The sequence below is a fragment of the Inquilinus limosus genome, assembly GCF_051487185.1.
Taxonomy (GTDB): domain Bacteria; phylum Pseudomonadota; class Alphaproteobacteria; order DSM-16000; family Inquilinaceae; genus Inquilinus; species Inquilinus limosus_F.
In genome coordinates this window covers 114563-169263 of record NZ_JAHVDK010000002.1, presented here as the reverse complement: position 1 = coordinate 169263, position 54701 = coordinate 114563, and the positions used below count along the sequence as shown (strand labels likewise).

Sequence of the window (54701 nt, the reverse complement as noted above, 5' to 3'; positions counted from 1 at the left end):
CACAGGCGCTGCAGCCGCAGCCGGTTGGCCAGCGAGCCGGCATAGTGACCGAGATGCAGCGGCCCGGTCGGCCGGTCGCCGGTCAGCACCACGTCGGTTTCGGTGATCTCCGGCGCAGGCACCGGATGCACCAGGGCGGTATCGGGCATGGGACGAGTCCTTTCGAGCAGAGGTGAAGGGCCGCTCGGATGGATCGCCGTCTCTCGGACATGAAAAAGGCCGTCTCCATCGGAGCGGCCGGGGGTGCAGGACGAAGCACGCGCAGCCGCCGTCAGGCGCTGCGCCACCAGGTCGGGAACTGGATCGCGGGCTTCATCATGCCTGCAAGATAGTGCGGCTTGGCCGCGATGGGAAGCGGCCGGGGTGGACGCGGCCCCTGCCCTCCGCTATCGACGGGACATGAGCGCCGTGCCGTCCCATATCCTTGGGACCACAAACCGGTCCCGGCCATGACTCGCGTCACGCCCCAGCTGCTGCTGCGCGCCTATGCCGCCGGGCTGTTCCCGATGGCGGAATCGGCGGACAGCCAGGAGCTGCACTGGTTCGACCCGCCGCGCCGCGGCGTGCTGCCGCTCGATGGCCTGCATGTGCCGCGCCGCCTGGCCCGCACGGTCAAGGCCGGCCGCTTCCGCGTCACCGCCGACCAGGCCTTCGCTGCGGTGATCGCCGGCTGCGCCGCGTCGACGCCCGACCGGCCGAACACCTGGATCAACGACGAGATCGTCGGCCTCTACACCACGCTGCACCGGGCCGGCTTCGCCCACAGCATCGAATGCTGGGACGGCGATACGCTGGCCGGCGGGCTCTACGGCGTGGCGCTGGGCGGCGCCTTCTTCGGCGAGAGCATGTTCAGCCGCGCCACCGACGCCAGCAAGGTGGCGCTGGTCCATCTCGTCGCCCGGCTGCGCGCCGCCGGCTTCATCCTGCTCGACACCCAGTTCGTCACCGACCACCTGGCCCGCTTCGGCACGGTCGAGATCGAGCGCGCCGAGTATCGCCGCCGTCTCGAGGCGGCGCTGGCACTGCGGCCGGACTGGGCCGGCACCGATCCGGCGACCGAGCTGGACCGGCTGCTGCACCAGCGGCGGGGAGAGCCATGACCGCCCTGCCCCTGCGCCGGCGGCCGGTTCCGGAGGGCGCGGTCGACGACGCACTGATCGGCTTCATCGAGGCGCACCCGGTGCCCTCGCCGCCCTTCGAGCCGCGCTGGGGCCTGGACCGCCTGGTCCTCGGGCCCGGCAGCATCATCGACGCGGTCGACGGCGAGGGCCGCCGGATCGCCATCGCCGCCGTGGTCGACGCCTGCAGCAATGCCAGCAACTCGGCCACGCTGGTGCTGCTGTGCTTCCATCCGCAAAGCGACCGCGACGCCCTCGCCGGCTTCCTGCTGGCCGAGGCCGAGGCGATCACCGCCGCCGGCCCCCGCGACCGGCTGGAGGTCGAGGCGGAGGACCTGTTCCTCGGCCGCGGCCCCGAGCTGGAGGCGCGCGGCTATCGCGAGGCCTATCGCATGCATCTGATGCGCCGCCCCCTGGACACGGCCCCGCCGCCGGTGGCGCCGCTGCCCGAGGGCTTGCGCTGGGCGCCGCCGACCGAGGCGACCATGCGCAGCCAGCACGATGCCGTCTGCCGCGCCATGGCGGCCGTTCCCGGCGCCAGCATCCCGGATTTCGAGAGCTTCGCCGCCCGCGCCCGGGCGATGCCCGACCAGCATGGGCTGATCCTGCGCGGCGATGACGTCGCCGGCTTCCTGCGCGTGCATCCGCCCAAGGCCGCCGGCGGCGAGGGCGACGTCGCCCTGATCGGTCGGCATCCGGACCATCGCGGCGGCGGGCTGGGCGACATCCTGGTGGCCGAGAGCCTGCGCCGGCTGCACGCGGCCGGGGCCGGCAGCGCGGCGCTGACGGTGGCGGCGGCGAACGACGCGGCCCTGGCGCTATACCGGCGCCACGGCTTCGCCGTCGCCGAGACCGTTCCGGTCTATGCCAAGGATTGCCCGGCCGCCGGATAGGGCTTTTCCGGCCGGCGGGCGGTGGAGACAATGCGGCACACTCTGCCGGAGTCGCCGCGATGACCTTCGCCCTCTGGATGGTCCTGGCCGCCATCCTGCTGCCCTACCTGACCGTCATGCCGGCGAAGGTGACGTCCCGGATCGACAATCGCGCCCCGCGCCGGGACATGGAGCGGATGACCGGCTGGCAGCAGCGGATGGATTGGGCGCACCGTAACCATTTCGAGACGTTCCCGGCCTTCGCCGCGGCGGTGATCATCGCCCAGATGGCGGGCGCACCGCAGGGCTGGGTCGACCTTCTGGCCGGGCTGTTCGTGCTGTTCCGCGTTGCCTACACCGCCTGCTACGCCGCCGACCTGCCAAGCCTGCGCTCCAGCATCTGGTCGCTCGGCTTCCTCTGCGTCCTCGGCCTGTTCGCGCTGGCGGCTACTGCCGGCCCGGCGGCAGCGCCGGCGGGATGATCTTCATCTCCGGCAGCGGCAACGGCGAGGCCTCCGGCACGTTCTCGTCCACCTCCTGCTGAGCCGCGGCGACGGCCGGCGAGGTGTCGGTGCAGCTCACCACCCAGACGTCGTAGACGGGATGGTCGAGCGCCGAGACGCCGGGTGAGGAGGCGAACATCCAGCCGGTGAAGACCGTGGCGGCCGGCTTGCCCGGCGGCGTGTCGGTGATCTCGAGGAAGGCCGCGCTTTCCGGCGGGTCCTCCGGCGGCGCCTTGCGGCAGGCGCGCACGGTGATGCCGAGCGTGCCGAACTGCACCGTCTCGCCGACCTTGGCCTCGAGCGGCTGGGTGCGCGCCGTGATCTTGTCGAGGCCACGCAGCTCGGCGATCGGCTGATCGATGGTGGCCGCTGCCTGCGCGGCGGTCGGAAGCGCCACGGCGGCGAGCGCCGCAAGGGCGGGAAGCACGAGAAGGCTGCGCATGATCCGGCTCAATTCCCCATCATGCCGCCAGGCTTGCCCTGCGGCGCCTGGTCCGGCGCCCCGCCGGCCCCGCTGCCACTGGCGCGGTCGCCGAGCTGGCCGATGCTGAAGATCACCTGGCCCAGCAGCTGCTCCAGGCTGGGATTCGACTGGGTGTGGTCGATGGTGTCGCCGTCCTTCAGCCAGCCATTGGGATCGTCCGGCCGGGCACCGGGGCTGAGGGTCAGGCTGCGGCCGCCGAGCAGCCCGTCGCTGCTGATCGCCGCCGCCGTGTCCTGCGACAGCCTGATCGAGGGATCGATCGAGAGCTCGACATCCGCGAGATAGGTCTCGGGATTCAGGGTCACATCGGTGACGGTGCCGACCTTGACGCCGCCGATCCGCACATCGGTGCCGGGGGCGATGCCGTCGGCCTGATCGAACTGAGCTTTGAGGCGATAGCCCGGGACGGTGCGGAGATTGGCGCTGGTATAGGCGAATCCCAGGAAGACCAGGGCGACGGCCAGCACGACCGCGCCCATGACCGTCTCGATGACGTTCCTGTGCATCACTGCTCCTCAGACCGGTCCGGGCCGAGTTTCAGGCCAAACTCTCACGCCGGCGTCCAGGGCTCGTAGTCGCCGGTCGCCTTGGCGCGGTGGCTACCGCGCAGCGGATGGCCGGGCGGCAGATAGGCGTGGCCGGTCCCGGTCGGGTTGGTCTCGGGCGGCTGCTGCCAGGGCCGGCGGAATGGGCTGGCATCGCCCGGCGGCTCCTTGAAGGTGTGGTGCAGCCAGCCATGCCATTCCGGCGGCACCCGGGTCGCCTCGGACTCGCCGCCGTTGAACACCACCCAGCGCTTCTCGCGCCCGCCCAGGGCGACCTTGCGGCTGCGGTAGTAGCGGTTGCCGAAGGCATCCTTGCCGACAAGCTCGCCGCGCCGCCAGGTGACGAAGCGGAGATAGGTGCGAAGCCCGAATTCGGTCAGATCGAAGGCCATGGATCCCAAGGACATGCCGAGTGACGGCCCCCGGCCGCCGAACGGCGCGGACTATGGCACCGCCGGCCGCGCCCGTCCAGTGCGCGTGCGGCCGCGCCGCAGGGCAATTTCAAGGCAGGCCGGCGGACCCCGGCGAAGCGGTGGCGGAAGCCGGTTCCGTCGGGGCCCTATGCCGTCCGTCCGTGGCCGCCAGGCCGATGCCGGCGGCCACCGCGGCCAGCCCCGCCAGCAGCGGCCCGCCGAGCGGCTCGCCCAGCGCCAACGTGCCGAACAGCGCCGCCACGACCGGGTTGACGGCGACCGAGACCGACACCCGGGTCGGCGTGGTGCGGCCGAGGGCGAAGGCCCAGAGAAAGAAGGTGACGGCGCCGCCGACCACGCCGAGGTAGAGCACGGCAGCCCAGCCCACCGGATCCAGCACCGGCAGCACGGCCGGTCGGGACCACAGCGCCAGCGCCGCCAAGGCCAGGCTGCCCGCGGCCATGCCGAGCGCGCTGAAGGACAGGGCCGAGGAGCGCCGGATGAAGGGCCGCGACCAGATGTTATAGAGAGCGCCGCAGCCCGCTGCCCCGACCATCAGCAGGTCGCCCAGCCAGGCCCGCGGCGGCGCCTCCGCCAGACCGGTGCCGAGCGCCAGCGCCACCCCGGCCATGGCCAGCAGCACGCCGGCCGCCTTGCGCAGGGTCAGCCGCTCGATCCCAAGCGCCGCGCCGGCGGCCAAGGTGAGCAGCGGCTGGGTCGACAGCGCCAGCGCCCCGCGCGCGGCCGTCGTGTGGGCCAGCGCCGCGTTGAACAGGAACGGAAAGGCGGCGAAGAACAGCAGGCCCAGCAGCACCACCCCCGGCAGGTCCCGCCGCGACGGCCATGGCGACCGCAGCGCCAGCACCACCGGCACGAGCAGCACGCAGCCGATGCCGAAACGGAACACACCCAGCGTCGCCGGATCCAGGACGCCCATCAGGAAGCGCGTCGCCACCACGGAGGTACCGCCGAGCGTGCTCGACGCCAGCGCCGCCGCCACACCGAGTCCCTCTCGCACCATTCCTGCCTCCTCCGTCCTGCGAAGGCAGGATAGGAACGGCCGCCGGCTTCACGGAAACGCATAACTATGATCCGCTGCATCATGAACCGTGATGGAGAGGCGGATGCTCGACCCGGACCTGCTGCGCGCCTTCGTCGCCGTCGCCGATCACGGCTCCTTCACCCGCGGCGCGGCGGCGCTGAACCGGACGCAGTCGGCGGTCAGCATGCAGATCCGGCGGCTGGAGGACGCCATCGGCGCCCCGGTGCTGGACCGCAGCCGCCGCGGCCTGCGCCTGACCCCGGCCGGCGAGGTGCTGCTGGGCTATGCCCGCCGGATCCTGGCGGTCTCGGCCGAGGCGATGGGCCGGCTGCGCGACCTGCGGGTCGAGGGCACGGTGCGGCTGGGCGTGATGGAGGATTACGGCACCCGGCTGGTGCCGCCGCTGCTGGCCGGCTTCGCTGCCGCCCACCCTCGCATCCAAATCGAGATGGTGACCGGGTTGACCGGACCGATGCTGCCGCGGCTGGGCGAGCGCTTCGACCTGGTGGTGGCGATGCATCCGGCAGGCGACGGCGGCGGCACCTTCCTGCGGCGGGAGCAGGCGGTCTGGGCCGCCGGTCGCGACGCCGACCCCCTTGGGGCCGCCGCGGACCGCTCGCCGCTGCCCCTCGCCCTCTATCCGCAGGGCTGCCTGTTCCGCGCCTGGGCGATGGCGGCGCTCGACGCCGCCAGCCGGCCATGGCGCCTCGCCTTCGTCAGCCACAGCTTGGCGGCGGTCACCGCGATCGCAGCGCAGGGCCTCGCCGTCACCGTGGTCAAGGCCGGGCTGCTGCCGCCGGAGCTGCGCCCCCTGGGCGAGCGCGACGGCCTGCCGCCGCTGCCGCAGGCGGATATCCGGCTGCATCGCGCGCCCGGCCTGCCGCCGGCCGGCGAGCTGCTGGCCCGGCATCTCGCCGACGGCCTGGCCCTGCCGGACCATGCCGCTCGGGTGTGATGGTAATCACACTTATCATGCGTCGCCGCTCACACGCCGCGCAGCACCCGCCCAATCGGTTTGCACTGCAACGGGGAGCATTGTGGCGGAATTGCGACGAATCCCGGTCTTCGAGGTAGAAGCTGGGCAGAGGCGGCGCCTAAATGTCAGGCAATGCAGGCGCTGCATTGCTGCGGTGCGATAAGAGGGGTACATGCGTGACGAAGGTAAGCGCATATATCGGGCCGTGCGATGCAACGCACACCGCGCCGCGAACCCCTCGCTGGACGCGGCACGTGAAGAAGGAAATGCTGAAGTGAACCTGATCAACAAGCTTGTCGCCGCCTGGGAACGTCGTCGTGCCTATGCTGCCCTGATGCAGCTCGACGACCGCCTGCTGGCCGATATCGGCATGAACCGCGGCACCATCATGGAGCGCCTGGCCCGCGCCTCGCGCGACACCCGCACCGCCCCGGCCAATGTCGCCGTGCTGCGCCCGGCCGCCGTGGCCGCTGCCGCGAACGAAGATTCGGTCATCCGTCGCGCCGCGTGATCGGCCCGACCGGAGGCACCCGGTCCGCTTCCTCCCCCGGACCAGGGTCACGAAAACCCCGCCGAGCGTAAGCCGGCGGGGTTTTCTTTTGCCCGCCCTCCGGGCAGCTTCTCCTGTTTCGCCCTCCGGGCTCAGCGGCCGTTCCGCCCGTCCGCGGCGATGTCGGGCCAGGGCGCCCGCCGGGGCCGCACCAGGGCAGGAACCTTCCGCGGCGGATGCGGCACCTCGGCGCCGGGCTTCTCAGCATCGAACACCTGCCGCGCGGCCTCGATCGTCGGATGGTGCGTGGTCGCCCAGGCGAACAGGGCCTTCAGCGGCTCGATCAGGGTGCGGCCGAGTTCGGTCAGCTCGTAGTCGACCCGCGGCGGGATCGTCGGGAACACGGTGCGGGTCACCAGCCCGTCCCGTTCCAGCCCCCGCAGGGTCAGGGTCAGCATCCGCTGCGAGATGCCGCCGATGGTCCGGCGGATCTCGTTGAAGCGCATCGGCCCGTCCGATAACAGGGCGACCACCATCACTGTCCATTTGTCGCCGACCCGGGCCAGCACGTCGCTGACCGCCCGGCAGTGGTCGTGCGTCTCGTCACGCACATCGGTGTTGCTCGGTTCCAAAAATGTGCCTCCTTGCGCGGCGTCCGGGTAGTCATCAGTTTAGCCCCAGTCACTAAATGTGACTACCCCAGGTCCGATCAACCCGGGGTTCCATCCGCCGGCCGGCCCATCCCCTGCCCCCTCGACCATGAGGATCCGTTCCCGATGAGCCGAATCCTGTTCGTCACCTCCAGCCCGCGCGGCGCCGCCTCGCTGTCGACCAAGGTCGCCACCGCCCTGGTCGACCGGCTGCAGGCGCAGTCCCCGGACGCCGTGGTCGTCCGCCGCGATCTGGCGGCGCAGCCGCTGCCGCATATCGGCGAGGACTTCCTGGCCGCCCAGGCGCTGCCCATCGAGGCCCGCAGCCCAGCGCAGCAGGCGGCGCTGGCCCTGTCCGATGCGCTGGTGCAGGAGCTGTTCGCCGCCGACACCATCGTCATCGCCTCGGCGATGATCAATTTCGGCCTCGCCTCGACGCTGAAGAGCTGGTTCGACTATCTGCTGCGCGCCGGCGTCACCTTCCGCTACGGCGAGACCGGCGCCGAGGGCCTCGTCACCGGCAAGAAGGTGTATCTGGTCGAGGCCCGCGGCGGCGTCTATTCCGATGGCCCGTACAAGCCCTTCGACTTCCAGGAGCCCTATCTGCGGCACCTGCTCGGCTTCATCGGCCTGACCGATGTCGAGGCGATCGCGGTCGAAGGCGTCTCCTTCGGCCCCGAGATGGCGGAGAAGGCCGTGGCCGGGGCGCTCGACAGGGTCTCGACGATCACGGCGCAGGCGGCGTGATGCCGGCCCCGGGACCGATCGGAAGCGGCCGGTCCCGGGCTGTCGGTGCCGGTTTCCGCCGCTTCGGCCGAGGCGGCGAGGCCACGCCGGCCAGCCGCCACACCAGGGCGCTGACGCCGCGTCTCTCAACCCAGAGGCCCGGTTCGGGCCGCGGCGCCTCCGCGGCCCGCACCACCTCCAGTTCGAAGGCGGCCGGGCCGGGCATGCCGAGGTCGGTCCAGCGCCGATAGGCGGCATCGAGCCGCCGCGCGGCCGCGGCGGAGCCGTAGCCGAGCAGCATCCCGGGCCGGCAGATCGCAACCGACTTCGCCGCCTCGTCGACCAGGCCGAAGTGCGAGACTGACAGCTCCTCGGTCTCCGCCGCCCCGTCGTCGAACACCGCGAAGCCAGGCTCGGTCTGGCCGAGGAACAGGCGGAAGGCATAGGCCGCGCCACCGAAACGGGCTGGATCACGGATACCGAGCGAGAGCGGCCAGTGCAGCGCCGGCTTCGAATTGATCTCTGGCCAGAACGGCAATGCACCGAGCCGCCGGCGCTCCGATCCCCGCTCCTGCCCCGGGCCGGTGAACCGGACGAAGCGGCCGGGGACCGCCTCCAGCGCCCGAAACCGGTTGCCCTCCCGCCGCAGAACCGCGACATGGCAGTCGCGGCCAGCGCCGCCCGCCAGCGCGATCGGCAGCAACAGACGGCCGCCCTCGGCGACCTGGTCGAACAGGGCCGCCGGCAGGTCCCAGACCGCGGCGGTGATCATGGCCCGGTCGTAGGGCGCCCCTGCGGCGTGGCCGGCGGCGCCGTCGCCTTCGACGATCTCGACATTGGCGATGCCCAGCGCCGTGAGATCATCCCGGCTGCGCCGCACAAGATCGCTCAGGATCTCGACTCCAACGACGCGGCCGTCGCCGCCGACCAGCCGGCCCATCACCGCGGCGAGCCAGCCCGAGCCGGAGCCGATCTCGATCACCTTGTGCCCCGGCTGCAACCCCAGACGATGCAGCAGCCACAGCACGTAGCTGGGCTGGGAGTTGGTCGAGTCGAGCGCGGCGTCGTCCGGCCCGAGATGGGCCAGCACCCGGTCGCTGTAGACGGCGGCGAGGTGGCGCTGCGGCTCGGCGTCGAAATCCTCGACCGGTCTGTCCCGATCGATCTGGAACCGATGCACGAAGCGATGGCGCGGCGCCTCCCGCACCGCCTGCCGGAGCCGCTCCGGCAGGCCTTCCGCGCCGCTGCGGCGGAAGGCCGTGTCCAGCATGCCCAGGAAGCGGGTGATGTGCTCTTCGATCTCCGGCTCCATGATCCCTCCGGCAGGAATGTCTGCCGGGGAATGCGCAGGACCCGCCCGCCCGCGGACCAGGAATATTTTTCATGGCCCCTGTCCGCACCCGGCCGCGGCGTGCGCATAGTGCTGCGGATGCAGGACACCTCGCCCCTCAAGCCGCGGATCGCGCTCCAGGCCCTCGGCCGGACCGAGCAGGACATCCGGCGCGCCCTCGCGGCGCTGTCCGAGCCGGACCTGCTGCGGTTGGAGGCAATCGCAAAGCTGCGCTGCCGCGGCCTGCCGGGGCTGGACTGGCGGGAACTGCTGCACGAGGCCGTCCTGCGCGCCCTCGACGGATCGCGGCCCTGGCCGCGCGGCGTGCCGCTGATCGCCTTCCTCGCCGGCGTCATGCGCAGCCTGTGCAGCGGTCACTGGCGCCAGCAGCGGGCCGGGGCGCTGCTACTGGCGGAAGTGGCGGAGCTGGCCGATCTCCCCTCGGAGTCGGCCGACCCCGAGCGCATCGTCGCCGCCACCCAGGCCCTGGCCGCGATCGACCGGCTGTTCGCCGACGACCCGGCGGCGCTTGCCGTGATCCTGGGCCTGAGCCAGGGGCTGTCGGCCGAGGAGATCCGGCGACGCACCGGCCTGTCCGCGACCGAATACGACTCCACGCGCAAGAGGATGAGGCGGGCGCTGCTGCGCCATGGCCTCACATGGTCGCCATGACACATCGATCCGACCGCGCGCTCGACCGCCTGCTGGAGGCGCTGGAGGCCGAGCTCGTCGCCGCCCCAGAGGACGAGATCCGGCAGGCCGCCGCCGAGGCCGGGCGCGGCGCCGCCGTCGCCGCAGGCGTGGTGCGCGACGTGATCCGGCGCGCCGGGGTCGAGGCAGCGTCCTCGGCCGCCTCGGTCGCCCCGGCCCCGCCGCCCTGGCTGCCGCCGCCGCGCTGGCATTGACGGGTTCAACCCCCGCCCGGTTGCGAAGACCGCAGGCCTGACCCGCGGCGACAGGCGGTCTGGTCGGCCCGGCACAAGCTGCTAGCCTGCGGCCGCAAACCGTCAAACCGTCACCAACGGAGAGATGCATGGAACACCGTCTGCTCGGCGGGTCCGGCCTCAAGGTCCCCGTGCTCAGCTTCGGCACCGCCACCTTCGGCGGCACCAACGAGTTCTTCCAGCGCTGGGGCAGCACCGATGTCGCCCAGGCCAGCCGCATGGTCGATCTGTGCCTGGAGGCCGGCGTCAACTTCTTCGACACCGCCGACGTCTACAGCCAGGGCGCGTCGGAGGAGATCCTGGGCCAGGCGCTGAAGGGCCGCCGCGACCAGGTGCTGATCTCGACCAAGGCCACCTTCGGGATGGGGTCGGGGCCGAACGACAAGGGGTCGTCGCGCTACCACCTGATCCGGGCCTGCGAGGCCAGCCTGAAGCGGCTCGGCACCGACCACATCGACCTCTATTTCATGCACGGCTTCGACGCGCTGACGCCGGTCGAGGAAACGCTGCGCGCGCTCGACGACCTGATCCGCAGCGGCAAGATCGGCTATATCGGCGCCTCCAACTTCTCGGGCTGGCAGCTGATGAAGGCGCTGGCGACCTCCGAGAAATACGGGCTAGCCCGTTATGTCGCCTATCAGGGCTACTATTCGCTGGTCGGCCGCGACTACGAGTGGGAGCTGATGCCGCTCGGCCTCGACCAGAAGGTCGGGCTGATGGTGTGGAGCCCGCTCGGCTGGGGCCGCCTGACCGGCAAGATCCGGCGCGGCCAGCCGGCCGGCCAGGGCCGCATCGCCGCCGGCGGCGCCGAAGGCGGGCCGGTGGTCGATGACGAGTATCTCTACGATGTCGTCGACGCGCTCGACCGGGTGGCGCAGGAGACCGGCAGGACCATCCCGCAGGTGGCGCTGAACTGGCTGCTGCAGCGGCCGACCGTCGCCAACATCGTGATCGGCGCCCGCAACGAGGAGCAGCTGAAGCAGAATCTCGGCGCCGTCGGCTGGAATCTCACGCCGGAGCAGGTGGCGCTCCTGGACGAGGCCAGCCACCGCATGCCGACCTATCCCTATTGGCACCAGACCGGCTTCGACGAGCGCAACCCGAAGCCGACCGCCTGGGTCAAGCGGGAGGCGTAAGGCCCCTCCCCGTCATTGCGAGGAGGCGAAGCCGACGAAGCAATCCATGGAGCCGCGCGAGCTGCCCCATTGATTGTTTCGCTGCGCTCGCCATGACGAGGTGGGGCATGGTCAAGCGGCCTCCGGCCTCGCCTCGGCGCAGCTCTCGGCCAGCTGCTCCGCCACCAGCCGGACGGCCGGGGCGGCGCCGGGCTGCAGCATGACGGCGAGCTCGCTGGGCGGGACCGGCGGGAAGCCCTCCTCCGGCCGCAGGATGCGCAGGTCGTCGCGCACCGAGCGCTCGACCAGGATGCCGATGCCGAAGCCGCAGGCGATCGCGGCCTGCACCGCCGACAGGTTCGAGCCGGTGAAGGCGATGCGCCAGCGCCGCCCGGCGCTTTCCAGCGCATGGATCGCCCGGGCCCGGTAGATGCAGCCCTGGGCATAGGCCACGAGCGGCACCGGATCGCCGTCGGGGACGCCGTGACGGCGGCTCGCCACCCAAACCAGCCGCTCGGGCCAGGCGGCGAAAGCGAGGCCGATTCCGGCGTCGCGCTTGATCACGGCGATGTCCAGCTCGCCCTGGGCGAAGGCGCGGCGCAGCTCCGGCCCCGCATCGCAGCGGACGTCGAGCCGCAGGGCCGGGCGCAGCCGGGCCAGACCGGACAGCGCTTCGGTCAGCCGCTCGGCGGCGAAATCCTCGCCCAAGCCCACCCGCACCACGGTCATCCCGTCCGGCCGGCGCAGCGCGTCCTCGGCCTCCTCGCTCAGCGCCAGCAGGCGGCGGGCATAGCCGAGCAGCCGCTCGCCCTCCTCCGTCGGCGCCACGCCACGCCCCTGCCGGTGCAGCAGCGGACAGCCGACCGCCTCCTCCAGCTTGCGGATCTGTTGGCTGACTGTGGACTGGGTGCGGTGCACCCGCTGGCCGGCGCGGGTGAAACCGCCGGCATCGACCACGGAGACGAAACTGCGCAGCAGGTCGAGGTCGAGCATGGGACCTCCCATCGGCTTTTCCACTGAACCGCATTTAACCATTGAATTTCCCAATGGTCACGCCGGCGTCTATGGTGCGGCCGATCCGAAGGAGACCGATCATGGACGCCGCCTCGATTCCGGCTTCCGACCGCAGCGCGCTGGTGCGCTGGGGCTTCCCCGCCCTGTTCGTGGTGCTGTGGGCCTCGGCCTTCACCGCCGGCAAGGTGGCGGTGACCTACGCCCCGCCCTTCCTGCTGCTGTCGACGCGCTTCCTGCTGGCCGGTGTGGTGCTGGCGGCGCTCGCTCGGCTGTCGGGCCGCAGATGGAGCTTCGGCCGCGGGGAGGTGCTGCGCTTCGCCCTGCTCGGCATCGTCACCATGGCGGTCTATCTGGCCCTGTCCTATTTCGGGATGCAGAGCGTCACCTCCGGCTTCGCCGCGCTGATCATCAGCATGAATCCGGTGCTGACCGCGGTGCTGGCCGCGCCGCTGCTGCGCGAGCGGCTGACGGGGGCGAAGCTGGCCGGGCTCGCGCTCGGCGTCGCGGGCGTCGCCGTGGTGCTGCAGAGCCGGCTCGGCGGCGGCATCGAGGGTCCAGTCGGCATTGCCTTCACCTTCGGCGCACTGATCGCGCTGTCCGCCAGCACCATCCTGTACAAACGGATCGCGCCGTCGGGCGACCTCTGGTACGGCACCGCGATCCAGACCCTGGCCGCCGGCGTCGCGCTGCTGCCGCTGGGCCTGGCGCTGGAGCCGGTCTCGGCGATCCGCTGGACGCCGGAGCTGCTGGCCGGCTTCCTCTGGCTCGCCCTCGCCGTCTCGCTGTGCAGCTATCTGCTGTGGTTCGACATGCTCGACCGGCTCGGCGCCTCGGCCGCCAGCGCGCTGCACTTCCTGGTGCCGCCGATCGGCCTGCTGCTCGGCTGGGCGGTGCTGGGCGAGCATGTGCCGCCGCTCGACCTGCTCGGCGTGGTGCCGATCGCGCTCGGCATCCGGCTGGTCACACGCCCCGCCGGCCGCTAGCCGCCGCCGGAGGCCATGACCCGCGCGATCGCCGCATCCAGCAGCTCGACGCCCAGATCGATCTCGGCGTCGCTCACCGTCAGCGGCGGGGCGATGCGCATGGTGCCGCCGGAGGAGCCGGCGCGGACGATGTTGGCGGACAGGCCGAGCTCCAGCGCCGTGTCGGTCACGGCGTCGGAAATCCAGGCCGCATCGCGGCCGACGGCGTCCGCGAATTCCAGCCCCAGCAGCAGTCCGCGGCCGCGGACGTCGCCGATGCAGGGATGACGCCGCTGCAGCCCGCGCAGCCCCTCCATCAGCCGCGCTCCGCTCGCGGCGGCCCTCGCCGCCAGCCGGTCGCGGACCACGATCTCCAGCACCTTGAGCCCGACCGCGGCGGGCAGCGGGTCGTTGACATGGGTGGTGTAGAACAGGAAGTCGCGCGCCTCGGCCTCGGCGGTGATCGCCTCGGTGGTCATCACCGCAGCCAGCGGCAGCCCGGCCCCGAGCGTCTTCGACAGGGTCAGGATGTCCGGCACCACGCCGTCGCGCTCGAAGGCGAACATCAGGCCGGTGCGGCCGATCCCGGTCTGCGCTTCGTCCAGGATCAGCAGCATCCCGCGCATCCGGCAATGCGCCTGCAGCGCCGCCAGATAGCCCGGCGGCAGGTCCAGCACGCCGCCGCTGCTGAGGATCGGCTCGGCGATGAAGGCGGCCAGGTTGCCCGTGCACTGCCGGTCCAGCAGGGCGAAGGAATCGTCCAGCTCCTGCCGCCAGTCCACGCCGGCGAAGCGCGGGCGATAGGCGTTCGGCGCCGGGATGCCGAACTGCCCGGGCATCAGCGGGCCGATGCCGCGCCGCCCCGCCTTGTAGGTGGCCGCCGCGGCGGCGCCGGTCATGCCGTGCCAGGACTGGGTGAAGCCGACGATCTCCCATTTGCTGGTGACCAGCTTGGCCAGCCGGATCGCCGCCTCGTTCGACTCGCCGCCGGTCGACAGCAGCATCACCTTGGGCAGGCCGGGCACCAGCCCGGCCAGGGCCTCGGCCAGATCGACCACGGGCGCCGACAACATCGACGAGAACAGGTGGTCGAGCCGCCCGACCGCGTCGCGCACTGTGGCCACGACCTCGGGGTGGGAATGGCCGAGGATGGCGCTCATCTGGCCGGAGGTGAAGTCCAGCACCCGGCGGCCGGCCGCGTCATAGAGGAAGGCGCCCTCGGCCCGCACCGGGATAAAGGGAACGAAGTCGCCGCCGTAGCGCAGCAGGTGCCGCCGGGCACGGGTCCAGAAGGCGGCGTCGAGTTCGGCCGGGATGGCATCCATGGCAGGCTTCCCTCCAGGAGAGGCGTGGGCGGGCGTGGCGCCCATCCCGGGTATCCTCCGCCTCACCCGCCCCGGCCGCAAACGCAGAGAATTCGCTGGACTCATGAGAGGAATTCACCATTCATCGGGCGATGAAGCGGTCGAACCTGCCCCTGCGCGCGCTCGCGGCTTTCGAGGCCGCCGCTCGCCTGGAGAGCTTCCGGGCGGCGGCGGAGGAGCTGGCGCTGACCCCGTCGGCGGTGAGCCATCAGGTCCGGAGCCTGGAGGCGCGGCTCGGCCTGCGGCTGTTCAATCGGGTCGGTCGTGGCGTCGTGCTGTCGTCCGACGGCGCCGAGCTGTTCGGCCGGATCCGCGACAGCTTCGATGCCCTGGCCGAGGCGGTCGAGACCGCTGCGCGGCGCGGCCGCCGCGCCCGCCGGGCGGAGGTGGTGCTGCTGCGCACCCCGCCGTCGCTGGCCGGCCGCTGGCTGCTGCCCCGCCTGCCCGCCTTTCTGGCCGAGCACCCGGAGATCGACATCCGGATCCATGCCGACCTTCGGCTCGCGACCGAGAGCGGCAGCCGCTCGGAAGCCGACGGCGTGGATCTGGTGATCGGGTACGGCGATCACGCTCCAGCGACGGCCATATCGCTGCTGGCCGAGACGGTCCAGCCGCTCTGCGCCCCGGCTCTGGCCGCCCATGGTGATCTGCACTCGCCGCGCGACCTGCTGGCCCGGCCGCTCATCGTCACCCGAGACAATCACCTGTCCTGGGAGGGCTGGTTCCGGCGCCAGGGCATCGCGCTCGACGACGGCTTCGCCCGGGTCCAGCTCGACCCGTCGCATGTCGCGATCGAGGCGGCGGTGAAGGGCCTCGGCGTGGTGCTGGAGAGTGACGTGCTGGCCGAGGACGAGTTGCGCAGCGGCCGGCTGGTCGCCCCATTCCCCGGGCTGGGGGTGTCGTGGAACGCCTATTGGCTGACCGTCGCCCGCGGCACCGCCGGCCGGGAGAGCGTGGAGACGGTGCGCGCTTGGCTGATGGAGAGCGCGGCGCACACGGCGGGGGGTTAGAGGAGGCGTCAGCTACTCGCGTAACCTCTCCCGCCTGGCGGGAGCGGTCGGGCGTTCGCAGGACGACCGGTGAGGGCTGGTCCCGGCCTCGACACACTCCCCTCACCCGGAGCCGCTTCGCGTCTCCGACCTCTCCCGCAAGCGGGAGAGGCAACACATTGGCACTAGCGGTACGATCTGCCCTACGCCACCCGCGGCAGCGGCTGCGGCTTGGCGGGCGGCCGCAGCGCCTGCGGGATCCAGTCGCCATGGGTGGCCAGCAGGTCGTCGACCAGCTTCCAGATCTGGTCGAGGTCCAGCTCCGCCGCCGTGTGCGGGTCCAGCATGGCGGCGTGGTAGATATGGTCGCGGTTGCCGGTCAGCAGCGCCTCGACCGTCAGCGACTGGACGTTGATGTTGGTCTGCATCAGCGCCGCGAGATGCGGCGGCAGCCGGCCGATGCCGATCGGCTGCACCCCGTTGCGGTCGACCAGGCACGGCACCTCGACCGTGCAGTCGGCCGGCAGGTTGTCGATCAGCCCGCGGTTCTGGACGTTGCCATAGATCACCGCCGGCGTGCCGGTCTCCTTCGCGTGGATGATGGTCGAGCCGTATTCGACGCTGCGCTTGATCTCCAGCGGCACGGTCGGGTCCTGCAGCTGGGCTCGCAGGGCGTCCCAGCGGCTGATCTGGTTCTCGCAGCGGGTGATGTATTCGTCGAGCGGGATGTTGAAACGGTCGACGATCTCCTCCCGCCCGCGCTTGATGTACCAGGGCACGTATTCGCTGAAATGCTCGCTGGATTCGGTGACGAAGTAGCCGAGCCGCAGGAACATGTCATAGCGGACGCGGTTCCACTCCGGCACCCGCCCCTCCTCCACCACCTTGCGGATCAGGGGCGTCAGGTCCTGCCCGTCGCGCTCGAACTTCAGGTAGAAGGCCATATGGTTGATGCCGCCGCAGAGATAGCTGATCTCCTCGACCGGCACGCCAATGTCCTCGGCGATCTCGGCCGCGGTGCCCTGCACGCTGTGGCACAGGCCGACGGTCTTGATCCGGGTCGCCCGGTTCAGCGCCCAGCAGTTCATCGCCATCGGGTTGGCGTATTGCAGATGGGTCACGTCCGGGCACAGCCGTTCCATGTCGCGGGCATAGTCGAGCAGCACCGGCACGGTGCGCAGCGCCCGCATGATGCCGCCGATGCCGAGCGTGTCGGCGATGGTCTGGCGCAGCCCGTAGGTCTTCGGCACCTCGAAATCGGTCACGGTGCAGGGCTTGTAGCCGCCGACCTGGATCATGGTGATGGCATAGTCGGCCCCGTCCAGCGCCCGGCTGCGGTCCAGCGTCGCCTCGATCGTGGCCGGCGCCTTCAGCGTCTCGGCGATGCGCCGGGCCACGATCTCGGAGGTCGAAAGCCGTTCCGGGTCGATGTCGAACAGGGTGATGCGGGCATCCGCCAGCTCCGGATAGGACAGGATGTCGCCGATCAGGTTCTTGGCGAAGACCGTGCTGCCGGCGCCGATGAAGGTGATCTTGGGAGAGCTCATGGTCGGGTTCCGGTTGGCGGATGGTTGAAGAGGCGCGCTATTCGAACAGCGCGTTGACCTGGTCGTTCGCTTCCTTCAGCAGCGGCGCGACCGGCACGTCCTCGAGGAAGATCCGGTCGAAGGCTACGTTCATGGTCGACACGACCTGCGGCGAATAATCGGTGATCGGGTAGAGGAAGGTCTGGTCCGGCGTCGCCTCGCTAGTGAAGGCGGTGACGTCCTGGCCGCGGGCGGCGAAGGCGTCCTGCGCCATCTTCGCCGCCTCCGGGATCGCCGGGAACACGACGCCGGCCTTGCCGATGATGCCCTGGCACTCCATCGATCCCAGGAACTTGACCCATTCCCAGGCTTCGTCCGGATGCTGAGTGCCGGTCCAGATCGAATCCCCCAGGCCGTTGAACATGCTCTTGCGGCCCTGCGGCCCCTTCGGCAACGACACGAAGCCATAGGGGAAGGACACGTTCTGGGCGTACCAGGTCGCGTTCCACGAGCCGTCGGGGACGATCGCGCCCTTGCGGGCGCCGAGCAGCGCGGTGCCGCCGAGGCCGCCGACATCCTTCTGCGGCAGGGCGTAGCCCTTCTTCAGCCACAGGTCGCGCAGCCAGGTCAGGGTCTCGGCCAGGATCGGATCGTCGTAATAATATTTGGTGCTCCAGGGCCCGTCGGTGAACTTGAAGCCGGCGGAGACGGCCAGCCAGCTCCACTGCGTCTGGCCATAGGCGTCGGGCCCGATCTTGGGGGCGATCAGCCCGTACTGCACCACGCGCTTCGGGTCGAAGCCGGGCTCGTCGCCGCGCTTGCCGTTGGCGTCAAGCGACAGCCGGGCCAGGATCTTCTCGAAGGTGCCGCCGTCCTTCGGGTTCCAGGTGGCGTTTCGCAGTTCCTCGACCGTCACCCCGGCCTTGTCCAGCATCTCCTTGTTGTAGACCAGGGCCACCGTGTCCCAATCCTTGGGCATGCCGTAGAGCTTGCCCTCCCGGGTCCAGAGGTCGACCAGCCCGGGGCTGTAGATGCCGGTGTCGACCTTGTCGCGCTGGACCAGCGGCGTCAGGTCCATGATCTGCTCGTTGGCGACGAATTCGGGGTAGGAGCGCAGATGGTCGGCGAAGACGTCCGGCGCTTCGCCCGAAACGAAGCCGGTCGACAGCGTGGTCCAGTACTCGGTCCAGGCGTATTGCGTCACCTTGACGGTGATGTCGGGATGCTTGGCGTGGAAGGCGTCGGCGCATTGCTGATAGTGCGGCGCCTGCAGCGCGTCCCACAGCCAGTAGTTCAGCTGAGTCTCGGCCCGGGCGGCGCCGGTTGCGGCCAAGGCCGCTATGGAGAGCAACAGGGTCCTCGACAGGCTCACGCGCATCTCAAGCCTCCTCCGATCTCGTTGTTGATGCCGCGGGTCATTTCAGCCCGCTGAACTGCAGGGATTCGACGACGCGCCGGCCGAACAGCACCAGGAGCACGACCACCGGCACGATCGACAGCACGGTGGCGGCCGTCAGCCCGGTCCAGTCCGGATTGCCGCTCTGCTGCTGCGACTTGAAGGCGGACAGCGCCACTGAGATGACCCGGACCTCGGCATCGCGCCCGACCAGGAACGGCCAGAAGAAATCGTTCCAGGCGTTGATCGACAAGAGGATCGCCAGCGTGGCGATGGCGCTGCGGTGCACCGGCAGCACCACGCTCCAGAAGGTCCGGAACGGCGTGGCGCCGTCGATCCGCGCCGCCTCCTCCAGCTCGCGCGGGGTCGACAGGAAGAACTGGCGCAGGAAGAACACGGCGAAGGGCGACATCAGCAGGGTCGGCGCCACCATGCCCTGGAAGGTGTTCAGCCAGCCCAGCTCCCGGATCAGCACGAAGTTCGGGATGAACAGCACGATCGCCGGGATCATGGTGGCGGCGATGAACAGGTAGAAGATCACCGACGACCCGACGAAGCGGATGCGGGCAAAGGCGTAGGCGGCCAGCGCCGAGAAGAAGATCTGCCCGCCCACCGTCAACAGCGTGAAGATCAGGCTGTTGCGCAACGCCAGCGCGAAGTTGATCGGCGTCGACGGGGTCGCCGGATTGATCGGCGCCAGCCCCAGCACGCGGCGGAAATTGTCGAGGGTGACGTCCGTCGGCACCAGCAGCGTCGCCTGGTCGAACAGGGTCGCGCTCGGCACCAGCGCCGTCTTCAGCGTGATCCAGAGCGGGAACAGCGAGCAGACGATGAAGGCGGCCAGCACCGCCCAGGCGACCATGCGGCCGAAGGACAGACGCCGGGCGGAGGGCAGCGGCAGGGCGAAGGTCGCGGTCATGGCGGCGCCCTTCTTCACTCGAGATCCGAGCTGCCGGCGCGCAGCGCCCGCATCTGCAGGATGGTGACCAGGATCAGAACCGCGAACAGCGCCACCGACATCGCCGAGGCGTAGCCCATCTTCGAGAAGCGGAAGGCGCTTTCGTAGACGTACCAGATGATCGCGCTGGTGGAGTTCGCCGGCCCGCCCTGGGTGGTGACGGCGATAGTGTCGAACACCTGGAACGACCCGATCACGCTGGTCACCAGCACGAAGACCAGGACCGGGCGCAGCAGCGGCAGGGTGATGCGGCGGAACACCGTCCACTCCCCCGCCCCCTCTAGCCGCGCCGCCTCGTACAGCGGCCGCGGGATCGCCTGCAGCCCGGCGTAGAACAGCAGCGCCGTCAGGCCGACATGGCGCCAGATGTTGATCCCCGCGATCGACATGATCGCGAGATCCGGCGCCGCCAGGAAGGACTGGCGCGGCACCCCGATCAGCCCGAGGAAGGCGTTGGTCATGCCCAGCAGCGGGTCCAGCAGCCACAGCCAGATCAGCGCGGCGATGACATTGGACAGGAGATAGGGCGCGATCACCGCCGCCCGCACCGCCACCGACCGGCTGAGCCGGTCCATCAGCACGGCGAGGCCGAGGCCCAGCACGGTCTGCAGCGGGATATTGTAGAGGACATAGGCGATGGTGATGCGCACCGACTGCCAGAAGCGCGGATCCTCGGCCAGCCGGACATAGTTGTCGAAGCCGACGAATTTCGGCGCCCGCATCAGGTTCCAGTCGGTCAGGCTGATCTCGACCGCCCGCAGCGTCGGGTAGAGATAGAAGATGCCGAAGCCGATCAGCGCCGGCAGGATGAACAGCCAGCCGGTGACGTTGCGCTGCAGCGCCGCCCGCAGCTTCGGGCGGGACCGCAGCCAGCCGGCGGCGGCCGGCCTGCTCCATTCCGCTGCCACCATCCTCGACACTCCTCCCCGGATCGGACCCTGGCGGCTATGACCGCCGGTTCTCTGTCGACGAATGACACGTGTCACTATCGTTACTAACACGTGTTAGCTATAGTCAAACGGGATCGGACCGGCTTGTCAAGCACCGACCGGCATGGCACAGGGAACAAGGCGCTTCCGATGGCCGGACGCCTGGGAAGCGGATGAAATGGAACGACGCAAGATCACCAGCCACGATGTCGCCCGCCGGGCCGGAGTGTCGCGCGCCACCGTGTCGATGGTGCTGAACCGGTCGGAGGCGGTGGCGATCAGCGCCGAGACCCGGCAGCGCGTGCTGGAGGCGGCGGCGGCACTGGGCTACCGGCCGAATTCGGCGGCGCGCATGCTGGTGCGCGGCGACACCGAGACCATCGGCCTGGTGGTCACCGACCCGCAGGTGCTGACCGTCGACGGCTTCGTGCCGCAGTTGCTCTACGGCATCAGCCAGACCACGAGCGAGAGCGGCTACCGCATCCTGCTGGAGGGGGTGGAGCCCGGCGCCGGCCCGCACGCCTATGCCGAGCTGGTGGAGGGCCGCCGGATCGACGGGCTGATCGTGCTGAACCCGCCGACCGAGGCGCCGCAGATCCACGCGCTGATCGACCAGGGCTTCCCGCTGGTGCTGCTGGGCTCGGTCCGCCACCCGCGGGAGCATGCGGTCAATTTCTCCACCCGCCGCGCCATCCGCCGCGCGGTCGACCATCTGGTCGGGCTCGGCCACCGGACCATCGCCCATATCGGCTTTTCGCCGCCGGGCTTCGTCGCCACCGACGCGCGGCTGAACGCCTATCGCGAATCCCTGCGCGCCCACGGCATCGAGCCGGACGACCGGCTGGTCGCCTATGGCGCCTTCAGCGCCGAGAGCGGCCACCGGGCGATGCGCGAGCTGCTGGACCGCGGCGGCGCGCGGCCGACCGCCCTCCTCGCCGGCAACGACACGATCGCGCTGGGCGCCATGGCGGCATTGGCCGATGCCGGGCTGTCGGTGCCGGACGACATCGCCGTGGTCGGCTTCGACGACCTGCCCTTCGCCGCCCAGCTGCGCCCGGCCCTGACCACGGTGCGCAACCCGGGCGTCGAACAGGGCCGCCAGGCGGCGCAGTTGCTGATCCGCCTCTTGAAGGGCGAGACGGTGGAGCAGCGCCGCATCGCGCTGCCGACCGAACTGGTGGTCCGCGACTCCTGCGGCGCCCGGCGCACGGTCAGAGGATGAAGTCCTCTGCCGTCAGCGCCGTCAGATCCAGGACCTTGACCCCGAGATCGGGGACGCGGTCGCCGTCGGCATCGGCCGAGACCAGCAGGTCGGACCCCTGCACCTCATAGCGTAGCTCCCCGGCCGCGCCGCTGAAGGCTGCGGTGCCGGTAAAGGTGAAGGCCTGGTTGCCTGCCGTCGTGAGATCGGCGTCGATGCGCGAGACATCGATCGTATCGTCGGTGCTGAAGTCGAGGATAGTGTCCTCCTGGCCCGGCAGGCTCTCGACCAGCCGGTCGATCCGGAGGATGTCGGCGCCCCTGTCGCTCTGCAGGCCGTCGGCGCCGCGTCCGCCGACCAGGATGTCGTCGCCCCAGCCGCCTTCCAGGTGATCCGTGCCGCCGCGGCCGGAGAGGAGATCGTCGCCGAGGAAGCCGCGAAAGGCATTTCCCCGGTCGGATCCGACCAGGATGTCGTGTTCCCCGGTGCCGTCGACCCAATCGAAATTGAGCAGTGACAGCTCGTGAAACACGCCCGGCTCGCCGTCGCGCCCGATCAGCGCCGTTCCATTCCCGAGATGCACGAAAGCACCACGGCCGTGAACCCAGAATGAATCCCGACCAGCGCCACCATCCAGGACGATGGCGTCGCCGATTTCGGCGGTATCGTTCAAGAAGACGATGTCGTTGCCGGCACCTCCATAGAATTGCGTGTCCTCGATCGGCGAGTCTTCGTACCAGCTTAGATAGTCCACCCCAGATCCGCCGTAGACGGTGTCTCCTCCGTCGCGGAGCGAGATGCTGCAGCGCCCGGTGTGCCCGGGGTCCACCTCGATCAGATCCGATCCCGTCAGAGCATAGACGGAATCGAAATCGTCATTGGCCGGTACGATGATGTGATCATCGCCGACGGTTCCTTGGTAGTTGGCCATGTCGCACCTCCAGGAATAAAGAGATCGGCCGGACGCGCCGGCGGCTGTGGCCGATCAGAGGATGAAGTCCGCCGCCGTCAGCTCCGTCAGGTCCCGGACCTTGACGGCGAGGTCGGCGACGAGGTCGCCGTCGGCATCCGCTGAGACCAGGAGATCTGCGCCCACGGCCTCATAGCGCAGCTCGCCGGCCGCACCGCTGAAGCCTGTCGTCCCGATGAAGGTGAAGGCCTGGTTGCCCGCCGTCGTCAGATCGGCGTCGATGCGCGACAGGTCCATCGTGTCGCGGAAGGTGAAATCGAGGATGGTGTCTTCCTGCCCCGGCTGGCTCTCGACCAGCCGGTCGATCCGGATGATGTCGGCGCCCTCGTTGCTTTCGAGGCCGTCGGCGCCGCGGCCGCCGACGAGGATGTCGTCGCCAGAGCCGCCTTCCAGTCGGTCCGTACCGCCACGGCCCGAGAGAAGATCGTCCCCCGAGCTTCCCAGAAAGAAGTTCCCGCCATCGGTCCCGACGAAAATATCGTGCCCAAGGCTGCCGATGACGTCTTCGAAATTGAGTATCGGCATTTGATAAAATACGACCGGCTCGTCTTTGGGACCGAGAAGTGCGGTTCCGTTCTCAAGATGGACGAAGGCGCCTCGGCCGTCGGCATCGAACTTGTCCTTGCCTTCGCCGCCGTCCAGGAAGTTGCCCTCGCCTATTCCCGGCCCGGAGCCTGCAAAGAAGGCCCGATCGTCGCCGGCCCCTCCATGGAACTCCACGTTTTCTATCAACGAGTCATCCATCACCATCATGGATACCAGATCCGCGCCGGCCCCACCGTGGATCGTGTCTCCTCCATCATTGAGGTCAATGTTGACGTGCCCAGTATTCCCGCCGTCCACCTCGATCACATCCGACCCGGTGTAGGCGTAGACATAATTCCAATAATCATTGGCGGGCACGACGAGATGATCATCGCCATCGGTTCCATAGATCTCGAGAGAATCCCAACCGCCAGCGGCAAATTCTTGGATTCCTGTCATCTCATTCCTCCACGAATGGTGCCTGATGTGATCGTCGACGAGATCAGAGGATGAAGTCGTCCTCCACCAGCCCTTCCAGGCCCGGCAGCTTGACGGCGAAGTCGGCCACCTGGTCGCCATCGGCATCCGCCGACAGCAGGAGATCATTCCCCACGACCTCGTATCGCAGCTCGCCGGCCGTGCCGCTGAAGGCGGCGGTGCCGAGGAAGACGAAGGCCTGATTGCCCGCCGTCGTCAGATCGGCGTCGATGCACGACAGGTCGATCGTGTCGCGGATGCTGAATTCGACGACACGATGATGTGATCGTCGCCCGGAGTTCCATAGAACCGTGCCATTGCCGCCCCCAGTCATGAAGAATGGGACGGCAATATCTCACAGAGTGTCGGCACGGTCATTTCTTCGATTTTAAGGAACTTATGGAGAAATATTTGCCAATCAAGATAATACGATTGCCGAACCGTATAAGGGAGGGCGACGAGCCGTCGGCCCGCCGCCCTTCGCTTTACTCCGCCGGGGCGGGGGCCGCGGCCTCCTCCGGGGCCGGCAGCGGCTCGCCGGCCAGGGCGGCCTTGAGCCGGGTCTCGTCGAGCGCGCCTTCCCAGCGGGCGACGACGACGGCGGCGACGGCGTTGCCGATGAAGTTGGTCAGCGCCCGACATTCCGACATGAAGCGGTCGATGCCGAGGATCAGCGCCATGCCGGCGACCGGCACCGTCGGCACCACCGACAGCGTCGCCGCGAGCGTGATGAAGCCCGATCCGGTGACGCCGGCCGCGCCCTTGGAGCTGAGCATCGCCACCAGCAGCAGCAGGATCTCGTCGCCAAGCGACAGATGCGTGTCCGTCGCCTGGGCGATGAACAGCGCCGCCATGGTCATGTAGATGTTGGTGCCGTCGAGGTTAAAGGAGTAGCCGGTCGGGATCACCAGGCCGACCACGGGCTTGGCGCAGCCCGCCCGCTCCATCTTCTCCATCACCGCCGGCAGCGCTGCCTCGGAGGAGCTGGTGCCGAGCACCAGCAGCAGTTCGGCCTTGATGTAGCGGATCAGGGCCAGGATCGAGAAGCCGTTGTACCGGGCGACGGCGCCGAGCACGACCAGCACGAAGACCAGCGCGGTGACATAGAAGGTGCCGACCAGGAAGGCCAGGTTGGCGATCGAGCCGATGCCGAACTTGCCGATGGTGAAGGCCATGGCGCCGAAGGCGCCGATCGGCGCCACCTTCATCAGGATGGCGACGACCTTGAACACCGCGCCGGAGATCGACTTCAGCATGTTCAGCACCGGCGCGCCCTTCTCGCCGGTCATGGCGAGGCCGACGCCGAACAGCACCGAGACGAACAGCACCTGCAGGATGTCGCCGCCGGTGAAGGGGCTGAGCATCGTGGTCGGGATGATGTTGGTCAGGAATCCGACGATCGACTGTTCGTGCGCCTGGGTCGCGTATTTCTCCACCGCCTTGGCATCGAGCGTCGCCGGGTCGATGTGCAGGCCGGCGCCCGGCTGCACCAGGTTGGCGATCACCAGGCCGACCACCAGCGCCAGGGTGGAGAAGACCAGGAAGTAGATCATCGCCTTGGCGCCGACCCGCCCGACCTTCTCCAGGTCGTGCATGCCGGCGATGCCGGTGACCACGGTCAGGAAGATCACCGGCGCGATGATCATCTTCACCAGCTTGATGAAGCCGTCACCGAGCGGCTTCAGCGATGCGCCGAGGTCCGGGTAGAAATGGCCGAGCAGGACGCCGATCGCGACGGCGATCAGCACCTGGACGTAGAGATGGCGGTAGAAGGGGATGGGACGCGGGGCGGCGTCGGCAGTGGCCATGGCACACACTCCTCGGGGCGCGGACCGCGATGACCGCGGCGACGCCGGCATGGGGTTTCCTGCCGCCCCGGGGATGCCCCTTCTTGCGGACGGCGCCGAGAACGGTGCAATCGCCATGCCAGCCGGTGTGCCTATGAAGGGCTTCCGCTATGTCATTGATCGGAAACGGCCGTTTCCCGCCGGCCCATAGTCAGCCGGACGCCGCCCGGGCGGAATTCCGCACACCCGCCGGCTGAGGTGTGCGGAGATCCGCACAGCCCCGCCCTAATCCGGCTTGTCCAGCGAGGTCACATAGGCGGCGACATCAGCGATATCCTGGTCGGAAAGGGCCTTAACCGACACCGCCATCATGGCCGCATAGGTGCCCTGTCGCCTGCCATCGCGATAGGCCTTCAGCGCGTTGATCAGATACGCCTGGTTCTGGCCGCCGATCTTCGGGTACTGCGGCATCGTGGTGGCGCGGCCGTCGCCGCCGTGGCACGAGGCGCAGGCGGTGTAGATCTGCTGCCCCTTGGCAATGTCCTGCGCCGGAGCGGTCGCTGCGGCGGACAGCATCACGAGACCGGCGATCCAGGCTGGCTTCATCTTTTCTATCCTTGTGCTTTCGGAGATCACGCGGCCTCGACGACCGCCATCATGCCCTGATCGGCATGTTCGACGATGTGGCAGTGGAACAAGGATCGGCCACGGAACCGGTCGAAGCGGATGCCGATGTCGAGCGCGTCGCCGGGACGGAGATTGTGCGTATCGAGCCGTGCGCGTCGTGCGACCGGCGCGCCGTTCAGCGCCAGCGCCTCGAACCGCCAGGTGTGGAGATGGACCGGATGATCCATCAGGTCGACATTGCGGAGCGTCCAGATCTCCGACGATCCCGCCGCAACCGGTAAGTCCACCCGGCCGCCGTCATAGAGCCGGCCGCAGATGGTCAGGAGAGCGATCGGGATCTCGCGCCGCCGCGCCACGGCCGCTGGATCGAAACGAGGCCAGTCGGCTAGGCGCGACGGCAGGTCGGGCACGGCTGTATCGGTGGTTTCGGGCCGGATACGGATCAGCGGAGTCTCGGCGGTGTGGACGCTGCCCATGCGGTCATAGGGCCGGACCAGCAGATCAAAGCCGGGCCGGCCGGCCACCGGGATCATCACCTCCGCACGGGCGCCGGGCGGCAGAAAGATCTCCGGGACCGCTTCCGGCGCGGCCAGCAGCGCCCCGTCCTGCGCCACCAGGAACATCGGCCCGGCGTCGGACGGCGCCAGGCGCCAGTACCGGGCGTTGGCGGCGGCGACCAGCCGCAGCCGCACCCAGGCGCGGCGCGCGGTGATCCGCGGCCGCTCTACGCCATTGACCAGCAGCCGCGTGCCTTCGTGCCCGACCGCCCAGTCGTTCAAACGCGGCCAGCGGACCTGGCCGTCCACGATGGCCATGTCGTGCAGGACCAGGATGCGGTCGTCCGCCGGCGGCAGCCCATCCGGCTCAGCCCGTTCCACCAGGATCGGCCCGATGAGGCCGCGCATCTGGGCGAAGGCGCTGAGGCCGACCCGCCCATGCAGATGCGGGTGATACCAGTGCAGCCCGGCATTGCCCGGCAGGACGTCGAACTCGTAGCGGAAGCGCTCGCCCTGCGGCACCACGATCCACGGATTGTCGCCGGAGCCTCCCGGTTCGACCGAGAGGCCGTGATAGTGGAGATTGGTGGCCATCCCGGTGCGGTTCTCGAAGATCAGCTGCAGCCGCTCGCCCTCGCGCAGGCGTAGCAGCGGGCCGGGGTATCGGCCGGCATAGCCGAGCAGATTGCCCGCCAGAGGACTCGCGATCGGCGCCGCCATCAGATGCGCCCGCGCCAGCCCCGGCTCGCTGCGGTCGACCGGCAGCTCCGGCAGGACCGGCAACTCCGGACCCTCGTCGCCCAGGGCGAAGCCCCCAAGCGCGCCGCCAAGCCCGATCGCCCCGACACCGATGCCGGCGGCCATCAAGCCGCGGCGTGTCAGTTGCAGCGTCACGTCAGTAGTTCCGGAACGGCTTCAGGGCGAGCCGGGTGCCGTCGTCCAGCTGGCCGCGTTCGACGAGCATGGCGATGATCTTCTGGCGCTCGACGACGGGGTTGATCCTGGCGCGCCGCAACCGGTCCACCTCCTCCGCCGTGTAAGGCTGGAAGTCGGCAGGCAGTTCCGTGGGGCTGAAGGTGCGCAGCATCCAGTTCATCAGCGCGGCGATGCGGGCGCTGTCGAGCTGCGATTGGGCCACGTTCGGCACTTCGACCAGATAGGCCCGTCCCTCCGGAATGCGGGCGAAGTAGCCAACCCGGCCGGCCAGCGCCGGGATCTCGTCGACCGAGACCCCGCCCGGACCGTGGCAACCCTGGCAGTTGTTGGCGAAATCCTGGGCTGGCCCGAGGATGCGGGCAAGGCGCAGCGGACTGTCGCGAAGCTGGACGTCCGGCACCGTGCGCGCCGCCCCCACATCCAGCGTGATCGGCGGCGGTTCGCCGGCCAGGGTGGCAGCCGCCAGGCAGACGCCCAGCAGACTTGCGCTGACGGACAGGGGTCCGCTCTGCATCGCCTATTCGGCGAGCCCAACCAGCACGGCGCTGGAGCAGTGATAGACCATGCTCGTGGCACCGAAGCACCAGATGATGTCGTTGTTCACCTGCGGGCGGTAGGTCGGAAAATCGCCTTCCTGCCCCAGGCAAGGGCAGCGGGCGCAGGAATCCTGGCCGCAGCAATCCTGATAGGCGATCAGGTAAGTCTTGCCGTCGGCCGGGTTGATGCAGCTGCCGACCCACGAGGTCGGCGACGGCGCGGTTCCCGGCGGGCAGGTGGAGGGCGAACCGCCGCAGCAGGAGCAGAGATAGCCGTCGCTGGCGCAGTAGCGCCAGTAGTTGCAGGCCGTCGGGTCATCCGTCTGCGCCGTCCGGGCGAAGCGCGAGGCCAAGGTCGCTCCGTCCGGCGCGGCCTGCGCCTTGCGGCTGACCGGCAGGATCGGCACCGCCCCGGCGCCGACCAGGAGCGCGCCGATGCCGGCCAGTGTGCTGCGCCGCGACAGGCGCTGGGCGGCCCGGCGCGACAGCCGCTCGAAGCCGCCGTCCAGGATGTCGAACACGCGTCGCATCTGATCCTCCCTCAATGCCGGGTGTCTTTGTCACCCGCGGCGGCCTCGCCGACATAGCCGCGGGCCTTGAGATAGGCCTGGATCGAGCCGTAGCCCGACTCCTTGGCGATCACGAGGCTCTCAAGATGCTCCCGGCTGTTCACCAGCCCCTTGGCCCGGATCACCCCTTCCTCGTCGATCAGCACCGCGTAGGGCAGCTTGCCCACGCGGAAGGCCATGCCGAGTTGGGGCGAGTTCACATAGGGCACATGCTCAATGCCGTGCTCCGCCCGCATCCGCGCCTGGTCGGCGGGGTCGCCGTCGCCCACCAGCAGGACGTCGAGCCGTTCGCTGCCGACGAAGGACCGGGCGATCGGCAGCAGCTTCTTGCAGACCGGGCAGCTCGGCGAGACGAAGAAGATCAGGCGCATCCGGCCAGTGGCGCTGGGGCCGCCGATCCGCGCCTCCTGGCCGGCGAACGTGGTTACCCGCAGGTCCGGCGCCATCTCGCCGACCTCGGGGCCCCGGTCGTTGACCATGGCCCCCATCGGCGCGATCCGCTCGTGCAGGATGCCGATCTGCCGTGCCAGTGCCAGCAGCATCACGGCCAGCACGACGACCACGACGGCGAGGAGGACGACGGCCCAGGTAAGAGCGGTGGTGTCCATGGCGTGATCCCCTTCCCCTTATGCCCGCCGCAGCGAGGCGCGGTAATTGTCCTCGTAGCGCGGCGGCGGCGCCTTCGTGACCAGGCCGACCGCGAGCGAGAGGATGAAGAGAGCGGCGGCGCCGAGCGCGGCCAGCATCAAGTCGCCTGTGCCGAGCGCCCGGCCGGTGGCCGGTATCAGGCAGGGCAGCGACGCCGTCATCAGCACGAGATTGCGCAGCACGATCCACCAGGAGATCGGCTGGCGCAGAGTGTCGCTGAAGCAGCCGCAATCGATCGCGGTCCGGCCGCGCCGGACATTGACCGCCACGGCGGCCGCGAAGGCGGCGAGCATCAGCAAGGCAGCCATCGCTGCTTCCGCGCGGGTCGCCGGCACCAGCACGGCGACGGTGAGTGCTGCCTCGACCACCGGCAGGGCATAGGCGACCGGCCTGGCCAGGCGGTGCGGCAGGATCTGGTAGTTTTGGACAACCCCCTCGAAGGTCTCGAGGTGGCGGAGCTTCGAGGCCGCCGCGGCGCCGAATACGAGCGCCAGAAGCAGGGCGGAGGTGAGCTGCAGCAACGGGTCGATCATGGTCGGCCTCCAGCGCCGGCTCGCCGTCAGTATTCGCCGTCGACGTAGATGACCTGCGGCGAGAAGCCGAGCTTCTCCTGCTTCGCGACCTCGCGCCCCTGGGCGTCATAAGTAATGACGTCCGTCGTCTCCGCGACCGTGAAGATCAGCGGATCGCTTTCCTGCGACACGGCGACGGAGATCGTCTTCTCGGCCAGCTTGATCCGGCTCTCGACCTTTCTGCCGGCCACATCGACCACCCAGAGCTCGGTCGCCGCGTCCTTGTGGGTCCATTCCGGGCCCTGGTGCATCAGGACGTAGAGCCGTCCGGTGGCTTGGTTGAAGCTCGCCAGCTGCCACCCGCCCGGGCGCCACTCCTCCCTCCTCGCGGCGTCGTCGAGCAGCGACCAGGAGGGTTCCGGCCTCGCCACGCTTCCCGACAGGTCGACCGGATAGACAGTGCCGCCGTAGGACACGAAATAGACCTTGCGGTTCCGGCGATCGATGCCGGCATGCTCGAACACCGGATCCTTCTCGGCATCGAACATGGGCGCCTGCGTCCGTTCGGCCGTGCTGGTGATCGTGTCGCCCTCGACCTTGAAGGTGACGGTCTGCAGCGTGCCGTCCGAGCACACATTGGTGAAACGGTCCGGGGCCGAGGCGAAGATCAGGCCGCAGCCAGGGATCTGGATCTCGCCCTTGTAGGCCTTGGCCTTGAGGTCGACGACGCTGACCGTGGTCGCCGGGGCGAGATTGAAGGATAGGCCGTATCCGCCGTCCGGGGTGACATCGTAGTTCTGCTTCTTGGTGACCACGAGGAAGCGGCCCTTGGGCAGCTCGACCTCGCTCTTGATCTCCAGCGTCGCGGCGTCGCGCGTGGTCAGGTAGTCATGGCGGGCGCCGCGCGTGTGCTTCTCCCAGAAGCTGTCGAGCGAATAGACCTCCGACTTGTCCGGTGAGAAGCCCATATTGGGCCAGTAGCCCATGTTGAACATGCCCTCGATCTTCCCGCTGGCGCCGTCGAGGATCCAGACCTTGGCAGCTTCCGCGGCAGGAAAGGCCGTGTCCACCACCCAGATGCGCCGGGGGTTGGCCTTCAGCGTCGCGACGCCGCGCGCCTCGGTGACCGGAACGGCGCCCGGCAGCTGCTGCTGATCCTGCGCCAGGGCCGGCTGCATCAGGAACGGGATGGCGCAGAGGACTGCGATGCGCTTGACCATGGCATACCTCCCTTCGGCGGGCGCCCCGATCTTGTTGTTCGCGGCGCGCCGTCCGGGCCTCGGTGCGTCTTGCCGCCCGGCGCGTTCCGCCGGGCGGTGCTTCAGCGATAGCGGCCCTGGCGTTGCAGGACCTCGACCTTGTAGCCGTCCGGGTCGGTGATGAAGAAGAACCGCGCCAGCGGCTTGCCGTCGTGCTGCATCTCGCGGATCGGGTTCGGCGCCAGGCCGGCCTCGGTCACCCGGCGGTGCTCGGCATCGAGATCATCGACCACGACCGCGAGATGGCCGTAACCGTCGCCGAGCGCGTAAGGCTCGGTGCGGCCGTGATTGACCGTCAGCTCGATCTCGAAATCGGCTTCGGCATTGCGCAGGTAGATCAGCGTGAAGCCGTCGAAGACGAAGCGGTCGGCGACATCGAGGCCGAAGGCGTCCCGATAGAAGGCGACCGAACGGGCCTCGTCGAGGACGCGGACCATCATGTGGATGGCTTTCGCCATGGGTCTCCCCTGGGAACCGGCCGGCGGCCCGATGGCCACCGTTCCGGTCACTGTAGCGGGCCGAGGCCCGGCCGGGGTGTTAGCGGCATACTACAAGGGAGATTTTTTGCGCTCAGCCGATGGCGACGCGGGGGTGATCGAATTCCGTGCCGGCGCGCGGCCGCGCCCTCGGCTCGGACTGCGCCGCGATCGCCTCTCGTCCCTCGCTCATATAGGTCAGGCAGGCGCATCGCAGCAGCGAGGCGAAGTTCGGCACCTCGCCGCGGAACTCCAGCACCTCGTCGTGCAGCATGGTCAGGAGCTTCGGCAGGCTGGTGCCCTGCAGCTCCGCGATCTCCTCGAGGATGCGCCAGAACGCGGCCTCGAGGCGGATCGAGGTCGCCTGGCCGCCCAGTCGGACGGAGCGGGTCTGGAAGGCGTAGGTCTCGGGGGGCTGGCAGGCGAAGATACGGCACATGGCGGCGGCTCCTCTGTTCCCGGGGAAGCAAACGATCGCGGCGCCGGCCTGTCAACCTGACGCAGCCATCCCGGTCCCGGGATGCTAGACTCGCCGGCATGACCGCCCTCGACCGCCCTGTGACCGCCGCCACCCCGGCCCGGCCCGCCGTGCCGAGCCGGCGCAGCTGGGTGGTGTTCGCGGCGATCGGCATCGTGCTGTTCGCCGGCGTCGTCTGGCTGGCCGGGCCGGTCGGGCGCGACCGGGCTCTGGGCGAGATCGCACGCTCGGCCGAGGCGGCGCTGGGCCTGCATGTCGCCATGCTGCGCAGCGAGCTGGAGAAGCAGCGCTCCCTGCCCTTCGTGCTGGCCCAGGATCCGGATGTCCGCGCCGCCCTGGTCGCCGCCAACGACCGGGAGCGGCTGGACGGGATCAACGCCAAGTTCGAGGCGCTGAGCCGCGGCACGCGGGCGGCGGTGATCTATCTGCTCGACCGCAGCGGCACGGCGATCGCCGCCAGCAACTGGCGCGAGCCGACCAGCTTCGTCGGCCAGCACTACGCCTTCCGCGCCTATTACCAGCGGGCGGTCGAGGCCGGATCCGCCGAGTTCTTCGCCATGGGCACGATGAGCCGGCAGCCGGGCGCCTATCTGTCGCGCCGGATCGACGGGCCGAATGGCCTCTTGGGCGTGATCGTGGTCAAGGTCGAGTTCGACGAGCTGGAGCAGGCCTGGGGCCGCTTCGCCGAGACCGCCTTCGTCACCGACGAGCGCAACGTCGTGCTGCTGACCGACGTGCCGGAGTGGCGCTTTCGCAGCTATGGCCCGCTGCCGGAGGCGGAGCGCGCGGCGGTGCGCGAGAGCCTGCAATATGGCGCGGCACCACTGGACCCGCTGCCGGTGGCGCCGGATGCGGCGTCGTCACGGCCCGACATCGTCACCGCGACCCTGCCAGGGTCACGCCAGCCCGGCCGCTTCCTCGCCGTCGCCGCCGCGGTGCCGACCACCGGCTGGACCCTGCACCTGCTGGCCCCGACCGCGCCCGCCGCGGACCGCGCCGCCATGGACACGCGCCTGATCGCGGGCCTGGTGACGCTGCTGGCCCTGGCCGCCGCGGCCGCCCTGCTCTACCGCCGCAACCGCGCGCTCGGCCGCGCCGCGCAGCAGGCGGCGACGCAAGCGGAGCTGGAGCGCCGGGTCGCCGAGCGCACCCGGGCGCTGAACGACGCCAACCGCCGCCTGACCGAGGAGATCGAGGAGCGGCGCCGGGCCGAGCAGCGGCGGCAGCAGCTGCAGGAGGAGCTGACCCAGGCCAACCGCCTGGCCATTCTCGGCCAGGTCGCGGCCAGCGTGGCGCATGAGATCAACCAGCCGGTGGCGGCGATCCGAGCCTATGCCGACAATGCTTCGGTGTTCCTCGACCGCGACAAGCGGGAGGCGGTGCGCGAGAACCTGTCGACCATCGCCGGGCTGACCGATCGGGTCGGCACCATCACCCAGCATCTGCGCGCCTTCTCGCGCAAGGCGACCAACCGGATCGAGGCGACCTCCTGCGCCGACGCGGTCGAGGGCGCGCTGATCCTGACCCGGCCGCGGATCCGCCGCCAGTCGGTGCGGCTGGTGCAGGACCTGCCGCCCGGCGATGTCCGGGTGGTGGCGGAGCGGGTGCGGCTGGAGCAGATCCTGGTCAACCTGCTGCAGAATGCGCTCGACGCCGTCGCCGGCCTGCCCGACCCCGAGATCCGCATCGCGGTGGACGCAGGGGCAGAGGAGGTTAGGATCGCCGTCTCCGACACCGGCAAGGGCCTGGACCCGGACACGATGAAGGCGCTGTTCATCCCCTTCGCCACCTCCAAGCCGGCCGGGCTCGGCCTCGGCCTGGTGATCTGCCAGGACATCGCGCGGGACTTCGGCGGCAGCATCGCCGCCGCCAATCGCGATGACGGGGGAAGCGACGGCGGCGGGGCCGTGTTCACCGTCACCCTGAAGCGGGCATCATGAGCGCAGCGGGACGGGTCGTCTTCGTCGACGACGAGGCCGAGATCCGGCACGCCAATGTGCAGAGCCTGGAGCTGGCCGGGTTCGAGGTCACGGCGCTGGACTCCGCCCGCGCAGCCCTGGATGCACTCGACCGCGACTTCCCGGGCGCGGTGGTCACCGACATCCGCATGCCGGAGATCGACGGGCTGGCGCTGTTCCAACGGCTGCGCGAGATCGACCCCGACCTGCCGGTGATCCTGATCACCGGCCACGGCGATATCGCCATGGCGGTGGCGGCGATGCGCGACGGCGCCTACGACTTCCTGGCCAAGCCCTACCCGGCCGACCGGCTGGTCGACAGCGTCCGCCGGGCGGTGGAGAAGCGGCTTCTGGTGATCGAGAACCGCCGGCTGAAGGCGCAGCTGGAGGCGGCCGACGACCTGGCCTTCCTGGGCGACACGCCGGAGATGGAGCGGCTGCGCCGCACCGTGCGCGACGTCGCCGACGCCGATGTCGACGTGCTGGTGCTGGGCGAGACCGGATCGGGCAAGGAGGTGGTGGCCGAGGCGCTGCACCGCTGGAGCCGCCGCCGCGCCCGTCCGCTGGTGGCGCTGAACTGCGGCGCCCTGCCGGAGAGCGTGATCGAGAGCGAGCTGTTCGGGCACGAGGCCGGCGCCTTCACAGGGGCGCAGAAGCGCCGCATCGGCCGGATCGAGCATGCCGACGGCGGCACCCTGTTCCTGGACGAGGTGGAGAGCATGCCGCCGGCGCTGCAGGTGAAGCTGCTGCGGGTGCTGGAGGAACGGGCGGTGGAGCCGCTGGGCACCAACGAGCGCCGGCCGGTCGACCTGCGCGTCGTCGCCGCGACCAAGGTCGACCTGGCCGCGGCGTCGCAGGAGGGCAAGTTCCGCGCCGACCTGTACTACCGGCTCAACGTGGTGACCCTGCGGATCCCGCCGCTGCGCGAGCGCCGGGCCGACATCCCGCTGCTGTTCGCGCATTTCCTGGCCCGCGCCGCCGAGCGCTTCCGCCGCGACCCGCCGACCCTGGGCGACGCGGTGCGGCGGCACCTGCTGGACCACGACTGGCCGGGCAATGTCCGCGAGCTGGCGCATTTCGCCGACCGGGTGGCGCTGGGTCTGGCCGAGGTCGAGGAGCCGGCGCCGGCGGAGGGCCGGACCAGCCTGCCGGAGCGGGTCGAGCGCTACGAGGCGGCGCTGCTGCGCGAGGCGCTGGCGACGCACAAGGGCGACGTGCGGGCGACGGTCGAGGCGCTGGGCCTGCCGCGCAAGACCTTCTACGACAAGCTGGCCCGCCACGGCATCGACCCGAACGACTACCGGGCCGAGCCGATCGGGCGGCGGGCGGGGTGACGGTCTCCGAGACGGCCGACGGGATAGGAACACCCGCCTGCGACCGGCCGAACAGGACACCCCGGCTGGCAGCGCCTTTCCGGTATGCGCAATCGACAGAAACAAAAGCCTCTTTGAACGGTTGATAAACCGGAACCTGCGACGGAACGGGAGGGTCTAGCGACCTCCCGCGAGCAACCAAGGGGCTGAGGCATGCTCGTCGCGACCAGGAAGATTCTTGTCATGGGATTGCCGGGGTCCGGCAAGACAACGCTGGCCGAGCGGCTGGTGCGGCGTCTCAATGCCGTTCACTTCAACGCCGACGAGGTCCGATCCCGGATCAACAGGGATCTCGGCTTCTCGATCGAAGACAGGATCGAGCACGCGCGGCGCATGGGCTGGCTGTGCGACCAGGTCGTGAAGACGGGCAGCTTCGCGGTCGCCGACTTCATCTGCCCGACGCCGGACACGCGCGCCGCCTTCGGCGATGCCTTCATCGTCTGGGTCGACCGCATCGCCGAGAGCCGCTTCGAGGACACCAACCGGATCTTCGTGCCGCCCGAGCGGTGGGACGTGCGCGTGACGGCGGACGGCACGCCCGAATACTGGGCCGAGACGGTCGCCCGCAAGCTGCAGCCGATCTTCGATCCCAAGCGCCCGACGGCGCTGTTCGTCGGGCGATGGCAGCCGTTTCACGACGGTCACGAGGCGCTGATCGAAGAGGGCATCCGCCGGGTCGGCCAGGCCTGCATCGCCGTCCGCAACACCTATGGCCGGGACGGGCGCAACCCGTTCCCCTTCGAGGCGGTCAGGGACCGCATCGAAAAGGTGCTCGCCCGGCATGTGGGGCGTTTCATCGTGGTTCCCCTGCCAAATGTGACCGCCATCTTCTACGGCCGCGACGTCGGATACTCGATCGAACGCATCGATCTGAACGACGGCCTGGAAGCGATCTCGGCCACCGAGATCAGACGGAAGATCAAGCTCGAGGCTTGAGCCGCGGAGGAACCCTTATCCAGGAGCTGCCCGTTCTCAGTTACGGAGTAGACACGCGGGAGTGGTGTGGTCGAAATGAGCCAAAGGGAGCAAGAAAAGGATCGCCCAGCAGAAAGTGACGGAAAATCCGCTGCCGATATATTTTTCCGTCTCGCCTTCTTCGCATCGGCAGCGCTGCTGGTATTTGTGCTCGGGGCGATCCTGACGGCGGCGAACACGTTTCCGGGCCCGCAGATCGCCAAGGCCTACGAGGGCGGCAAGGCGTTCTATGCCAAGGTCGTCGCCAACCGGCAGATCTATTCCTCCGATCTCTGGCAGCCCGAGCGAAGGGCCGAGAAGGGCGTGATCACCTATCTGCCGGCCCGGGCACAGAACGGCGTCACGCTCTACACCTCCGGGCACGAGGCGGCCGCGTTTCTCGTCGGGATGGACGGGCGGGTCCTGCATGAATGGCGGAGGCCGTTCAGCACGGTCTGGCACGAGGGTGCCCCGATCAAGGAGCCCCAGCCCGATGCGCGCGTCTACTTCAAGGAAGCCCGCGTCTATCCGAATGGAGACCTCGTCGCGGTCTATGAGGGCAACGGCGACACCCCCTACGGCTACGGCGTCGTCAAGCTCGACCGCGACTCCAACCTGATCTGGAGCTACTTCGGCCGCGCCCACCACGATCTCGACATCGGACCGGATGGCCGGATCTACACCCTGACCAACAAGATCGTCCGGAAGCCGCTCCCGGGCTTCGACAACATCAAGTCACCGCGCCTCGACGATTTCCTCGTCGTCCTGTCGCCGGACGGCGAAGAGCTGAAGAGGCTGTCGCTCATCCATCTGGTTGCGAAATCACGGTACCGGCAGCTGCTCAAGACGGTCTCCTGGTTCGGGGTCCAAGACCCGCTGCACACCAACAACGTCGACTACATCACCGAAGAGATGGCGGCGAAGCTGCCTTTCGCGCGCCCCGGCCAGATCCTCGTCTCGTTCCGGGAGCTCGACGCGATCGGCATCGTCGATCCCGACAAAGAGGAGCTCGTCTGGGCGACGCGCGGCCCGTGGATCGGGCAGCATGATCCCGACATCCTGCCAAACGGCCACATGCTGCTGTTCGACAATTACGGCAACTTCGACAGCCCCAAGGGGGGATCGCGCGTCATCGAGTTCGATCCGGGGACGATGAAGATCACCTGGCAGTACGGCGGCACGGCCGATCGCCCGCTGGACAGCTCGATCCGCTCCTCGCAGCAGCGGCTCCCGAACGGCAACACCTTCATCAACGAGTCCAATGGCGGACGGCTCCTCGAGGTGACGCCGGAGGGAGAGATCGCCTGGGAGTTCGTCAATCCGGTGCGGAGCCCGCCGGTGAATGGGCAGACCCTGACCCCCGTCATCGCCTCGGCGCACCGTCTGGACCCGAAGGATCTCGACCCGTCCCTGCTGCAGCCGAAACCGCAGAGTAATCTGCAAGCCAAGGAATCTGGGCCATGAAGCGCTTCGCATTCACGGTGACGTTGATCCCGTGTCTCATGATTCCCGCGGCGGCCTTCGCCTATGTCGGCCCGGGCGCCGGCATCAGCCTGCTCGGCGCGCTGTGGGCGCTTATCCTCGCGGTGGGAACGGCGGTTCTGTTCGTGGTTGCATGGCCGGTGCGCAGGGCGCTTCGCCGGAGGCGGCAGGCGGGACTCCAGACCCGTGAGGCTCCTCGGGAGCACCGAGATTCCTGAGGGGAGGCGATGGGACTCTTCGGGCTGCCTTCGCCTCTCTTCGCCTGGGTGGACAAATGGCTGGGCGCGGTCCTGCCGCCCGCCCCGAGGCTCGTGCTGTGGGCGGCCTTCGGCGCGATCCTGTCGATGGAGCTGTATCGCCTGCTGTCGCCGCAACGCCGGATCACGGCGCTGAAAGGCGAGCTCGAGGACGCCAAGCGGCGCCTCTCCGGGCATGACGGCGATCTCGACGACGCCTGGCCGCTGATCGGCCGCATGCTGTCCCTCGCGCTCCGCCGCGTCGGCGTGGTCTTCCCCGCGACCATCATGGCCTCGCTGCCGCTCCTCGCCGTCATCATCTGGATCGATTCCGCTTATGGCCGGGCCTTTCCCCGATCCGGGGAGCCGATGTCAGTCGAGGTCGGCGAACCCTATGTGGGCCGGTGGATCGGCTCCGTCGCGGCGGGCCCGCCGCGGGTCCAGATCCTGAATGCCGACGGCGGAGTCCTCGCCGACATTGCCGTGAACGCGCCGATCCCGGTTCTCCACAAGCAGCACTGGTGGAACCTCCTGGTCGGCAATCCCGCCGGCTATCTCGACGACGCATCTCCCGTCGAGCTGGTCCGGCTTGACTTCCCGCGGCAGGAGGTCCTGTCCCTCGGCCCACCATGGATGCGCGGTTGGGAGTTCGTCTTCTTCCTCGCCCTGATCGGCTTCACGCTGACATTCAAACATCTCCGGCGCATCGAATGAGGCATTCGGAGGACGCGATGGCGCAGCAGACCGCCGACGGCGCGGAACCCCATGTCGCCGGATGGACCGATATCCTCGGCAGCTGGCTCGAACGCCACCCGCAGGCCTTCATCAGGCTCGGAAACTGGGAAACCCGTCTGCTGGAGGACCGGATCCGCAATCTGCCGATCCGCAGCCCGATCTACATCGCAGGGCTCGCCCGGTCCGGCAGCACGATCCTGCTCGAGCTCCTGAGCCGGCATCCGGAACTGGCGACCCATCGCTACCGGGATTTCCCGCTCCTCCTCACCCCCTGGATCTGGAACTGGTTCGTCGATCGCGCCGCGACCAGGCCGCAGGTGGCGAGCGAACGCGCGCACAGGGACCGCATCGCGGTCACGGCGGAGAGCCCGGAGGCCTTCGAGGAGGTGGTCTGGATGGCCTTTTTCCGCCACCTGCACGATCCCGCGGCGAACGCGGTCCTCGACGATGCCGACAACCCGACCTTCGAGGCCTTCTACCGGGACCACATCCGCAAGATGCTGCTGATCCGCGGCGGCACCCGTTATCTCGCCAAGGGCAACTACAACGTCACGCGGCTTCCCTATCTCCTGAAGCTCTTCCCCGATGCCCGCTTCATCGTGCCGGTCCGGGATCCCGAGTGGCACATCGCCTCCCTGATGAAGCAGCACGCCCTGTTCTGCCGGGAGGAGCGGCGGAACCCGCGCGTCCTGCGGCACATGCGCCGCAGCGGGCATTTCGAGTTCGGCCTCGACCGGCGGGCGACCCATGTCGGCGACGCCGAGGCGACGGCCCGGATCGAGCGGTTGTGGCGGAGCGGCCAAGAGGTCGCCGGCTGGGCCGAGCACTGGCGGCTCGTCTACGGCCATCTCGCCCGCACGCTCGAGGACCGGCCGGATCTCCGCGCCGCGACCGTCATCGTCCGCTACGAGGATCTCTGCGCGCGTCCCGCCGAGGTGCTGGCCGGGATCCTCGCCCGCTGCGACCTGCCGCCGCATGATCTGCCGGCCGAGGCGCAGGCGCGGGTCGCCGCACCCGGCTATTACCGCCCGAGCTTCACCGCCGAAGAGCGCGGTCTTATCCGGGACATCACCCGCGATGCCGCATGCCGCTTCGGCTACGAGGCTCCCGGTCCGGACGACCGGCTGCCGGCTGCCCCTCCGGACGCCGCCTGACGGCGTCGTGCTCCACGACCAGGACAGCGAGGAGACCGAGATGACCGATCGGCCCAACATCCTGTTCATCATGGCGGACGACCATGCAGCGAAAGCGATCGGCTGTTACGGGGCGGGGATCGGCCAGACGCCCAATCTCGACCGGATCGCCGCCGGCGGCATGCGGTTCAACCACTGCTACGTGACCAACTCGATCTGCACGCCGAGCCGCGCGGCGATCCTGACCGGCACCTACAACCACGTGAACGGGGTGACCGTGCTGGACATGTGGATCGACAACCGCCTGCCCAACGTGGCCAAGCATCTGCGCACCGGCGGCTACCAGACGGCGATCATCGGCAAATGGCATCTCGGCGAAGGCAAGGCGCATGAGCCGACAGGATTCGACTTCTGGTCGGTGCTGCCCAGCCAGGGCGAGTATTTCGATCCCTATCTGATCGAGATGGGCCAGGAGATCGAGGTGCCGGGCTATGTGACCGACATCATCACCGACAAATGCCTGTCCTGGCTGGATCGCCGCGACCCCGGCCGGCCCTTCGTCCTGATGTGCCACCACAAGGCGCCGCACCGGGAATGGGAGCCGCATCCGAAGCACAGGGGCCTGTACCAGGATGACATCCGCGTGCCGGACAGCTTCGACGACGACTACAAGAACCGCGCCCGGGCCGCGGCCGAAGCGAAGATGCGGATCAAGGACGACATGAAATACCGCGATCTCGGCCTGGTGCAGCCGGAAGGCGGCGCGGAGGTCGGCGAGCGGGTGCGGGCGTACAGCCACGAGCGCAGGATCCCGAATCCCGATGATGTCTCCGGCTTGCGGCTCATCGACCGGGACACCGGCGCGGTCTTCACCTTCAAGGACAAGGACGAGCTCGGGCGCTTCAAATATCAGCGCTATCTGAAACGGTATCTGAGGACCATCGCCTCGATCGACGAAAGCGTCGGGCGGCTGCTCGACTATCTCGACCGGAACGGGCTCTCCGACGACACGATCGTCATCTACACCTCCGACCAGGGTTTCTTCCTCGGCGAGCACGGCTGGTTCGACAAGCGTTTCATGTACGAAGAATCCTTCCAGATGCCGCTGCTGATCCGCTATCCGCGCGAGGTCCGGAGCGGCACGGTCTGCGACGACATCGTCTGCAATGTCGATTTCGCGCCGACCTTCCTCGACCTCGCGGGGCTCACGGTCCCGTCCTACATGCAGGGGCGCAGCGTCCGGCCGCTGCTGCGGGGCGAACGGCCGGACGACTGGCCGGATGTCGCCTATCACCGCTACTGGATGCACCGTGACCCCGACCACAACGTCTTCGCGCATTACGGCGTCCGCGACCAGCGCTACAAGCTGATCTACTGGTACAATGAGGGTTTCGACCTTCCCGGCACCAACCAGGGCGGCGAGGACCGGGAATGGGAGCTGTTCGACTGCGAGAAGGACCCGCTCGAGCTCTTCAACGTCTATTCCGATCCGGCCTATGCCGGGATCGTCAGATCACTCAGGGAGAAGCTCGACAGAAAGATGGCGGAGATCGGCGACGAGCCGGCGCACCTCGCGCCGCTCACGGCAGCTTGACGAACTCCGCGTCGATCGTGCTCTCGACCTTGCCGGCCACCGCCCGGGTGTAGCGCAGCGACATCCTGTCCGGCGCGGTCAGGGTGCGGCGATAGGTCTGCACCTCGGTCTTGCCGTTCGTCTTCGCGGTCAGCTCCACGGTCAGGGTCGCCCCTTCCAGCTGAGCCTTGGCCCGGGCGCCGCTGTCCAGCCGGGTCGACCAGACATTCGGCGTCTTGCCGGGCGGGAACAGGGCCGTTTCCTCCCGCATCTTGAGCGGGTCGTCCGCCGCGCCGTCGCGCGGCCCTTCGGCGCTGCGCCACTGCAGGTAGAGGCCGCCATCAGCCGAGGCGTCGATCACAAGGCCGGCGGCGCGGCGGGTCTCGCCCTCGCCCTGGCTGGCACCGACCCAGGAGCCACGGAACGCCGCGATCCCCGACGCAGCGGCCGGCTCGGCCGCCGCAGGGACCGCCTGAGCCGGCGGCGCCTTGGTCTCCCCGGATGGCGGAGCGCAGGCGCCCAGCGCCATGATCGCAGCCATCCCAAGGATGGCGTGCCGCAGCCTCATTCTGTCCCCCTTCCCGTCCCCACGGGATCGATTCGCCAGCCATCATCGCCGATGCGGCACACCGGCCGCACGGGAAATCGGGCCCGACCAAACGAAAACGACCGCCCCGACGGATCGGAGCGGCCGCTGGTCGCGAAGGACGGACGGATCAGGCCCGCACCACCTCGCTGGCCGGGGCGTCGAGGCCGAGGGCCGCGGCGGCGGTGGCGACGATGTGCTGCGCCGACAGCGCCGCCTCCGCATATTGCAGCTCCGGCTTGTCGTGGTCCTGGAACCGGTCCGGCAGGGTCATCGGCCGGATCTTCAGCCCCTGGTCCAAGAGGCCGGTGCGGGCCAGGTGGTGCAGCACGATGCTGCCGAAGCCGCCCTCGGCCCCCTCCTCCACCGTGATCAGCACGGCGTGGTGGCGGGCCAGCTGGTTCACCAGCTCGGTGTCGAGCGGCTTGGCGAAGCGGGCATCGGCGACGGTGGTCGACAGGCCCATGCCGCCCAGCGTCTCGGCCGCCGCCAGGCATTCCTGCAGCCGGGTGCCGTAGCTGAGCAGCGCGATACTCGTGCCCTCGCGCAGCACGCGGCCCTTGCCCAGGGCCAGCGGCGTGCCACGGGCCGGCAGCTCGACGCCGACGCCGTCTCCGCGCGGATAGCGGAAGGCCGAGGGCCGGTCGTCGATCGCGACGGCGGTGGCCACCATGTGCACCAGCTCGGCCTCGTCCGCCGCCGCCATCAGCACCATGCCGGGCAGCATGCCGAGATAGCCGATGTCGAAGCTGCCGGCATGGGTGGCGCCGTCGGCGCCGACCAGGCCGGCGCGGTCGATGGCGAAGCGCACCGGCAGCGACTGGATGGCGACGTCGTGCACCACCTGGTCGTAGGCGCGCTGCAGGAAGGTGGAGTAGATGGCGCAGAACGGCTTGAAGCCCTCCGTCGCCATCCCCGCCGCGAAGGTCACCGCATGCTGCTCGGCGATGCCGACGTCGAAGCTGCGGTTCGGGAAGCGCTGGGCGAACTTGTCGAGGCCGGTGCCCGACGGCATGGCGGCGGTGACGGCGACGATGCGGTCGTCGGCCTCGGCCTCCTGGATCAGCGCCTGGGCGAAGACGCCGGTATAGCTCGGCGCGTTGCTCTTCGGCTTGGCCTGGGCGCCGGTGATGACGTCGAAGCGGCTGACGCCGTGGTACTTGTCGGGCGACGCTTCGGCCGGGCCGTAGCCCTTGCCCTTCTGGGTGACCACATGGACCAGAACCGGCCCCTCATCGGCGTCGCGGACATTCTCGAGCACCGGCAGCAGGTGGTCGAGATTGTGCCCGTCGATCGGGCCGACATAGTAGAAGCCCAGCTCCTCGAACAGCGTGCCGCCGGTGACGAAGCCGCGGGCGTATTCCTCGGCCCGCTTGGCGGCGCGCGCCACCGGCCGCGGGAAGATCGCGGTGACGTCGCGCATCAGGTGCCGCAGCGAGCGGTAGGAGCGCGAGGAGATCAGCCGCGACAGATAGGCGCTCATGGCGCCGACCGGCGGCGCGATCGACATGTCGTTGTCGTTGAGGATGACGACGAGGCGGCTCTTCAGCGCGCCGGCGTTGTTCATCGCCTCATAGGCCATGCCGGCGCTCATCGCGCCGTCGCCGATCACCGCCACGACTCGGAAGTCGTCGCCCTTCAGGTCGCGTGCCACGGCCATGCCGAGGCCGGCCGAGATCGAGGTCGAGCTGTGCGCCGCGCCGAACGGGTCGAATTCGCTTTCCGACCGTTTGGTGAATCCGGACAGGCCGCCGCCCTGGCGCAGGGTGCGGATGCGGTCGCGCCGCCCGGTGAGGATCTTGTGCGGATAGGCCTGGTGGCCGACGTCCCAGATCAGCTTGTCGCGCGGCGTGTCGAACACCCGGTGCAGGGCGACGGTGAGCTCGACCACGCCGAGCCCGGCGCCGAGATGGCCGCCCGTGGTCGAGACGGCGTCGATGGTCTCGGCCCTCAGCTCGTCGGCGACCTGCTTCACGTCGGAAGCCGGCAGGAGTCGAAGGTCTTCAGGGGTGCGGATGGTGTCGAGCAGCGGCGTGACTGGCTTCATTCAGCTTCGCTTTCGGCAGGCTTGATCCAGCGGTTCGGGCGGCATCGGCGTCGGTCTTTCTGGCACCGTGACGGCAGACATTCGGCCGAAGCACCCCATAAATTTCCTGCCCGGTACTCCTCCCAGCACTATAGGGGAGCGATGGCCCGATCAAGAGAATCCGGCGACGATGCCGCAGCCGGAGGCAGATTTGCCACAGGCTGATGCGCCCGCGCCACGGGTGGGCCGGCGCCGGCGGCGGAACGAGCCAAATCGGCGGAAACGCTGATCCGAAGCGGATTTTTCTCGGCTGAGCTGAAGGTGGAAAAGCCCTCTCCGCCATGGCTCACGGCAGGCATCCTGCTTCGCGATCGCGCGGTTCTACTGTCCTGCGAAGTGCGTCGGCGCGAAGCAGGATGGCGGAGGGACCGGGATTCGAACCCGGGCACGGGGTTTCCCCCGTGGACGGTTTAGCAAACCGCTGCCTTCAGCCACTCGGCCACCCCTCCGTCCAGCGGCGGTGCCGCTTGGTCCGGGGTTCTTAAGGGGGCCGAGAGGGCTTGTCAATCGCGGGCCGCGGTGCGTTCCGGCCAGCACAGAGACCGTCTCCGATATGGACGGGTGCAGCCCCGCTTCATAACCGGTCAGAAAGTTAGATTTCCCCCTCCATTCGGGGGGTGACGGGCCCGGGCCCGTGATGATTCTATGCCGTCGCCCGGCCAGGACGAACCGTCACGGCGCGGGCCGCGCCCACTCCCGGATGCGCATGCATCGGTCCCGGCTCTCTAAGAGTCCGGAGCAGTTGTACGCGCCATTTGCGGGCCGGGGGTGGGCGTCGTCGTCTCGCGATATCAACGGAACGGATTTCATTCATGGCCATCATTACCGGCACCGAAGGCGCCGACGTTCTCGTCGGCGACCGCCCGCTCCCGGACAGCGACACTCTCTACGGTCTCGGCGGCAACGACACGCTGTCGGGCGGCCTCGCCACGGACATCGCCGTCGGCGGCGACGGTGCCGACAGAATCGACGGCGGCTTCCAGGCCGACATGCTGATGGGCGACGACGGCAACGACGTCCTCCAGGGCGGGTCCGGCGCCGACAATCTCACCGGCGGCGCGGGGGCCGACTACATCCGGGCCGGCACCGGCGACGACATCATCGTGATCCAGGATCCGACCGAGGCTGCCGGCGACCAGATCGACGGCGGCCTCGGCTTCGACATGCTGATGATCGACTATTCCAGCCAGTCGGCCGGAGTGTCCTTCACCGCGGTCGACCCGATCATCGCGCGGACGCTGCCCGGCGGCGCCGTGATCGTCGGCATCGAGCACCACTTCATCACCGGCACGGATTTCGCCGATTCGATGACCGGCGGCCGCTGGACCGACCTTCTGATCGGCGGCGAGGGCAACGACGCGCTGCGCGGTGGCGGCGGCAGCGACCAGCTCAATGGCGAAGGCGGCAACGACATCCTCGACGGCGGCAGCGGTTTCGACGCCATCAACGGCGGGGACGGCGCCGATTCCGCCCGCGGCGGCTTCGGCTGGGACTTCATCCAGGGCGAAGCCGGGGCCGACCGGCTCTATGGCGAGGCGGGGAACGACGTGATCGACGGCGGCGACGATGCCGATGTGATCGACGGCGGCGACCAGGACGACATCCTTTCTGGCGATGCCGGCGACGACCGGCTGATCGGCGGCAACGGCAACGACGGCCTGAAGGGGGGCCTCGGCGCCGACGTGATCTATGGCGGGACCGGAGACGACACGGCGACCGTGGCGATCGGCCAGGGCGCCGACCAGATCGACGGCGGCGCCGGCATCGACCGGCTGGTGGTGACCGGCGTGACCGGCAACTTCATCGCCGAAGCCTCCACCGTGCTCGGCCGGCTGTCCGACGGCACGCGGTTCATCAATGTCGAGGCCTACACGATCAGCGGCACCACCGCCGCCAACGCCTTCCGCGGCCATGACCGGGACGATGTGCTGAACGGGCTGGGCGGCAACGACACGCTCGGCGGCCGCGGCGGCGACGACGTGCTCGACGGCGGCACCGGTGTCGATCTCCTCGACGGCGGCGATGGCAACGACCGGCTGGTCGCCGGCAGCGGCGGCAAGGACACGATCTATGCCGGGGCCGGCATCGACACCGTCGAGCTGGACCGGGGCGACGCCACCGCCGGCCTGACCTTCACCTTCGCCGGCCGCACCGCCAGCCTGTCGGACGGCACCGTGATCACCGATGCGGAGATCATCCGGCTCACCACCGGGTCCGGCGCCGACAAGCTCCATGCCGGGGTGGCGCAGCAGGTCAGCTTCAGCGCCGGCGCCGGGAACGACGCGCTCACCGGTAGCGCCGGCGGCGACACGCTCGACGGCGGCGCCGGCAACGACACGATCAGTGGCAAGGATGGCGACGACACCATCCGCGACGCCGGGGGCAACAACACCATCGATGCCGGCAACGGCAACGATCGCGTCGAGATCGAGGTCCAGAGCGCCAGCGCAGGCGGCGACAGCAGCTATGTCTGGCTCGGCGCCGGCGACGACGCGGCCCATCTCAATCCCGTGGGCGGCGCCACCCACGGCACCTTCAAGGTCGACGGCGGCGCCGGCACGGACCTGGCCTGGGTCAACCGCTCCGACGCCACGGCCAACCTGGCCTTCACGCTGTCGGCGGCCGCGGGGCTGGTCAATGGCGGCGTCACCCTGCTCAACATCGAGCGCGTCCATATCGAGACCGGCTCGGGCGCCGACAAGCTGACCGGCGGCGCGCTCGACGACGAGTTCAAGAGCCATGGCGGCAACGACATCCTCATCGGCCTCGGGGGCAACGACACGCTCGAAGGCGGCGACGGCGCCGACACGCTGCAGGGCGGCGACGGCGACGACGTGATCTGGGGCCGGGACGACGACCTCAGCGATACCTTCGCCGACACGCTCGACGGCGGCGCCGGCAATGATGCGCTGCACATCAACAAGGGCGACTACGCCACCGGCGGCGCCGGAGTCGACCGCGTCTTCGTCGACCTCGCCGATCAGACCGCGGGCGTGACCTTCACCTTCTCGACCGGCCTGGTCAATGTCGACGCCACGACCCGCTTCGCCGCGATGGAATCGCTGGAGTTCCAAGGTGGCAGCGGCAACGACACGGTGACCGCCGGCGCCCTGGACGACAGGCTCGAAGGCAACGCCGGAAACGACGTGCTGCGCGGGGGTGCCGGGCACGACACGCTGCTCGACGGCGCCGGCAGCGACCAGCTGTTCGGTGATGCCGGCAACGACAGCTTCATCCGCGACTATGGTGACGGCCGGGGGACGGACCGCTTCACCGGCGGCGACGGGTTCGACACCCTGTCCTTCCTGGAGAACGACCTCGGCCTGTCCGCGATCGTGGACCTGGCCGACAGCAGCCGCAACAACGGGCTGGCGAAGGGCCTGGTCCTGTCGGGCTTCGAGGCGGTGGTCGGCACCGACCTCGACGACGATCTGCGCGGCGCCGCGGCCGGGGAGACGCTGTCCGGCGGCGGGGCCGACGACACGCTGGACGGCCGCGCCGGCGACGACACCCTTGAGGGCGGCTCCGGCGGCGACCTGCTGACCGGCGGCGCCGGCCGCGACCGCTTCGTCTTCGGCGAGGATGCCATCGGCTCGGGCGACCAGATCACCGACTTCACCCGCGGCACCGACCGGCTGGTGATCGACCGGGCGGGCTTCGGGCTGGACGCGGGATATCAGCCGTCGCTGATCACCGGCGCCGATCCGCAGGCCACCGGCAGCGGCCCGCAGTTCCTGTTCGAGACCGACTGCGGCCGGCTCTGGTTCGACGCCGACGGCGCCGGCAACGAGGCCGAGGCGCAACTGGTCGTCACCCTGACCGGCGTGACCACGCTGGCCGTATCGGACCTGCTGCTGGTGTGAGCACATCGCGGGGCCGCCTGCCTGCGGGCGGCCCCGGCTTTCACTCAACGAACGGCTATCGCCAGAACGGCTTCGCCAGCTCGGCTAGCACGTCGCACCGGGTCCAGCCGAGATCCTTCAGCGCCGGCTCCGACAGCCGGGCCAGATCGCGGCGCTGGCGGACCCGTTCCAGGGCATCCTCCAGCGCCAGCAGCAGGCGCCAAGCCGGCGACCCGGCCGGCGTCGACCGCCCGGCCTCGGGCACGTTGTCATTGGCGCTCCGCCTGGCCAGGTCGTCCCACATCGCCGGCCCCGCAGACAAGATCCGTCCCCGTCCCCATATGACGGAGACGGAAATCATACGGCCTGAGGCCATAGCGCGGCCAGCGCGTTGCACAGCCTCCTCCCCGCTGGACAGCGGCGGCGGGACTCGATAGGGAATGGGCCGGGGCCGGATTAGCTCAGCTGGTAGAGCAGCGGTTTTGTAAACCGAAGGTCGCGGGTTCGATCCCTGCATCCGGCACCATCTCCCGATCTTCCGCATCCTCGCCCCGATGTCCTCGCCGGGCGTGACAGATCGGGTTATGCCCCCTATCCTGCCGGCGCGTTTCCGGACGTATGCGAGCATTTCCGAGGGGAATTTGATGCTGAATTCGACGATCCGCCGCGCCTGCTTTGTCTGCGGCTCGACCGAAGGCGAGACGGTGTTCGAGACGGCGATGGATGTCTGCGGCCTCGGCCGCGTCACCTACGCCCTGCGCTGCTGCTCCGGCTGCGGTCTGACGCTGCAGGACCCCGCGGTCTCGCCCGAGACCATGATGCGCCAGTACCAGACCTTCTCCAACTACACCGCCTTCGGCGCCGGCGAGCCGCCGCTGATCGACACCGCCCGCCGCATGATCGCCATGGTCCAGGCCGAGGGCGTGCGGCCGGGCCGGATGTACGATGTCGGCGCCTCCAGTGGGTCGATGCTCTGGCATTTCCGCAAGCTGGGCTGGGCCGTGGCCGGCTGCGACCTGTCGCCCAAGGCGGTCGAGCAGGCGCGCGAACGCAACGGCATCGATGTCGAGCTCGGCGCCGACGAGGACACGCTGCCGCGCCGCGGCGGCCAGGACCTGATCACCTTCTCGCATGTGCTGGAGCATGTCTACGACCCGGCGGCGACGCTGCGGCGCGTCCATGCCGCCCTGGCCCCGGAAGGGCTGCTGCTGCTCGAGGTGCCGTGCCTCGCCGCGCCGGAGGTCAACCCGCCCGGCCTGTTCATGATGGAGCACGTCAACTATTTCGACGAGACGTCGCTGGCCAACCTGCTGGCCCGGACCGGCTTCGGCATCCTGCAGGCGCCGGTCACGGTCGATCACTACCCCTACCCCGTGATCACCGTCCTGGCCCGCAAGCAGACGCCGCAGCCCGATGCGCCGCTGGTCGACGGCGTCGCCAAGAACCGCGCCTTCTGCCAGGCCTATGGCAATGTCGAGAAGCGGCGCTGGGGCGCGGTCGAGCAGCGGCTCAAGGCCGCGATCCGGCCGGGCGAGGAGGTCTATGTCTGGGGCGCCGGGCTGCACACCTCGACCATGCTGGAGCGAACCTCGCTCGAGAGCCATGCCCGGATCCTCGGGATCACCGATCGCGACCCGCAGAAGCACGGGCACAGCCTGGGCTCTTATGTCGTGATCCCGCCCGAGGACGTGCTGCGCAGCGGCCGCAAGGTGGTGATCTCCAGCTTCCCGTCCGAGCGGCAGATCGGCGAAGGGCTGCTGCACGCGGGCGTGCCCCGGGACATGATCGTGTCGCCGCACGGGCAGTTCGCCCCGGAGACCGTCTCCTGAGGCTCAGGCCTGCGGCCGGCTGCGCCGCAGCCGCACCACCGCGGCATCGAGCGCCGACAGGAAGGCCGATTTGTCCTTGGCCGACATCGGCTTGTTGCCGCCGCCGGCCACGCCCATGGCGCGGAGGTCGGCCATCAGTGCTCGGCTGGCCAGGGCCATGCCGATCGAATCCTTGGTGAAGGGCCGGCCGGTCGGGCCGATCACCGTGGCCCCCGTCTTCAGGCAGCGGTCGGCCAGCGGGATATCGGCGGTGACGACGATGTCCGCCGGCCCGGCCCGCTCGGCGATCCAGTCATCGGCCGCGTCGAAGCCCTCGCCGACGATCACCAGCTGGATGCGCGGGTCGCGCGGCACCATCACCCCGCCATTGGTGACGACGAACACCTCCAGGCCGTAGCGCTCGGCGACGCGGTAGACCTCCGCCTTCACCGGGCAGGCATCGGCGTCGACGAGGATGCGGATCGGGTCGGTCACGGGCACGGCGCGGCTGCGGGTCGGGACCGGAACCATAGCGGCGGCGGTGCCGTTGGTCCAAGCGCCGTTCCCTGCCGAGAACCCGCCTCCCCGCATGGCCGACTCCATCGCATCGCCGGGCGCGCTGCCCGACCCGTCCCCGCCCGCCCAGGCGGAGGCCCATGGGCTGCGCTATGTCTCCGACACCGAGCCCGGCATCCGCCGACGCCGGTCCGGCAAGGGCTTCGCCTACCGGATGCCGGACGGGCAGCCGGTGCAAGACAAGGCGACGCTGATGCGGATCGCCAAGCTGGCCATCCCGCCCGCCTACACCGATGTCTGGATCTGCCTCGACCCGCAGGGTCATCTGCAGGCCACCGGGCGCGACCAGCGCGGCCGCAAGCAGTACCGCTACCATCCGCGCTGGAAGGAGGTGCGGTCGGAGACGAAGTACAACCGCATGGTCGCCTTCGGCCGCGCCCTGCCCCGCATCCGCAAGCGGATCGACGCCGACCTGGCGCGGCACGGCCTGCCCCGGACCAAGATCCTGGCGGCGATCGTCCGGCTGCTGGAGGCGACGCTGCTGCGCGTCGGCAACGACGAATACGCCCGCGCTAACCGGAGCTTCGGCCTGACCACGCTGCGCAAGCGGCATGCCGATGTCGAAGGCGGCGCCGTGTATTTCGAGTTCCGCGGCAAGGGCGGCCGGCTGTACCGCACCGGGTTCCGGGACCGACGCATCGCCCGCATCGTCCGCTTCTGCCAGGACCTGCCCGGCCACCGGCTGTTCCAGTATGTCGATGGCGAGGGCGTGCGGCATTCGGTCGGCTCGGACGACGTGAACGAGTATCTGCGCGAGATCACCGGCCAGGACTTCACCGCCAAGGATTTCCGCACCTGGGCCGGCACCCTGTTCGCCGCGCGGCTGCTGTCGACCGCCGATCCCGAGGCGCCGCCGACCAAGGCCGAGGTGGTGCGCTGCATCAAGCAGGTGGCCGAGCAGCTGGGCAACACCCCGGCGGTGTGCCGCGCCTGCTATGTCCATCCGGAGATCGTCGAGGCCTATCTCGACGGCCGCCTGGCAACGACCCTGCGCTGGCCGCCCGGCGACGACCAGGACGGCCGCCGCGGCGAGGCCGCGCTTCTGCGCTTCCTGAAGCGGCTGGAGGCCGGACCAGCCGCCTGATCCTGGCCCTCTCCTTACAAATCGTTCAGGCGCGGAAAACGGCTTGACCGCTGCGCTTCGCAGCGCGATATCGCCCGTGTCGAGGCCAGTTCCCCGACGCAATCAAGGATCCGCCGCTCCGATGAGCACGCCCAGTCGACCTAGCGCGACTCTGCCGGCGCCGACGCTGCGAGCCTGACCCCAGGTTCACCTCGTCGCGGCCGGGCCGCGCCGGTGCGAGGTGAACCATGAAGCACCTGTTATCCGATCTCCGTCCTTTCTACAGGCGCCTCTCCCTGGAGGGCGACGACCGAGGGCGAGGCTGACGCCGGCGCTCACCGGCCGTTCCGCGCCGCACATCCCCACGGGATGCGCGGTGATCGCGACCGCCTGCCTTTCGGACGGACATCATGACCTTGCACCACCCCGCCCTCGCGGGGGAGCGTCCGCGCTATCTGCCCAATCTCTGGGACCTGGTGGCGTTCTCCCTCGTCTTCGGCGCCATCGTGCTGGCCGCCCATGGCGGCCGCGCCACCCTGGCGCCGCTGGCCAGCGTCGAGCAGACGCCGATCTCGCTCGATCCCCTGGCGCTGCCCGAATACGCTCTACGCACCACGCTGCGCATGCTGGCGGCGATCGTCGCCTCTCTGCTCTTCACCTTCGTCTACGCCACCGCCGCGGCCAAGAGCCGGCGGGCGGAGATGGTGCTGATCCCGCTGCTCGACATCCTGCAGTCGGTGCCGGTTCTGGGCTTCCTGTCCTTCACCGTGGTCGGCTTCATGGCCCTGTTCCCGGGCCAGGTGCTGGGCGTCGAATGCGCCGCGGTCTTCGCCATCTTCACCTCCCAGGCCTGGAACATGACCTTCAGCTTCTACCAGTCGCTGAAGACGGTGCCGCGCGACCTGGACGAGGCCAGCCGCAGCTTCCGCCTGACGCCCTGGCAGCGCTTCTGGCGCCTGGAGGTGCCCTTCGCCATGCCAGGCCTGGTGTGGAACACCATGATGTCGATGTCGGGCGGCTGGTTCTTCGTGGTGGCGTCGGAGGCGATCTCGGTCGGCGACACCACCATCACCCTGCCCGGCGTCGGCTCCTATGTCGCCGCGGCGATCGACCGGCGCGACCTGGCCGCCGTCGGCTGGGCCGTGCTGGTGATGGGCGCGGTGATCCTGGCCTATGACCAGCTGCTGTTCCGGCCGCTGGTGGCCTGGGCCGAGAAGTTCCGCTTCGAGCAGTCGGCCGGCACCAGCGCCCCGCGCTCCTGGCTGCTGGACCTGGTGCAGCGGACCCGGCTGTTCCAGCTGGCGCTGTCTCCGGTCGGCCTCCTGGTCCGCACCGTCTCTCGCCGGCGCTTCGCCTTCATCCCGGCCGGGACCGCCGGCGACGGCATGGTCGCGCGGATCTGGTTCAGCCGCTGGGCGGATTGGGCCTTCGCCGCGTTGCTGCTGGCGGCGATCGCCTATGCCCTGTGGCAGATCGTGAGCTTCGTAGCGACGGAGCTGAGCTGGGGCGACGCCGGCGAGGCGGTGCTGCTGGGCGTCTTCACCCTGATCCGGGTGGTGGTGCTGATCGCGCTGGCGACGCTGGTCTGGGTGCCGGTCGGCGTCTGGGTCGGCCTGCGCCCCCGCGTCGCCGAGCGGGTGCAGCCGCTGGCCCAGTTCCTGGCCGCCTTCCCGGCCAACATCGCCTTCCCCTTCGCGGTGGTGGCGATCGTGCGGCTGGGCCTCGACCCGGACATCTGGCTGGCGCCGCTGATGGTGCTGGGCACCCAGTGGTACATCCTGTTCAACGTCATCGCCGGCGCCAGCGCCTTCCCGACCGACCTGAAGGAGGCGGCCTCCAGCTTCCGCATCCGCGGCTGGAACTGGTGGCGCAAGGTGATCCTGCCCGGGATCTTCCCCTACTACGTCACCGGGGCGATCACCGCCAGCGGCGGGTCCTGGAACGCCAGCATCGTCGCCGAGGTGGCGAGCTGGGGCGACACCACCCTGACCGCGCACGGCCTCGGCGCCTATATCGCCCAGGCCACCGCCGCCGGCGACTATCCGCGCATCGTGCTCGGCATCGCCGTGATGTCGGTCTTCGTCACCCTGTTCAACCGGCTGCTGTGGCGGCCGCTCTTCACCTTCGCCGCCCGCCGGCTGCGCCTCGACTGAGGGCCACGACCATGTTCGACACCACCCTCCTCCGCCCGATCGCCAAGCCTGCGAACGATACCCCGGTCCTGGTCGACCTCGCCGGCGTCCGGCAGGCCTATCACAAGGGCGACAACGCCGACCTGCTGGTGCTCGACGACGTCTCGCTGACCATCCGCGAGGGCGAGATCGTCGGGCTGCTCGGCCGCTCCGGCTCCGGCAAGTCCTCGCTGCTGCGGATCATCGCCGGGCTGGTGCCGCCGAGCGCGGGCACGGTGACCTGGTGCGGTCGCCCGATCGACGGCCCGTCCGAAGGCCTGTCGATGGTATTCCAGAGCTTCGCCCTGTTCCCCTGGCTGACCGTGCTGCAGAACGTCGAGATCGGGCTGGAGGCCCAGGGCATCCCGGCGGCGGAGCGGCGGCGCCGGGCGCTGGAGGCGATCGACCTGATCGGCCTCGACGGCTTCGAGAGCGCTTATCCGAATGAGCTGTCGGGCGGGATGCGCCAGCGCGTCGGCTTCGCCCGCGCCCTGGTCGTGCATCCGCGGCTGATGCTGATGGACGAGCCGTTCTCGGCGCTCGACGTGCTGACGGCGGAGACGCTGCGCACCGACCTGATCGAGCTGTGGATGGAAGGCCGGCTGCCGATCAAGTCGATCCTGATGGTGACGCACAACATCGAGGAGGCGATCCTGATGTGCGACCGCGTCCTGATCTTCTCCGCCAACCCCGGCCGGGTGGCGGCGGAGGTCCGGATCGACCTGCCGCATCCGCGCAACCGCCTGGACCCGGAGTTCCGGCGGATGGTCGACGACATCTACGCCCGCATGACCAACCGGGCGCCGGAGAAGGCCGGGCCGAAGGCAGGCTTCCACGGCACCGGCATCGGCATGGAGCTGCCGCATGTCTCGACCAACCTGATGTCCGGCCTGATGGAGGCGCTGGCCGCGCCGCCCTATAACGGCCGCGCCGACCTGCCGGATCTGGCGGCGACGCTGCAGATGGAAGCGGACGAGCTGTTCCCGATCGCCGAGGCCCTGCAGCTGCTGCGCTTCGCCGAGTTGGCGGACGGCGACATCCACCTGACCGACCTCGGTCGGCTGTTCGTGGACTCCGATGTCGACCAGCGCAAGCGGCTGTTCGCGGCGCATCTGCTGGCGCATGTGCCGATCGCGGCGCTGATCCGGCGGGTGCTGGACGAGCGGCCGAGCCACCGCGCGCCGCGGCTGCGCTTCACCGAGGAGCTCGAGGACTTCATGTCCGAGGACCGGGCGGAGGAGACTTTGCGCGCCGCGATCTCCTGGGGCCGCTACGCCGAGC

General features: G+C 69.6%; 55 protein-coding genes and 2 tRNA genes (2 of these 57 running past the window's edge). 26 read left to right on the top strand and 31 right to left on the bottom strand.

Going from position 1 to position 54701, the window contains the following annotated elements; all coding sequences use genetic code 11:
- A protein-coding gene (trpS, locus tag KXR53_RS02665) for a tryptophan--tRNA ligase (protein ID WP_437373128.1) crosses the window boundary here: on the bottom strand, positions 1–149 show its start. It extends 898 nt beyond the left edge of the window; the window shows 149 of its 1047 coding nt (coding positions 1–149); its start codon is at positions 147–149; its stop codon lies off the left edge, out of view.
- Positions 150–449: 300 nt separating this feature from the next.
- Here trpS and aat point away from each other — a divergent pair, with 300 nt between their 5' ends.
- From aat to KXR53_RS02650, 3 genes are read left to right on the top strand one after another with little or no spacing between them, the layout of a single operon-like run.
- Complete coding sequence (gene aat / locus KXR53_RS02660) at positions 450–1100, top strand: leucyl/phenylalanyl-tRNA--protein transferase (protein WP_437373126.1); 651 nt, start codon at positions 450–452, stop codon at positions 1098–1100.
- On the top strand, positions 1097–2011 hold the full coding sequence (locus KXR53_RS02655; protein WP_437373124.1) for a GNAT family N-acetyltransferase: 915 nt from the start codon (positions 1097–1099) through the stop codon (positions 2009–2011). Before aat ends, KXR53_RS02655 begins: the two co-directional genes overlap by 4 nt.
- A gap of 59 nt (positions 2012–2070) precedes the next feature.
- Positions 2071–2472, top strand: a complete 402-nt coding sequence (locus KXR53_RS02650; RefSeq protein WP_437373122.1) for an MAPEG family protein — start codon at positions 2071–2073, stop codon at positions 2470–2472.
- On the opposite strand, the gene KXR53_RS02645 is transcribed toward KXR53_RS02650, so the two are convergent.
- The 4 genes from KXR53_RS02645 to KXR53_RS02630 all read right to left on the bottom strand — a co-directional run bounded on the left by KXR53_RS02645 (position 2438) and on the right by KXR53_RS02630 (position 4956).
- Positions 2438–2935 (bottom strand): DUF2155 domain-containing protein, encoded by a 498-nt coding sequence (locus KXR53_RS02645; protein ID WP_437373120.1) that lies wholly within the window; start codon positions 2933–2935, stop codon positions 2438–2440. The genes KXR53_RS02650 and KXR53_RS02645 overlap by 35 nt on opposite strands.
- Before the next feature lie 8 nt (positions 2936–2943).
- Positions 2944–3483: an outer membrane lipid asymmetry maintenance protein MlaD gene (locus tag KXR53_RS02640; protein WP_437373118.1), complete on the bottom strand. Its 540-nt coding sequence runs from the start codon at positions 3481–3483 to the stop codon at positions 2944–2946.
- A 44-nt stretch (positions 3484–3527) separates the two neighbouring features.
- A complete protein-coding gene (locus tag KXR53_RS02635; RefSeq protein WP_437373116.1) occupies positions 3528–3914 on the bottom strand; it encodes an NADH:ubiquinone oxidoreductase subunit NDUFA12 in 387 nt (128 codons plus the stop codon).
- Between the two features lie 109 nt (positions 3915–4023).
- Positions 4024–4956, bottom strand: a complete 933-nt coding sequence (locus KXR53_RS02630; RefSeq protein ID WP_437373114.1) for a DMT family transporter — start codon at positions 4954–4956, stop codon at positions 4024–4026.
- A 103-nt stretch (positions 4957–5059) separates the two neighbouring features.
- Here KXR53_RS02630 and KXR53_RS02625 point away from each other — a divergent pair, with 103 nt between their 5' ends.
- Both KXR53_RS02625 and KXR53_RS02620 read left to right on the top strand, forming a co-directional pair.
- Complete coding sequence (locus KXR53_RS02625) at positions 5060–5932, top strand: LysR family transcriptional regulator (protein WP_437373112.1); 873 nt, start codon at positions 5060–5062, stop codon at positions 5930–5932.
- A 193-nt stretch (positions 5933–6125) separates the two neighbouring features.
- Positions 6126–6464: a DUF1127 domain-containing protein gene (locus KXR53_RS02620; protein ID WP_437373110.1), complete on the top strand. Its 339-nt coding sequence runs from the start codon at positions 6126–6128 to the stop codon at positions 6462–6464.
- Between the two features lie 131 nt (positions 6465–6595).
- On the opposite strand, the gene KXR53_RS02615 is transcribed toward KXR53_RS02620, so the two are convergent.
- Positions 6596–7075: a winged helix-turn-helix transcriptional regulator gene (locus KXR53_RS02615; RefSeq protein ID WP_437373108.1), complete on the bottom strand. Its 480-nt coding sequence runs from the start codon at positions 7073–7075 to the stop codon at positions 6596–6598.
- Between the two features lie 144 nt (positions 7076–7219).
- Here KXR53_RS02615 and KXR53_RS02610 point away from each other — a divergent pair, with 144 nt between their 5' ends.
- Entirely contained in the window at positions 7220–7840 is a 621-nt protein-coding gene (locus tag KXR53_RS02610) for an FMN-dependent NADH-azoreductase (protein WP_437373106.1), read from the top strand.
- On the opposite strand, the gene KXR53_RS02605 is transcribed toward KXR53_RS02610, so the two are convergent.
- On the bottom strand, positions 7821–9131 hold the full coding sequence (locus KXR53_RS02605; RefSeq protein ID WP_437373104.1) for a protein-L-isoaspartate O-methyltransferase family protein: 1311 nt from the start codon (positions 9129–9131) through the stop codon (positions 7821–7823). The two genes, KXR53_RS02610 and KXR53_RS02605, sit on opposite strands and share 20 nt — an antisense overlap.
- A 99-nt stretch (positions 9132–9230) precedes the next feature.
- On the opposite strand from KXR53_RS02605, the gene KXR53_RS02600 reads away from it, so the two are divergent.
- The 3 genes from KXR53_RS02600 to KXR53_RS02590 all read left to right on the top strand — a co-directional run bounded on the left by KXR53_RS02600 (position 9231) and on the right by KXR53_RS02590 (position 11229).
- Positions 9231–9821, top strand: a complete 591-nt coding sequence (locus KXR53_RS02600) for an RNA polymerase sigma factor (protein ID WP_437373103.1) — start codon at positions 9231–9233, stop codon at positions 9819–9821.
- Positions 9818–10054, top strand: coding sequence for a hypothetical protein (locus KXR53_RS02595; RefSeq protein WP_437373101.1), 237 nt, complete (start codon positions 9818–9820; stop codon positions 10052–10054). The genes KXR53_RS02600 and KXR53_RS02595 overlap by 4 nt, the downstream gene beginning before the upstream one ends.
- 128 nt (positions 10055–10182) lie before the next feature.
- Entirely contained in the window at positions 10183–11229 is a 1047-nt protein-coding gene (locus KXR53_RS02590) for an aldo/keto reductase (RefSeq protein WP_437373099.1), read from the top strand.
- A 111-nt stretch (positions 11230–11340) separates the two neighbouring features.
- On the opposite strand, the gene KXR53_RS02585 is transcribed toward KXR53_RS02590, so the two are convergent.
- Complete coding sequence (locus KXR53_RS02585; RefSeq protein ID WP_437373097.1) at positions 11341–12201, bottom strand: LysR substrate-binding domain-containing protein; 861 nt, start codon at positions 12199–12201, stop codon at positions 11341–11343.
- 101 nt (positions 12202–12302) lie between these two features.
- On the opposite strand from KXR53_RS02585, the gene KXR53_RS02580 reads away from it, so the two are divergent.
- Entirely contained in the window at positions 12303–13205 is a 903-nt protein-coding gene (locus KXR53_RS02580; RefSeq protein ID WP_437373095.1) for a DMT family transporter, read from the top strand.
- Here the strand turns inward: KXR53_RS02580 and KXR53_RS02575 are convergent.
- Entirely contained in the window at positions 13202–14509 is a 1308-nt protein-coding gene (locus KXR53_RS02575; protein WP_437373093.1) for an aspartate aminotransferase family protein, read from the bottom strand. The genes KXR53_RS02580 and KXR53_RS02575 overlap by 4 nt on opposite strands.
- A gap of 131 nt (positions 14510–14640) precedes the next feature.
- Between KXR53_RS02575 and KXR53_RS02570 the strand changes: the two genes are divergently transcribed.
- Entirely contained in the window at positions 14641–15558 is a 918-nt protein-coding gene (locus KXR53_RS02570) for a LysR substrate-binding domain-containing protein (RefSeq protein ID WP_437373091.1), read from the top strand.
- Between the two features lie 182 nt (positions 15559–15740).
- Here KXR53_RS02570 and KXR53_RS02565 read toward each other — a convergent pair whose 3' ends face one another.
- From KXR53_RS02565 to KXR53_RS02550, 4 genes are read right to left on the bottom strand one after another with little or no spacing between them, the layout of a single operon-like run.
- Positions 15741–17084 carry an alpha-glucosidase/alpha-galactosidase gene (locus KXR53_RS02565; protein WP_437373090.1) on the bottom strand — a complete coding sequence of 448 codons (1344 nt, stop codon included), beginning with the start codon at positions 17082–17084 and terminating at the stop codon, positions 15741–15743.
- 37 nt (positions 17085–17121) lie between these two features.
- A complete protein-coding gene (locus tag KXR53_RS02560) occupies positions 17122–18441 on the bottom strand; it encodes an ABC transporter substrate-binding protein (protein ID WP_437373088.1) in 1320 nt (439 codons plus the stop codon).
- 37 nt (positions 18442–18478) lie between these two features.
- Entirely contained in the window at positions 18479–19378 is a 900-nt protein-coding gene (locus KXR53_RS02555; RefSeq protein WP_437373086.1) for a carbohydrate ABC transporter permease, read from the bottom strand.
- Positions 19379–19392: 14 nt separating this feature from the next.
- The gene (locus KXR53_RS02550) at positions 19393–20328 is read right to left on the bottom strand and encodes a carbohydrate ABC transporter permease (protein ID WP_437373084.1); all 936 of its coding nucleotides are present in this window, start codon (positions 20326–20328) and stop codon (positions 19393–19395) included.
- A 196-nt stretch (positions 20329–20524) separates the two neighbouring features.
- Here KXR53_RS02550 and KXR53_RS02545 point away from each other — a divergent pair, with 196 nt between their 5' ends.
- Entirely contained in the window at positions 20525–21568 is a 1044-nt protein-coding gene (locus KXR53_RS02545) for a LacI family DNA-binding transcriptional regulator (RefSeq protein ID WP_437373082.1), read from the top strand.
- On the opposite strand, the gene KXR53_RS02540 is transcribed toward KXR53_RS02545, so the two are convergent.
- The 13 genes from KXR53_RS02540 to KXR53_RS02480 all read right to left on the bottom strand — a co-directional run bounded on the left by KXR53_RS02540 (position 21558) and on the right by KXR53_RS02480 (position 31805).
- Entirely contained in the window at positions 21558–22478 is a 921-nt protein-coding gene (locus KXR53_RS02540) for a calcium-binding protein (RefSeq protein WP_437373080.1), read from the bottom strand. The genes KXR53_RS02545 and KXR53_RS02540 overlap by 11 nt on opposite strands.
- A 54-nt stretch (positions 22479–22532) precedes the next feature.
- Positions 22533–23501 carry a M10 family metallopeptidase C-terminal domain-containing protein gene (locus KXR53_RS02535; protein WP_437373078.1) on the bottom strand — a complete coding sequence of 323 codons (969 nt, stop codon included), beginning with the start codon at positions 23499–23501 and terminating at the stop codon, positions 22533–22535.
- 43 nt (positions 23502–23544) lie between these two features.
- Positions 23545–23853, bottom strand: a complete 309-nt coding sequence (locus KXR53_RS02530) for a hypothetical protein (RefSeq protein ID WP_437373076.1) — start codon at positions 23851–23853, stop codon at positions 23545–23547.
- A 151-nt stretch (positions 23854–24004) separates the two neighbouring features.
- Entirely contained in the window at positions 24005–25327 is a 1323-nt protein-coding gene (locus KXR53_RS02525) for a dicarboxylate/amino acid:cation symporter (RefSeq protein ID WP_437373074.1), read from the bottom strand.
- Between the two features lie 264 nt (positions 25328–25591).
- A complete protein-coding gene (locus tag KXR53_RS02520) occupies positions 25592–25912 on the bottom strand; it encodes a c-type cytochrome (RefSeq protein ID WP_437373072.1) in 321 nt (106 codons plus the stop codon).
- 26 nt (positions 25913–25938) lie between these two features.
- Positions 25939–27324 carry a multicopper oxidase family protein gene (locus KXR53_RS02515; protein WP_437373070.1) on the bottom strand — a complete coding sequence of 462 codons (1386 nt, stop codon included), beginning with the start codon at positions 27322–27324 and terminating at the stop codon, positions 25939–25941.
- Position 27325: 1 nt separating this feature from the next.
- The gene (locus KXR53_RS02510) at positions 27326–27880 is read right to left on the bottom strand and encodes a c-type cytochrome (protein ID WP_437373068.1); all 555 of its coding nucleotides are present in this window, start codon (positions 27878–27880) and stop codon (positions 27326–27328) included.
- 3 nt (positions 27881–27883) lie between these two features.
- Positions 27884–28432 (bottom strand): methylamine dehydrogenase (amicyanin) small subunit, encoded by a 549-nt coding sequence (gene mauA, locus KXR53_RS02505; protein WP_437373066.1) that lies wholly within the window; start codon positions 28430–28432, stop codon positions 27884–27886.
- An 11-nt stretch (positions 28433–28443) separates the two neighbouring features.
- A complete protein-coding gene (mauD, locus tag KXR53_RS02500; RefSeq protein ID WP_437373064.1) occupies positions 28444–29079 on the bottom strand; it encodes a methylamine dehydrogenase accessory protein MauD in 636 nt (211 codons plus the stop codon).
- 18 nt (positions 29080–29097) lie between these two features.
- Positions 29098–29652, bottom strand: a complete 555-nt coding sequence (locus KXR53_RS02495) for a MauE/DoxX family redox-associated membrane protein (protein WP_437373062.1) — start codon at positions 29650–29652, stop codon at positions 29098–29100.
- Positions 29653–29678: 26 nt separating this feature from the next.
- On the bottom strand, positions 29679–30851 hold the full coding sequence (locus KXR53_RS02490; RefSeq protein WP_437373060.1) for an amine dehydrogenase large subunit: 1173 nt from the start codon (positions 30849–30851) through the stop codon (positions 29679–29681).
- Between the two features lie 101 nt (positions 30852–30952).
- Positions 30953–31348, bottom strand: coding sequence for a VOC family protein (locus KXR53_RS02485; RefSeq protein WP_437373058.1), 396 nt, complete (start codon positions 31346–31348; stop codon positions 30953–30955).
- 112 nt (positions 31349–31460) lie between these two features.
- Positions 31461–31805, bottom strand: a complete 345-nt coding sequence (locus KXR53_RS02480; protein ID WP_437373056.1) for a ribbon-helix-helix domain-containing protein — start codon at positions 31803–31805, stop codon at positions 31461–31463.
- A gap of 98 nt (positions 31806–31903) precedes the next feature.
- Between KXR53_RS02480 and KXR53_RS02475 the strand changes: the two genes are divergently transcribed.
- The 8 genes from KXR53_RS02475 to KXR53_RS02440 all read left to right on the top strand — a co-directional run bounded on the left by KXR53_RS02475 (position 31904) and on the right by KXR53_RS02440 (position 41309).
- Entirely contained in the window at positions 31904–33784 is a 1881-nt protein-coding gene (locus KXR53_RS02475; protein WP_437373054.1) for a sensor histidine kinase, read from the top strand.
- Positions 33781–35136, top strand: coding sequence for a sigma-54-dependent transcriptional regulator (locus KXR53_RS02470; protein WP_437373052.1), 1356 nt, complete (start codon positions 33781–33783; stop codon positions 35134–35136). Before KXR53_RS02475 ends, KXR53_RS02470 begins: the two co-directional genes overlap by 4 nt.
- Before the next feature lie 222 nt (positions 35137–35358).
- The gene (locus KXR53_RS02465; protein WP_437373050.1) at positions 35359–36111 is read left to right on the top strand and encodes an adenylyl-sulfate kinase; all 753 of its coding nucleotides are present in this window, start codon (positions 35359–35361) and stop codon (positions 36109–36111) included.
- Positions 36112–36186: 75 nt separating this feature from the next.
- Complete coding sequence (locus KXR53_RS02460; RefSeq protein WP_437373048.1) at positions 36187–37593, top strand: arylsulfotransferase family protein; 1407 nt, start codon at positions 36187–36189, stop codon at positions 37591–37593.
- A complete protein-coding gene (locus tag KXR53_RS02455; protein WP_437373046.1) occupies positions 37590–37829 on the top strand; it encodes a hypothetical protein in 240 nt (79 codons plus the stop codon). Before KXR53_RS02460 ends, KXR53_RS02455 begins: the two co-directional genes overlap by 4 nt.
- Positions 37830–37838: 9 nt before the next feature.
- On the top strand, positions 37839–38561 hold the full coding sequence (locus tag KXR53_RS02450; RefSeq protein ID WP_437373044.1) for a hypothetical protein: 723 nt from the start codon (positions 37839–37841) through the stop codon (positions 38559–38561).
- 17 nt (positions 38562–38578) lie between these two features.
- On the top strand, positions 38579–39736 hold the full coding sequence (locus KXR53_RS02445) for a sulfotransferase (RefSeq protein ID WP_437373042.1): 1158 nt from the start codon (positions 38579–38581) through the stop codon (positions 39734–39736).
- A 40-nt stretch (positions 39737–39776) separates the two neighbouring features.
- On the top strand, positions 39777–41309 hold the full coding sequence (locus KXR53_RS02440) for a sulfatase family protein (protein WP_437373040.1): 1533 nt from the start codon (positions 39777–39779) through the stop codon (positions 41307–41309).
- Here KXR53_RS02440 and KXR53_RS02435 read toward each other — a convergent pair.
- The 3 genes from KXR53_RS02435 to KXR53_RS02425 all read right to left on the bottom strand — a co-directional run bounded on the left by KXR53_RS02435 (position 41296) and on the right by KXR53_RS02425 (position 44409).
- Positions 41296–41856 (bottom strand): hypothetical protein, encoded by a 561-nt coding sequence (locus KXR53_RS02435; protein WP_437373038.1) that lies wholly within the window; start codon positions 41854–41856, stop codon positions 41296–41298. The two genes, KXR53_RS02440 and KXR53_RS02435, sit on opposite strands and share 14 nt — an antisense overlap.
- A gap of 148 nt (positions 41857–42004) precedes the next feature.
- A complete protein-coding gene (gene dxs, locus KXR53_RS02430; protein ID WP_437373036.1) occupies positions 42005–43921 on the bottom strand; it encodes a 1-deoxy-D-xylulose-5-phosphate synthase in 1917 nt (638 codons plus the stop codon).
- A gap of 396 nt (positions 43922–44317) precedes the next feature.
- Positions 44318–44409 (bottom strand) — tRNA-Ser (locus KXR53_RS02425).
- A 363-nt stretch (positions 44410–44772) separates the two neighbouring features.
- Here KXR53_RS02425 and KXR53_RS02420 point away from each other — a divergent pair.
- On the top strand, positions 44773–47823 hold the full coding sequence (locus tag KXR53_RS02420; RefSeq protein ID WP_437373034.1) for a calcium-binding protein: 3051 nt from the start codon (positions 44773–44775) through the stop codon (positions 47821–47823).
- Between the two features lie 55 nt (positions 47824–47878).
- On the opposite strand, the gene KXR53_RS02415 is transcribed toward KXR53_RS02420, so the two are convergent.
- Positions 47879–48106, bottom strand: coding sequence for a DUF1127 domain-containing protein (locus KXR53_RS02415; protein ID WP_437373032.1), 228 nt, complete (start codon positions 48104–48106; stop codon positions 47879–47881).
- Between the two features lie 146 nt (positions 48107–48252).
- Here KXR53_RS02415 and KXR53_RS02410 point away from each other — a divergent pair.
- Together KXR53_RS02410 and KXR53_RS02405 are read left to right on the top strand one after the other, a co-directional pair.
- Positions 48253–48328 (top strand) — tRNA-Thr (locus tag KXR53_RS02410).
- A gap of 118 nt (positions 48329–48446) precedes the next feature.
- Positions 48447–49631 carry a class I SAM-dependent methyltransferase gene (locus KXR53_RS02405; protein ID WP_437373030.1) on the top strand — a complete coding sequence of 395 codons (1185 nt, stop codon included), beginning with the start codon at positions 48447–48449 and terminating at the stop codon, positions 49629–49631.
- 3 nt (positions 49632–49634) lie between these two features.
- Here KXR53_RS02405 and KXR53_RS02400 read toward each other — a convergent pair whose 3' ends face one another.
- The gene (locus KXR53_RS02400) at positions 49635–50093 is read right to left on the bottom strand and encodes a YaiI/YqxD family protein (protein WP_437373463.1); all 459 of its coding nucleotides are present in this window, start codon (positions 50091–50093) and stop codon (positions 49635–49637) included.
- Between the two features lie 106 nt (positions 50094–50199).
- Between KXR53_RS02400 and KXR53_RS02395 the strand changes: the two genes are divergently transcribed.
- From KXR53_RS02395 to KXR53_RS02385, 3 genes are all read left to right on the top strand, one after another.
- Positions 50200–51270, top strand: coding sequence for a DNA topoisomerase IB (locus KXR53_RS02395; protein WP_437373028.1), 1071 nt, complete (start codon positions 50200–50202; stop codon positions 51268–51270).
- Between the two features lie 389 nt (positions 51271–51659).
- A complete protein-coding gene (locus tag KXR53_RS02390; RefSeq protein ID WP_437373026.1) occupies positions 51660–53402 on the top strand; it encodes an ABC transporter permease in 1743 nt (580 codons plus the stop codon).
- A gap of 11 nt (positions 53403–53413) precedes the next feature.
- A protein-coding gene (locus KXR53_RS02385; RefSeq protein ID WP_437373024.1) for an ABC transporter ATP-binding protein crosses the window boundary here: on the top strand, positions 53414–54701 show its 5' portion. The gene runs 53 nt beyond the window's last position; the window shows 1288 of its 1341 coding nt (coding positions 1–1288); it begins with the start codon at positions 53414–53416; the stop codon falls past the right edge of the window.

Excerpts from the sequence above, each read along its gene's own strand:
- aat (WP_437373126.1), top strand. The coding sequence starts at position 450 with ATGACTCGCGTCACGCCCCAGCTGCTGCTGCGCGCCTATGCCGCCGGG.
- KXR53_RS02655 (WP_437373124.1), top strand. The coding sequence starts at position 1,097 with ATGACCGCCCTGCCCCTGCGCCGGCGGCCGGTTCCGGAGGGCGCGGTC.
- KXR53_RS02650 (WP_437373122.1), top strand. The coding sequence starts at position 2,071 with ATGACCTTCGCCCTCTGGATGGTCCTGGCCGCCATCCTGCTGCCCTAC.
- KXR53_RS02645 (WP_437373120.1), bottom strand. The coding sequence starts at position 2,935 with ATGCGCAGCCTTCTCGTGCTTCCCGCCCTTGCGGCGCTCGCCGCCGTG.
- KXR53_RS02640 (WP_437373118.1), bottom strand. The coding sequence starts at position 3,483 with ATGCACAGGAACGTCATCGAGACGGTCATGGGCGCGGTCGTGCTGGCC.
- KXR53_RS02635 (WP_437373116.1), bottom strand. The coding sequence starts at position 3,914 with ATGGCCTTCGATCTGACCGAATTCGGGCTTCGCACCTATCTCCGCTTC.
- KXR53_RS02630 (WP_437373114.1), bottom strand. The coding sequence starts at position 4,956 with ATGGTGCGAGAGGGACTCGGTGTGGCGGCGGCGCTGGCGTCGAGCACG.
- KXR53_RS02625 (WP_437373112.1), top strand. The coding sequence starts at position 5,060 with ATGCTCGACCCGGACCTGCTGCGCGCCTTCGTCGCCGTCGCCGATCAC.
- KXR53_RS02620 (WP_437373110.1), top strand. The coding sequence starts at position 6,126 with ATGCGTGACGAAGGTAAGCGCATATATCGGGCCGTGCGATGCAACGCA.
- KXR53_RS02610 (WP_437373106.1), top strand. The coding sequence starts at position 7,220 with ATGAGCCGAATCCTGTTCGTCACCTCCAGCCCGCGCGGCGCCGCCTCG.
- KXR53_RS02605 (WP_437373104.1), bottom strand. The coding sequence starts at position 9,131 with ATGGAGCCGGAGATCGAAGAGCACATCACCCGCTTCCTGGGCATGCTG.
- KXR53_RS02595 (WP_437373101.1), top strand. The coding sequence starts at position 9,818 with ATGACACATCGATCCGACCGCGCGCTCGACCGCCTGCTGGAGGCGCTG.
- KXR53_RS02590 (WP_437373099.1), top strand. The coding sequence starts at position 10,183 with ATGGAACACCGTCTGCTCGGCGGGTCCGGCCTCAAGGTCCCCGTGCTC.
- KXR53_RS02585 (WP_437373097.1), bottom strand. The coding sequence starts at position 12,201 with ATGCTCGACCTCGACCTGCTGCGCAGTTTCGTCTCCGTGGTCGATGCC.
- KXR53_RS02580 (WP_437373095.1), top strand. The coding sequence starts at position 12,303 with ATGGACGCCGCCTCGATTCCGGCTTCCGACCGCAGCGCGCTGGTGCGC.
- KXR53_RS02575 (WP_437373093.1), bottom strand. The coding sequence starts at position 14,509 with ATGGATGCCATCCCGGCCGAACTCGACGCCGCCTTCTGGACCCGTGCC.
- KXR53_RS02570 (WP_437373091.1), top strand. The coding sequence starts at position 14,641 with ATGAAGCGGTCGAACCTGCCCCTGCGCGCGCTCGCGGCTTTCGAGGCC.
- KXR53_RS02565 (WP_437373090.1), bottom strand. The coding sequence starts at position 17,084 with ATGAGCTCTCCCAAGATCACCTTCATCGGCGCCGGCAGCACGGTCTTC.
- KXR53_RS02560 (WP_437373088.1), bottom strand. The coding sequence starts at position 18,441 with ATGCGCGTGAGCCTGTCGAGGACCCTGTTGCTCTCCATAGCGGCCTTG.
- KXR53_RS02555 (WP_437373086.1), bottom strand. The coding sequence starts at position 19,378 with ATGACCGCGACCTTCGCCCTGCCGCTGCCCTCCGCCCGGCGTCTGTCC.
- KXR53_RS02550 (WP_437373084.1), bottom strand. The coding sequence starts at position 20,328 with ATGGTGGCAGCGGAATGGAGCAGGCCGGCCGCCGCCGGCTGGCTGCGG.
- KXR53_RS02545 (WP_437373082.1), top strand. The coding sequence starts at position 20,525 with ATGGAACGACGCAAGATCACCAGCCACGATGTCGCCCGCCGGGCCGGA.
- KXR53_RS02540 (WP_437373080.1), bottom strand. The coding sequence starts at position 22,478 with ATGGCCAACTACCAAGGAACCGTCGGCGATGATCACATCATCGTACCG.
- KXR53_RS02535 (WP_437373078.1), bottom strand. The coding sequence starts at position 23,501 with ATGACAGGAATCCAAGAATTTGCCGCTGGCGGTTGGGATTCTCTCGAG.
- KXR53_RS02530 (WP_437373076.1), bottom strand. The coding sequence starts at position 23,853 with ATGACTGGGGGCGGCAATGGCACGGTTCTATGGAACTCCGGGCGACGA.
- KXR53_RS02525 (WP_437373074.1), bottom strand. The coding sequence starts at position 25,327 with ATGGCCACTGCCGACGCCGCCCCGCGTCCCATCCCCTTCTACCGCCAT.
- KXR53_RS02520 (WP_437373072.1), bottom strand. The coding sequence starts at position 25,912 with ATGAAGCCAGCCTGGATCGCCGGTCTCGTGATGCTGTCCGCCGCAGCG.
- KXR53_RS02510 (WP_437373068.1), bottom strand. The coding sequence starts at position 27,880 with ATGCAGAGCGGACCCCTGTCCGTCAGCGCAAGTCTGCTGGGCGTCTGC.
- mauA (WP_437373066.1), bottom strand. The coding sequence starts at position 28,432 with ATGCGACGCGTGTTCGACATCCTGGACGGCGGCTTCGAGCGGCTGTCG.
- mauD (WP_437373064.1), bottom strand. The coding sequence starts at position 29,079 with ATGGACACCACCGCTCTTACCTGGGCCGTCGTCCTCCTCGCCGTCGTG.
- KXR53_RS02495 (WP_437373062.1), bottom strand. The coding sequence starts at position 29,652 with ATGATCGACCCGTTGCTGCAGCTCACCTCCGCCCTGCTTCTGGCGCTC.
- KXR53_RS02490 (WP_437373060.1), bottom strand. The coding sequence starts at position 30,851 with ATGGTCAAGCGCATCGCAGTCCTCTGCGCCATCCCGTTCCTGATGCAG.
- KXR53_RS02485 (WP_437373058.1), bottom strand. The coding sequence starts at position 31,348 with ATGGCGAAAGCCATCCACATGATGGTCCGCGTCCTCGACGAGGCCCGT.
- KXR53_RS02480 (WP_437373056.1), bottom strand. The coding sequence starts at position 31,805 with ATGTGCCGTATCTTCGCCTGCCAGCCCCCCGAGACCTACGCCTTCCAG.
- KXR53_RS02475 (WP_437373054.1), top strand. The coding sequence starts at position 31,904 with ATGACCGCCCTCGACCGCCCTGTGACCGCCGCCACCCCGGCCCGGCCC.
- KXR53_RS02470 (WP_437373052.1), top strand. The coding sequence starts at position 33,781 with ATGAGCGCAGCGGGACGGGTCGTCTTCGTCGACGACGAGGCCGAGATC.
- KXR53_RS02465 (WP_437373050.1), top strand. The coding sequence starts at position 35,359 with ATGGGATTGCCGGGGTCCGGCAAGACAACGCTGGCCGAGCGGCTGGTG.
- KXR53_RS02460 (WP_437373048.1), top strand. The coding sequence starts at position 36,187 with ATGAGCCAAAGGGAGCAAGAAAAGGATCGCCCAGCAGAAAGTGACGGA.
- KXR53_RS02455 (WP_437373046.1), top strand. The coding sequence starts at position 37,590 with ATGAAGCGCTTCGCATTCACGGTGACGTTGATCCCGTGTCTCATGATT.
- KXR53_RS02450 (WP_437373044.1), top strand. The coding sequence starts at position 37,839 with ATGGGACTCTTCGGGCTGCCTTCGCCTCTCTTCGCCTGGGTGGACAAA.
- KXR53_RS02445 (WP_437373042.1), top strand. The coding sequence starts at position 38,579 with ATGGCGCAGCAGACCGCCGACGGCGCGGAACCCCATGTCGCCGGATGG.
- KXR53_RS02440 (WP_437373040.1), top strand. The coding sequence starts at position 39,777 with ATGACCGATCGGCCCAACATCCTGTTCATCATGGCGGACGACCATGCA.
- KXR53_RS02435 (WP_437373038.1), bottom strand. The coding sequence starts at position 41,856 with ATGAGGCTGCGGCACGCCATCCTTGGGATGGCTGCGATCATGGCGCTG.
- dxs (WP_437373036.1), bottom strand. The coding sequence starts at position 43,921 with ATGAAGCCAGTCACGCCGCTGCTCGACACCATCCGCACCCCTGAAGAC.
- KXR53_RS02420 (WP_437373034.1), top strand. The coding sequence starts at position 44,773 with ATGGCCATCATTACCGGCACCGAAGGCGCCGACGTTCTCGTCGGCGAC.
- KXR53_RS02415 (WP_437373032.1), bottom strand. The coding sequence starts at position 48,106 with ATGTGGGACGACCTGGCCAGGCGGAGCGCCAATGACAACGTGCCCGAG.
- KXR53_RS02405 (WP_437373030.1), top strand. The coding sequence starts at position 48,447 with ATGCTGAATTCGACGATCCGCCGCGCCTGCTTTGTCTGCGGCTCGACC.
- KXR53_RS02395 (WP_437373028.1), top strand. The coding sequence starts at position 50,200 with ATGGCCGACTCCATCGCATCGCCGGGCGCGCTGCCCGACCCGTCCCCG.
- KXR53_RS02390 (WP_437373026.1), top strand. The coding sequence starts at position 51,660 with ATGACCTTGCACCACCCCGCCCTCGCGGGGGAGCGTCCGCGCTATCTG.